A 57671-nucleotide genomic window follows, 5' to 3' on the forward strand; every position below is an offset into this window, starting at 1 on the left:
AGTGAGACGATAATGCCTGGGCTCTGGTACTCCAGTGCGATCCTGTATGGCCCTTCAGCCGCCGCTGGCGCGCAATAACAGCCGTTCCGCCACCGTTTCCGGCAGCCGGAAAAACCCTCTGCGATCCAGCATCTGGCGGCACCAGGCATCCGCCAGCGCAGGTTCCAGCTGGGTCATCACCTGTACACCGCAGGCCAGCGCGAATAAGCCTTCAGTCAGGTTACGTGCCTGCGCTTCCTGCGGTTTGCCGGCAGCAAGCTTGATCTGACGCCATAAGCTGTCGAAGTGGCGGTTCTGCCCTTTCACCACGTCGAATTCTGCTGACAGCATCTCCCAGACGCCAGGCTGCTTGCTCAGCACCCTGAGCACATCCAGGCACATCACGTTTCCCGATCCTTCCCAGATGCTGTTCACCGGCATTTCACGGTAGATACGCGGCAGCTCGCTCTCTTCGCAATAGCCAATACCCCCGAGCACTTCCATCGACTCGGCCACAAAGCCGATGCCGCGTTTGCAGACGACATATTTGGCGGTGGGCGTAAAAAGTCGGCTGAAGAGTTTTTCTGACTCACTGGCCGGTTTCGACCAGGCGCGCGCCAGCCGCATCAGCATCGCCGTTTGCCCTTCCAGCACCAGCGCCTGGGAAGCTAACAGCTGCCGCATTAGCGGTTGATCAACGAGGTTTTTCCCCAATACCTGACGATGATGCGCGTGATACAGCGCGACCGAGAAGGCGCGGCGCATCATGGCGTGGCTGCCTAACGCGCAGTCAAACCGGGTATAGCCGCCCATTTTCAGGATCTGCCTGATGCCTTCGCCCTCTTCACCAATCAGCCAGCCGCTGGCAGCCAAAAATTCCACTTCACTGCTGGCATTGGAGCGATTGCCGAGCTTTTCTTTCAGCCGCTCGATATGCACCGCATTTTTTTCGCCACCCGGTAGCAGTCGTGGCAGGAAAAAGCAGGATAGGCCGCCTTTTGCCTGAGCAAGAACCAAATGCGCGTCGCTTTGCGGCACCGAGAAAAACCATTTATGACCGGTGAGCCGATAGCATTCTCCACTCCCGCGAGAGACAACGGGCTCAGCGCGCGTGGTATTGCTGAGCACATCGGTGCCGCCCTGTTTTTCGGTCATTCCCATGCCGATCAGCAGCCCTCTTTTCAGCGGCGCCTCTTTGATGTGTGCATCATAGCGATCGGACAGTAAGGGCGGCAGCCAGTCGGCAAAGGCCGCAGGCAGGTGTTTCTGTAATAACGGAATGGCACCGAAGGTCATGGTAACCGGACAAAGGCTGCCCGATTCGACCTGGGCATGCAGTATAAAGCGCGCCGCACGGGCAACAAAAGCCGTCTCCGGGGCCTTATCCAGCCAGGGAAGGTTATGCACGCGATTGGCCGTCAGCCCCTGCATCAGCAGATGCCAGGCCGGGTGGAAGCGCACATCATCCAGCCGTTCGCCGCAGGGATCGTAACGCAGGAGTTCGGGCGGATGGCTGTTGGCCAGCCGGCCCAGTTCCATCGATTCGGCACTGCCCAACTGCTGCCCGACCGACGCCAGAAGATCGCCATCCCATCCCGCGCCTTCACGAAGCACGGCATCACGCAGAGGGGAGTCAGAAAGAAACAGGTTGCTGTTCGCCAGAGGGAGAGGTTGATTAAAAACGGTATGCGTTTTCCAGTTCATCGCGGCATCCTTATCATTAGCACTCATTCAGTATGAGAGACAGACAGGAACTGGGGGGATAAAGAAGGGAAATTCGGGGCGCAGGTCACGCCCCGGAGAGATTACTTACTGCTGCGCTGACGCACCGCTTCGAACAGGCAGACGCCGGTTGCCACAGAAACGTTCAGCGACGAGACGCTGCCAGACATCGGAATGCTGATCAGCTCATCGCAGTGCTCGCGGGTCAGGCGACGCATGCCCTCACCTTCTGCACCCATCACCAGCGCCATCGGGCCGGTCATTTTGCTCTGGTACAGATTGTGATCGGCTTCACCGGCGGTACCGACAATCCACACGTTAGCATCCTGCAGAACGCGCATGGTGCGCGCGAGGTTCGTCACGGTGATCAGCGGAACATGCTCTGCCGCGCCGCTTGCCACTTTTTTGGCGGTGGCATTCAGCTGGGCAGAACGATCGCGCGGAACAATCACCGCGTGAACGCCCGCCGCATCGGCGCTGCGCAGGCAGGCACCGAGGTTATGCGGATCGGTAATGCCATCGAGGATCAGCAGGAACGGCGAGTCCAGGCTTTCCAGCAGATCGGGCAGGTCGCTTTCCTGATACTGACGGCCAGGCTTCACCCGCGCCACGATCCCCTGATGCACGCCGCCTTCGACCTGGCTGTCCAGCCACTGACGGTTAGCGATCTGCACCACAATGCCCTGGGCTTCCAGCTCTTTAACCAGCGGCTGCAGGCGCTTGTCATCACGCCCTTTAAGGATAAACACTTCCTGAAAGCGCTGAGGACTGCTGTCGAGCAGCGCCTTTACGGCGTGAATACCAAATACAATTTCACTCATTAATCTGTTACTCAATTAATCTTGTTAGGCCATGACTGCGATGCCGGATAATCGCTTATGCCGGATTGTCAGTCTTTTTCTTCGCCGCACGACGTGACCGGGTTCCGGACGCGATTTTACGCGTTTTGTCTGACGGTTTTCTCGGCTTTTTGTCTTTTTTGGCACCCGCATCAGCTGTAGCCGCGGTTTCCTGGCTCTTCGGCGCACGGAAAGAAGCGTCCGGCTCAAAGGTGCCTTTTTTGCCCTGGTCGCGACGGCGCTTACCGCTACTCTGCGAGGCAGGTTTCTTGGCGCGATCGCGCTCGGTTTTGCCTTCGCCACGCGGTTTACGGCTGCTGGAGATCATCGCGAAATCAATTTTCCGCTCATCCATGTGCACCGCTTCAACCCGCACTTCGACGGTATCACCAAGGCGATAGGCTTTGCCGCCGGATTCGCCGATCAGACGCTGACCCACCGCATCAAAACGGTAGTAATCGTTGTCGAGGGTGGAGACATGCACCAGGCCATCGATAAACAGATCGGTCAGGCGGACAAAGAAGCCAAAGCCGGTGACGCTGGAGATCACGCCGGTAAAGGTTTCGCCCACCTGATCCTGCATAAAGTCGCATTTCAGCCAGTCAGCCACATCACGCGTGGCTTCATCGGCACGACGCTCGGTCATTGAGCAATGCTGGCCCAGTTGCAGCATCTGCGGCATCTCGTAGTGGTATCCGCCGGTTGGCGTGGTGATACTGCCTTCCGCCAGCGTGCCGTTTTCTTTTGCCAGCAGGTACTTAATCGCACGGTGCAGCAGCAGATCCGGGTAACGACGGATAGGCGACGTAAAGTGCGCATACGACGCCAGAGCCAGACCAAAGTGGCCACGGTTTTCCGGGTCGTAAACCGCCTGCTTCATCGAGCGCAGCAGCATGGTTTGCAGCATTTCTGCATCCGGACGGCTGGAGAGTTGCTTAAGCAGCTCGGCGTAATCCAGTGGATGCGGTTTGTTGCCGCCGCCAAGCGTCAGGCCCAGCTCGTTCAGTACCGAGCGGAAGCTCTTGATGTTCTCTTCACCAGGACGGTCATGGTCACGGAACAGGGCTGGCTCGTTGTTTTTCTCAACGTAGCGGGCAGACGCGATGTTCGCGAGGATCATGCACTCTTCAATCAGCTTGTGCGCATCGTTGCGGGAAACCTGCTCAACGCGTTCAATGCGGCGATCGGCATTGAAGACAAATTTGGCTTCGTCAGTTTCGAAGGAGATACCGCCACGCTGTTCGCGCGACTTTTCCAACACCAGATACATGCGGTGCAGCTCTTCCAGGTCTTTGACCAGCGGCTGGTATTGTTCACGCAGCTCCTGGTTGCCCTGCAGAATGCTCCACACTTTGTTATAGGTCAGACGCGCCCACGAGTTCATTACCGCTTCGTAGTGCTTATAGCCCGTCAGCTTGCCGGTTGAGGAGATGGTCATCTCACAGACCATACACAGACGGTCTACCTGCGGGTTCAGAGAACAGAGACCGTTAGAGAGCACTTCCGGCAGCATCGGCACAACCTGCGAAGGGAAGTAGACCGATGTCCCGCGGTTAACCGCTTCGTCATCCAGCGGCGTACCGGGGCGAACGTAATAGCTCACATCGGCAATCGCCACCCACAGACGCCAGCCGCCGCCACGTTTTCTTTCACAGAAAACGGCGTCATCGAAGTCACGCGCATCTTCACCATCAATGGTGACCAGCGGCAGATCGCGCAGATCCACACGTCCGGCTTTGGCTTCTTCCGGCACTTCTTCTTTCAGCTTCGAAATCTGTTGCTCCAACTCCGGTGACCAGGCGTGAGGAATGTCATGGGTACGCAGCGCCATTTCCACGGCCATGCCGGTGCCCATGTTATCGCCCAGCACTTCGACCACTTTACCCACGGCTTTGCTGCGGCGGGTTGGACGCTGAACCAGCTCCACGACCACCACAAAGCCCATGCGGGCACCCATCAGATCTTCTGGTGGGATCAGGATATCGAAGCTCAGACGGCTGTCATCAGGCACCACAAAGCCGACGCCGGCTTCGGTGAAGTAGCGTCCGACGATCTGGTTGTTACGTGGCTCAAGCACCCGCACAACCCGGGCTTCGCGGCGACCTTTACGGTCTGCGCCCATCGCCTGCGCCAGGATGATGTCGCCGTGCATGCACATTTTCATCTGATCGGCAGACAGGTACAGGTCGTCTTTGCTGCCTTCAATACGCAGGAAGCCGAAGCCATCGCGGTGGCCGATCACCTTTCCGCGCAGCAGGTCGAGGCGTTCTGGAAGGGCATAGCACTGGCGACGGGTGAAGACCAGCTGGCCATCACGTTCCATCGCCCGCAGACGGCGGCGCAGCGCTTCGGTCTGCTCTTCGTCTGAAATTGACAGTTCGGCTGCAAGCTCTTCACGGCTGGCGGGTTTTTCGCGTTTATCCAGATGGGCTAAAATAAACTCGCGACTTGGAATGGGATTGTCATATTTTTCTGCTTCCCGTTCCTTAAATGGATCTTTTGACATAGCGGTTCCTCCGTTGTCATCAACTGCTGAGTGAAGGTTGTTCAACCAGCAATAATTTATAGAGCGGATGGTTGTCTTCCAGCAGATCTGCCAGGGTATAGCCATCCAAAACGGCCAGAAAACTCTGGACCGCATCATAGAGCGCCTTCTTAAGGCGACAGGCCGGACTAATGAGACAGGGTTGGCAATTCACCAACTGTAGCGGCTCCATTTCCCGAACGACCTGGCCAATCACAATCTCTGAGGCTGGCTTGCCTAAACGGATCCCGCCGTTCTTTCCGCGCACCGCGGCAACGTACCCCGCCCGACTAAGTTGATTGATGATTTTGACCATATGATTACGCGAGACACCGTAAGCCTCTGTTACTTCGGTAATGCTGGCCATCTGGCCTGCCGGCAAGGCGGCCAGATAGATCAGCGCACGTAAACCATAATCGGTGAAACTTGTTAGCTGCACAGTAACCTCGAAAGCTCGGCCGACTGCCAGAAGCGCTGCCGTAATCCGCTCATAAATGAGTGTGTTATCAATGATGATAAACCAGCCTGCGTATTCGAGGCCATTTTATTTAAGCAAGCGTTGATAAAGAGAAAACAAGGTGGGAAGCGCAGGCGGATAGAGTAAGGCCGGGCATTGCCCGGCCTCAGATAACTTATGCGTCAAACGGGTCGCGCAGGATCATTGTCTCACTACGATCCGGGCCGGTAGAGATGATATCTATCGGTACGCCAGTTACTTCTTCTACACGCTTGATGTAGTCAAGCGCGGCCTGTGGCAGGCCATCCAGCGTTTTCACGCCGAAAGTGGTCTCAGACCAGCCAGGCATGCTTTCGTAGATTGGCTCGATGCCTTCCCAGCCTTCTGCTGCCAGCGGCGTGGTGGTCACTTCGCGGCCATCCGGCATACGGTAAGCGACACAGATTTTCACTTCTTTCAGGCCATCCAGCACGTCCAGTTTGGTCATGCAGAAGCCAGAAAGGGAGTTGATCTGTACGGCACGACGCACGGCAACCGCATCCAGCCAACCGGTACGGCGACGACGGCCCGTTGTGGCACCGAATTCGTTACCCTGCTTGCACAGGAACTCGCCGGTTTCGTCGAACAGCTCAGTCGGGAATGGACCTGCGCCAACGCGGGTTGAGTAGGCTTTTACAATGCCCAGCACGTAATCCACATAACGTGGACCGATGCCCGAACCTGTTGCCACGCCACCTGCGGTGGTGTTGGATGAGGTCACGTACGGATAGGTACCGTGGTCGATGTCCAGCAACGTACCCTGCGCACCTTCAAACATAATCAGGTCGCCACGCTTACGCGCACCGTCCAGCAATTCAGAAACGTCTACTACCATGCCAGTGAGAATATCGGCAATCGCCAGCGTATCGCTCAGCACTTTGTCGTAGTCAACCGCTTCTTCTTTGTAGTAGTTCACCAGCTGGAAGTTGTGATATTCCATCACGTCTTTCAGCTTAGCGGCGAAGGTTTCCTTGTTGAACAGATCACCCACACGCAGACCACGACGGGCCACTTTATCTTCGTAAGCCGGGCCAATACCGCGACCGGTGGTGCCGATGGCTTTCGCACCGCGCGCTTTCTCACGTGCCACGTCCAGTGCAACGTGGTATTCCAGGATCAGCGGGCAGGCTTCAGAAATAAACAGACGTTCACGTACCGGGAAGCCGCGATCTTCCAGACCTTTCATCTCTTTCATCAGCGCAGCCGGAGACAGCACAACACCGTTGCCGATGATGCTGGTCACGTTTTCACGCAGAATACCTGATGGAATTAAATGGAGGACGGTTTTCTCACCGTTGATGACTAGCGTATGGCCAGCGTTATGGCCACCCTGATAACGAACAACGTATTTTGCACGTTCAGTCAGGAGGTCAACAATCTTACCTTTACCTTCGTCACCCCATTGGGTGCCCAGTACGACGACGTTCTTACCCATTTCTCAAAATCACCGATTGCTTAAAAATGGATTCTACCACCGTAAAACCCGTCTTTCAGCTCTTTTAGCATACGATTGCGGACTTTTTTCCCAGATCTCACCCGCCGCTGTGCGAACTGATCATGTAGTAGATCACCGCGCCGGCCACCACAAGGCCACCACCAAAACGCCGTAACAGCGTGTCAGGCAATTGCGCCATCGATAAAATCATCCGCCGCCACATGCGCGGCAGCAGTACCGGGCCCAGGCCTTCCAAAACCAGCACTAACGCCAGCGCCATCCAAATGGTTGGGTTCATTATGTTTTCCGCTACAGACAATAAAAAAGGGGCCGGATAATCCGGCCCCTCGTTTTATAGCAGATTCTTAACGGGTGGCGTTAGAAGGCGATTTCATAAAGCGGAAGAAATCACTGTCCGGGCTCAGCACCATCACATCCTGATTGCTCTTGAAGCTATTATCGTAAGCACGCAGGCTACGGATAAAGGCGTAGAAATCAGGATCCTGGCTAAACGCATCAGCAAACAGTTTCGCTGCTTCTGCATCCCCTTCACCGCGGGTCATCAGGCCGGTACGCTGCGCTTCTGCCAGCGTACGCGTCACTTCGTAATCCGCCGTTGCACGCAGCTTCTCAGCCTCTTCCTGACCCTGTGAACGCTGGCTACGGGCGACAGACTCACGCTCTGCACGCATACGTGCGTAGATTGCGTCTGACACTTCGGTAGGCAGGTTGATCTGCTTGATACGCACATCAACAACCTGAATACCTAACGCCGCCATACTGTTCGGGTTGATAGCCGGTTCGTTGCTGGTCGTTTCACGCTCCACACGGGCGGCTGCCGAGGCAATCGCATCATCTGCTGCTGGCGTGGCGATTTCATCGTCCTGTCCTGCGCTACCGGTGTTCAGTGCATCACGCACATCGGTGGTCAGACGGCCACGAGAATCGGTAACGATGTCCTTCACGTCCAGACGACCGATTTCAGAACGCAAACGGTCACTGAATTTACGTTTCAACAGCACTTCTGCCTGGGAGACGTCGCCGCCGCCGGTGGCCAGATAGTAACGGCTGAAGTCGCTGATGCGCCATTTGATATAGGAATCAACGATCAGGTCTTTCTTCTCTTTGGTGACGAAACGGTCGGCCTGGTTATCCATGGTCTGGATACGGGCGTCCAGCGACTTCACGGATTCCAGGAATGGGATCTTGAAGTGCAGACCTGGTGCGTACACCAGCGGTTTGTTTTCGCTGTCACGCAGGACTTTACCAAAGCGCATGACGATGCCGCGCTGGCCTTCCTGTACCACAAACAGTGACGCGTACAGCACCACCAGCACAACAATCAATACGACGATTAATGGCTTACGCATCGCTTACTCTCTCCCTTCGCGCTGGGTATCGTTGCGCTGAGCATTCGCCCGGCGCTGATCCATGATGGTGTCCGGATTATACGTCGAACCGTTACTGGCGCGGTCATTGCTGCCGCTGGCCGGTGGCAGGCGCAACAGGCTGCTGCTGCTGCTGTCCTGGGTAGCGTTCGACGATGCTCCGCCCTGTCCGCGCATAATCTGATCCAACGGTAACACCATCAGGTTGTTACCCTTGTCATTCACCAACACCTTACGGGTATGGCTCAGCACGCGTTCCATGGTTTCAATGTACAAACGCTCGCGGGTGATCTCTGGAGCCGCTTTGTATTCAGGCAGAAGTTTCGCAAAGCGATCCACTTCACCCTGTGCTTCCAGCACGGTACGGGTTTTGTAAGCACGCGCTTCTTCCAGAATACGCTGTGCCTGACCGTTGGCGCGTGGCTGCACTTCATTCGCATAGGCTTCCGCTTCACGGACGTACTGCTCACGGTTTTCACGTGCCGCGATAGCATCATCAAATGAGGCCTTCACTTCTTCCGGCGGACGCGCTGCCTGGAAGTTCACGTCCAGCAGGGTAATACCCATATCGTATGGACGAATGGTCTCTTCAAGCTCACGCTGCGTATCGCTACGCACCACGGTACGCCCTTCAGTCAGAATACGGTCCATGGTTGAGCGGCCAATAACGCCACGCAAAGCACTGTCCGTTGCCTGACGCAGGCTGTCATCTGCACTGGTGACCGCAAACAGGTATCGTTCAGGGTTAGTGACCCGATACTGCACGTTCATTTCGACGCGCACGACATTTTCGTCAGAGGTCAGCATGGTGCCGGAGGCTGCCAGCTCTCGGACGGCTTCAACGTTCACCGCACGAACCTGATCGATAAAGGTCGGTTTCCAGTTCAGGCCTGGCTCAACCAGATGACTGAATTTGCCGAAGCGTGTCACCACACCGCGTTCCGCTTCTTTGATGGTGTAGAAGCCGCTACCGGCCCAAATCACTACCGCCGCAACCACGACAATACCGACCAGACGACCACCGCGACCCGGCGTACGCTGCCCGCCGCTGTTATCGTTTTTGTTACCACCGCCAAATCCGCCAAGCTTTTTGCTCAGCTTGCGAAAAATATCATCTAAATCAGGAGGCCCCTTATCGCGCCCTCCTTTGTTTCCCCCAGAGTTGCCGCCTTGATTATTGCTGCTTCCCCACGGGTCGCGGTCCTGTCCGTTATTCCCGGGCTGATTCCACGCCATGTTTATACTCCATATAATTGTGTGTGCGGTGGTATCCCAAGGCCGGGATACGCGTGTCAGGCAAAATCAGTCAAACAATGTAATCCACCAGCGCCGGCTCCTGTTTGCACAGACGGCGCCAATCAACGATCGGCATGCGTACCTGTAAACCTACGCTACCATCGTCTTCGTTCCACTCTTTTTCTATCGCCTGAAGCTGATAAAAACGGCTACGTAACCGCCCTGCTCCAGGCGGCAGACGCAGGTCATACTGCGCAATTTCACCGGCCAGCCGCTCGGTCAGCGCCTGGAATAGCAGTGGGATCCCTTCCCCAGTCTGGGCAGAAACCCACACCCGCACCGGCTTATTCTCTTCATCACGATCGATACGCGGAACGAAACCGTCGAGCATATCGATCTTGTTCATGACCTGAAGCGTGGGAATTTCGTCTGACTCAATTTCTTCCAGCACCACTTCAACGGCTTTAATATTTTCATCGACGCGTAAATCTGCGGCATCAATAACATGCACCAGCAAGGTTGCTTCGCGCGTTTCTTGTAATGTGGCCTTAAATGCGGCGACTAAATCGTGCGGCAAATGACGAATAAAGCCGACGGTATCCGCCAGCACCACTTCACCCACATCGGCAACATCGATACGACGTAATGTCGGATCGAGCGTCGCAAACAGCTGGTCAGCAACATACACCTCAGCCGCCGTCACGCGGTTAAATAAGGTGGATTTACCGGCGTTGGTATATCCCACTAACGACAGGGTCGGCACATCGGCTTTATTTCGCGCCTGACGACCTTGCTCACGTTGTTTAGCTACCCGCTCGAGACGCGAGAGGATCAGCGTAATACGGTTACGCAGTAAACGACGGTCCGTTTCCAGCTGCGTTTCACCCGGGCCGCGCAGACCTATCCCGCCTTTTTGGCGCTCAAGATGCGTCCAGCCACGAACGAGGCGCGTGGCAAGATGGCGAAGCTGTGCCAACTCCACCTGCAATTTACCTTCATGGGTACGGGCGCGCTGGGCAAAAATATCAAGGATAAGGCCGGTTCGGTCGATGACGCGGCATTCACAAAGGGCCTCCAGGTTTCGTTCCTGGGCCGGGCTGAGGGCGTGATCAAATAACACCACCGTCGCACCGCTGGCTTTCACCGCCTCTGCAATTTCAACTGCCTTACCTTCACCGACGAAATATTTTGGATGGGGAGATTTTCGGCTGCCGGTGACTACACTCAGCGCTTCAACACCCGCAGAAGAGACCAGGGTTTCGAATTCCTGCAAATCTTCCGTATTCCGCTCTTGGGAAAAATAGATATGTACCAGAACGGCCTGCTCACCGGCTTCATAACGGTCAAACAAACTTAAAACCTCTCAGAGCCTTATTAAACCTGCAACACGTTTGGCCATACTGCGTGAATATCAGATTCTCAATGCGCACCGGGATCAACAGATCCTCAGGTGGCGAGTTTGCGCAATCGACTCTCGCCATTCGGCGAAGAGTGGATCGGGCGAATTGCCAGGACGGGGAACCCGAGTGAACAGGTAACCCCGTCATGGAAGAGCAGTGATTACTCTGTGTCGTCACTCTCTTGCTGAGGCTGAGTAGACGCCCCCTGGTTACTGCCATGATGATAGTTGCTGCTTCCGCCACCCGCATTGTTGCTGTGGTGGGAGACCGGACGGGACGGAACAACAGTCGAGATAGCGTGCTTGTACACCATCTGGCTAACTGTGTTTTTCAATAGAATTACAAATTGATCAAACGACTCGATCTGACCCTGCAGTTTGATACCATTCACCAAATAAATCGAAACCGGAACACGTTCACGACGCAGCGCGTTCAAGAACGGATCTTGCAATGATTGCCCCTTAGCCATTCTATCTTTTCCTTATATGCTTGTTGTTTACTACTTAAGAGCATGAACGCTCTGAAATACTGCGTAAAAATTTGCGCAAGATACTGCACTAATTGTACACAATCACCCAGGCTTCGCACTAAGAACCTGTAACAGGGTATCGCGCGCGGCGTCAGGTTGTTCGCTATCCAGCCAGTGAACATCCTTCCAACCGCGTAACCACGTTATTTGCCGCTTAGCCAGCTGCCGGGTTGCGCAAATTCCCCGATAAACCATGTCATCGTAATCGATCTCCCCCGCCAGATATGACCACATCTGGCGGTAACCGACACAACGAATGGAAGGCAAGTCCGTATGCAAATCTTCTCGTGCGTATAACGCCCGAGCCTCCGCTTCAAACCCTGAGGCTAACATCTGTTGAAAGCGCAGTTCTATCCGTTGATGGATCACTTCGCGATGCTGAGGTGCAATCGCGAACTGGGTCACATCGTATGGCAGCGCTTCGCCAGAAGTTTTAGTCAGTTCCGTTAAAGTTTTACCCGAAATAAAAAAAACTTCCAGTGCTCGCGAGAGTCTCTGGGGATCATTCGGATGAATACGATTCCCTGCAACGGGATCTATCTCACATAATTGACGGTGAAGGGCATCCCAACCCTGTTCACTCGCCTGTTGCTCAATACGCTGACGCACTTCCGGATCCGCCGGGGGCAACGGCGACAATCCTTCCAGCAAAGCCTTGTAATAGAGCATGGTGCCACCAACAAGCAACGGGATACGACCGCTTTCGGTTATCTCCGCCATTTCAGCCAGCGCATCCCGACGGAACTCTGCAGCAGAATACGCTTCAGAGGGGTCGCGAATGTCCAGTAAACGATGGGGCGCCAATGCCAGCTCATCTGCGGAAGGTTTGGCTGTGCCAATATCCATACCGCGATATATGAGGGCGGAATCTACGCTAATCAACTCAACCGGCAGTTCCTGACGTAATGCAATCGCCAGTGCTGTCTTACCGGAAGCCGTTGGCCCCATCAAAAAAATTGCCTTAGGCCGGCCAGCCTTGGATGTCTCACTCATGCTTCAGGGCGTTCATCGCCTGTTCAATATCGATGTGCTGTAAAAATCCAGAAGGTGGCGATTTCAGTAACTGCGGGCAAAGCCGTTCGACTTCAGCCAGCAACGTAATCGCCTGTGAGTGATTCCAGTGCGGATGTTCAACTACCGAATGACGCGCTAACCATTGCGCCACCTGCGTTGCGGACACATCCTGCTGCCGGGCGAGATAGCCTAACAGTTCTGGAATCAAGTTTTGTAAATTTTGTTGGCGTAATGGTAAAGGTACCGCGCGCAACGTCACATGGTGTGAATCCGCCTGCAGCTCAATTCCCATCTGGATCAATAAGCTGGCGTGATGCGTAATCGCCTCGCGCTCCGGCTTATCCATCTTTACCCGAACCGGGATCAACAACGGCTGAGGTTTCAGCCCTTCTTCCCCGGGTTCAAGCTGTGCCTGCTTCAGCCAATGCGCCGCCACCGGCAAATTAATCAATGCCAGCCGCTCCTGCGCTTCAACCAGGGCAAAATTGTCCCGTAACACGCTCAGTACCCGGCCAAAACTCTGGCTATGCCCGCTGAGCGGCAGTTCAGTGCTGCGTTCACTCTGTTTTGAGGGTTCCCTGGCGACAGGGGCGTCCGGGGTGCGCATCAGCTGCTGATAGGCTTTGCCTTCCTGCGGCTGATAGACGGGTTCCTGCCGTTGCCAGTGGGGTGAGCCTGCGCTGGACGCTGAACCAGAGCGAGCTGATGGCGCGGAACGCTCTTCACCGCCTGACGTCGAAACCGCGGGTGAATGGCCAGTAAGACTGGACTTCCCGGACGGGCTGGTCGTCGGGGCGGGCGTGGAAAAATGGTTGCCACCCGCAGCCTGGCGGTTCTCTGGCTGCCAGCGCTCGGCGGGCGCCGCCGGTTGCACATCTGGCAGGGTTTCAGCACCGGCCTCCTGCAAAACGCTGACCACGCCCTGATAGATAAAATCGTGTACCAGCCGCGACTGATGAAAGCGCACTTCATGCTTGGCAGGATGGACATTGACATCAACCTGATGGGGATCGATTTCCAGGTACAAGACGTAGGCCGGCTGATGGCTGTCTCCCAGCTTGTCCTGATAGGCCTGGCGAATGGCATGATTAATCAGCCGGTCGCGCATCATGCGGCCATTGACGTAGCAGTATTGCAGGTCGGTAATCGCTCTGGAGCCCACCGGATCGGCAACCCAGCCCTTCAGGCTCAGATCGCCGTGCTGCCACTCAATCGCCAGCGCATGGCTTAAGAACGCGGTGCCGCAAATTGCGCCAAGCCGACGTTCACGCTGGCTGTGATCCGCCACGCCACGATACTGTCGCATCAGTTTGCCGTTATGGGTCAGTGAAAAAGCCACGTCAAAACGCGCCAGCGCGATACGGCGGATAATTTCGTCTATATGGGTGAATTCGGTTTTCTCGGTGCGCATAAATTTGCGGCGTGCCGGAGTGTTGTAAAACAGGTCCAGCACTTCCAGCGTGGTGCCTACCGGATGGGCCGCCGGTTTTAGCGTTACCGCCATATCCCGCCCTTCGGCATAGGCCTGCCAGGCTTCCGCTTGCGCTTCAGTACGCGATGTTAACGTCAGTCGTGATACCGAGCTGATACTGGCCAGCGCTTCGCCACGGAAGCCCAGGCTGACGATCGCTTCAAGGTCATCCAGCGTGGTGATTTTGCTGGTCGCATGACGGGCAAGCGCCATCGACAATTCGTCTTTCCCAATGCCGCTGCCGTTATCGCGGATGCGGATCAGTTTGGCGCCGCCTTTATCGATTTCGATATCGATGCGGGTGGCGCCCGCGTCCAGGCTATTCTCGACCAGTTCTTTGACAACCGACGCTGGCCGCTCCACCACTTCACCAGCAGCTATCTGGTTAGCGAGCTGAGGAGGCAACACCTGAATCGGCATATCAATTCCTTATCTGGTTACGAAGTCGGGATAGTTAAGGTCTGGCCCAGCATCACGTTTTGCGATTTCATCTTATTGGCCTGCTGAATGGCCTTTGGACTGACGCCGTAATGGGCGGCAATCGCGGTAAGAGAATCGCCACGAACCACTTTGTGGCGCACCGGCGTTTTGGCTTTAGCCACGGCGGCGGGCTGGCTGCCCGCCGGCACCTTCAGTCGTTGTCCTACCCAGACCACATCTTTCTTCAGGGTGTTCATTGAACGCAAGGTTGCCATGCTGATGCCGTAGCGGGCCGCAATACCGGATGCTGTCTCTCCCCGTTTTACCACATGACGCTGGATCGCCCCAGTGTATTGGGTGGTCTCTGGTGCCGGGTTGGGTTCAACATTAACCGTCGCTGCGGACTGCAAGGGACGGTTTTCCTCCTTTGGGATGGATTGCAGCGGATGCGCCAGGAAGTAGTTGCGAAGTCCTTTATAAATCGACTCGGCAATCTTCTGCTGGTATGCGCTACTGCCAAGCAGTCGCTCCTCCGAAGGATTACTGATGAAGCCGGTTTCCACCAGCAGGGAAGGAATATCCGGCGAGCGCAGAACGCCCAGGCTGGCATGTTCCGGCCGACGTTTGTGCAGCGAACCCACACGCTGAAGCTGCGCAATTACTTTTACTGCCACATCATAACCCACGCGTTGCGAGTGACCGAATTGCAAATCTAACACCGCCTGGCTGAGGTACGGATCGGCCTGACTGTTGGCCAGCAGATCCCCTGCGCCGCCCAGCAGCTCGGACTGTTTCTCGTGCTGCTCCAGCCAGCCCGCCATTTCACTGTTGGCGCGGCGGTTTGACAGGACCCAAACGGACGCGCCAGACGCACTGCGGTTAGGTGCCGCATCGGCGTGGATGGAAACTAACACGTTGGCGTTTTGCTTACGCGCCACATCGGACCGGCCCATCACGGAGATAAAGTAATCCCCGTCGCGGGTCATCACCCCTTTGAACATCGGGTCGGCATTCAGCAGCGCCTTCAGCTTACGGGCGATGGCGATGGTCACGTTCTTCTCTTTCAGGCCGCCTGCGCCAATCGCACCGGGATCCTGTCCGCCGTGACCGGCATCGATCGCCACAATCACCGCTTCGTTGGCCGAAACCGGCGTTCTGCCCGGTCTGACAACGTCATTGCCGCTGCTGACAGCGGTCACCGGATTGCCTTTAAAAGGATTCTCAACAGGCGCTGATGGCGCGCTGCTGGAGGCAGAGCTTACCTCAGCCGGACGGCGGGAAGCCGTGGCGGCCGGGCGGGTACCGGCGATAGTGAAGACCACATTGTAATTGTTACCTTCGCGCTGGGTGACCGCCCGCGTTTTGCTCGCCTGGGTCAACTCAAACACCAGACGAATGCTTTGCTTGTCTTTCGGCGTGCTGGAGCGAATGCGCTTAACGATATTTTCACCGCTGAAGGTCAACGGCAGGCCTTTAATCACGCCGCTCTGGCGAATATCCAGCACCACGCGATCGGGATTATGCAACGGGAAAAAGCCATACACCGGCTGGCCGTTAAAGCTGAGGGTGACGGTAGCTTTATCATCACCATTGGAGACTTTAATGTCGGATAAATTGGCTGCAAGCGAACTAAACGTCGTCAGTAAAAGTGCCAGTACCAAACCAAACTTCATGCGCAACCTCATGAACAACCCTTTTCCATAGCGACCTGCTGAATCATTATTTCTCCCGCCGCTGAGCAGGCTTTCAGTTCCGCCTGACGCGCCGTTCCCTGATAGCTCAGGTGCAGTTCAATGTCCGGAACGGGCAGGAAGCCCGCGCCTTGTTGTGGCCACTCAACCAGGCACACGCTGTCACCGCCAAAATAGTCGCGGATCCCCATGAATTCGAGTTCTTCGGGGTCGGCAAGGCGGTAAAGATCGAAATGATAGACCTGGCGATCGGGCAGACTGTAAGGTTCTACCAGAGTATAGGTGGGGCTTTTAACGTTCCCCTGATGCCCCAACGCCTGCAGGAAACCGCGGCTGAAGGTGGTTTTTCCCGCGCCGAGATCGCCAAACAGGTAGATCATGGCCGCGCCATGACAGGCGCGTGCCAGGCTGGCACCTAAAGTGAGGGTTGCTGCCTCGTCGGACAGTGCAATTACACAGGTCTTCATTCTTTTTTATTTAGGATCTCTGGATTAACAAACAGATAAAGTTCGGAAAATAGATCGGTAGCCAGCATGCCGCGCGTACCGACGCGCGCTGAAACGGCTTCAGCCGCTGCGCCATGCGCGACGCATCCTGCACAGGCGGCATCATACAGTGAGAGCTTTTGCCCTAACAGACTGCCGATGATCCCTGAAAGCACATCGCCCATCCCGCCCGACGCCATGCCTGCGTTGCCGACATCGGCAAACGCCATTTCGCCTGCCTCGCTGGCGATAATTGTGCCGGCGCCTTTCAGCACCACCACGCCGCCGTAGCGTTTCACCAACTCTCTGGCCGAATGTAAGCGGTCACTCTCAATTTCGCTGGTCTTACAGTTCAGCAAACGCGCCGCTTCGCCAGGGTGAGGCGTAAGGATCCGATTTTGACGTTTATCGGGACTGATTGCCAGCAGGTTAAGCGCATCTGCGTCCCAAAGCATCGGTTTCTGAGAGTTTTCCACCTTTTGTAACGCTTTTTTACCCCATTCGCCCTGGCCGAGCCCTGGACCGATGACAATCACATCCGCCCATTCCAACGCCCGATCCACGGCCTTGTCGCTCAGCTCCTGCACCATCAGTTCGGGTCTGGCGGTCAGCAACGGCGTGATGTTGTCTTTGTGAGTAAGCACTCGCACTAATCCAGCACCGGCGCGCAGTGCGGCCTCCCCGGTCATGCGAATCGCCCCGGCGGTGCCGTGATCGCCGCCAATAATGGCTAACGCGCCATGATCGCCTTTGTGCGAGGTGGGTTTACGCGGTTTCAGCCAGCCAGAAAGTGAAGAAGCATCAAAGCGGGCCATCGGTGCCTGCTGTTGTGACAGCCAGACATCGAGGCTCAGGGCATGAAAATGCAGCTGGCCGGTGTAATCGCGAGCTTTGCCGGTCAGCAAACCGGGTTTCAGCGCGATAAACGTCAGCGTATGGCTGGCTGAGATGACCGCGCCTGGCGCTGTACCGTTAGCGGCCACTAACCCAGACGGGATATCGACCGCAAAAACCGGCGCCGCATGGCCGTTTGCCTGCTCAATCAGATCGGCATAAGGCGCGTGCGGGGCGCGGTTCAGGCCGGTGCCCAACAGGGCATCAACAATCACCTCGACACCTTCAGGCCAGACATAAGACGGATCGTGGATCACCCCACCCGCCGCCAGCCAGGCATCACGCGCCTGATTGGCTTCCTCGGGCAACGGCTTGCTGCCCTCGCAGGCAATCACCGTCACCGTTAACCCGGCCGACTGCGCCAGCCGCGCGACGATAAATCCATCGCCGCCGTTATTGCCATGTCCGCACAGGATCAGCCAGTGCTGCTTGTCAGGCCAGAGCGCGCGGAGTTGGGCAAACGCCGCGTCGCCCGCGCGCTGCATCAGTTCAAACAGCGTGATGCCCAGCGCATCCGCCGCTTCACGCTCCAGACGCGCCATCGCCTCTACAGGCCAGACAGAATAGGGTAAACTGGTGGGGTTACTTTGTTTATTCAGGTTTGTCATGTCGCTTCCTCTCGATCTCCATCAACTTGCCCTCGATATCAAACGCTGGGGGCAGGAACTCGGCTTCCAACAGGTCGGTATCTGCGATACCGATTTAAGTGCGGAAGAACCGCGCCTGCAGGCCTGGCTGGACAAGCAATACCATGGCGAGATGGAATGGATGGCACGTCATGGCATGATGCGCGCACGTCCCCATGAATTGTTGCCCGGCACGCTCAGGGTGATTAGCGTGCGGATGAACTATCTTCCTGCCAAAGCGGCTTTCGCCAGCACCTTAAAAAATCCCCAGCTGGGTTATGTCAGTCGCTATGCCCTCGGGCGGGATTACCACAAAGTATTGCGCAATCGCCTGAAAAAGCTCGGAGACTTGATCCGTGCGCGCTGTGAAGAAGTGCAGTTTCGCCCGTTTGTCGACTCTGCGCCGATCCTCGAAAGGCCGATTGCCGTTAAAGCGGGACTGGGCTGGACGGGCAAACATTCGCTGGTCCTCAACCGCGAGGCCGGTTCGTGGTTTTTCCTGGGCGAACTGCTGATTGATCTGCCGCTGCCCGTCGACCAACCCCAGGAAGAACAATGCGGCCGTTGCGTTGCCTGCATGACCATCTGCCCTACCGGCGCCATTGTCGAGCCCTATACGGTCGACGCCAGGCGCTGCATTTCTTATCTGACCATTGAGTTGGAGGGCGCGATCCCGGAAGAGTTCAGGCCGCTGATCGGTAACAGAATTTACGGTTGTGATGACTGTCAGCTGATTTGCCCGTGGAACCGCTATGGGCAGCTGACTGACGAGGATGACTTTAGTCCACGCGCGGTGCTGCATGCCCCACCACTTAATGAATTGTTTGCCTGGGATGAGGCCAAATTTTTACGCGTGACCGAAGGTTCCGCCATCCGCCGTATTGGTCATCTTCGCTGGTTGCGCAATGTGGCGGTGGCTCTCGGCAATGCGCCGTGGTCGGCAGACAATGTGGCGGCACTGGAAGCCCGTCAGGGAGAGAACGCGATGCTGGATGAACATATCAACTGGGCGTTGGCCCGCCAACTGGCGAATCGCAGCGAACACGCGGTCGAAATTCAGGGACAGCAGAAACGGCTGGTGAGGGCGGTAGAAAAAGGGTTACCACGCGATGCATAAGTGAACAATGCGCGATTATTTTCTGCCGTAGAAGGTTTTCCACACGCTGTGCATAAAAATAAAAAGTTGTTGTCATTCAAGAGTCACAGAAAGCACAAGCGATCCAGATAACAATTTGAAATATTATTATAAAGCGTAAAAACAGCAAGTTACACGATTTCTCAACAACTGCGTGCAAAGATGACCAACTGATGACAGAGGCGTCGCCTGTGGATAACTCTGTTAAAGAACTTTTTGTGATGAGCAAATGCAACGAAGCGCAGCTGGGTTATCGCTGTGGATAACATCATCTGGATATAATGAGAAGAATGAAGATTTGGAGCGGGAAACGAGACTCGAACTCGCGACCCCGACCTTGGCAAGGTCGTGCTCTACCAACTGAGCTATTCCCGCATAAGATACTTGGTATATGACTGCAAAACGTTTGGAGCGGGAAACGAGACTCGAACTCGCGACCCCGACCTTGGCAAGGTCGTGCTCTACCAACTGAGCTATTCCCGCTTAAGATACCTGGTACATCACTGCAAAAAACTTTGGAGCGGGAAACGAGACTCGAACTCGCGACCCCGACCTTGGCAAGGTCGTGCTCTACCAACTGAGCTATTCCCGCTCTGCGTAACGAGTAAAAACTCTCTCGGTACGGGGTGCGCATTATACGAGAAAACAGACCTGCTGCAAGACTGTAAATACAAAAATTTTCTGCTTTCGGTCTGATTGCTGATTAAATCGGCAAAGTGGCAATTTAATCAGCAACAGCAGGTTGCAGGGTTTACAACTGGATAAAATGCTCGCGGTAATAGGCCAGTTCCGCCACCGATTCACGGATATCATCCATCGCCTGATGCGTGCCCTGCTTCTTAAAGCCCGGCAGAATGCCCGGTTTCCAGCGGCGCGCCAGCTCTTTCAGCGTGCTGACGTCCAGGTAGCGATAGTGGAAGTAGGCTTCCAGTTCAGGCATGTACTTGAACAGGAATCGACGATCCTGACCGATGCTGTTGCCACAAATTGGCGAACTGTTTTCCGGCACCCACTTTTTCAGAAACTCAATTGTCGCCAGTTCAGCCGCACGATCGTCAACCTGACTGGCCTTGACGCGTTCGACCAGGCCGCTGTTGGTGTGCGTGTTCACGTTCCACTCATCCATCAGCGCCAGCTGCGCATCGGACTGATGCACCGCGAAGACTGGCCCTTCCGCCAGAATATTCAGATCGGCATCGGTCACCAGGGTCGCAATCTCAATAATGCGATCCTGTTCCGGGTCCAGCCCGGTCATTTCTAAGTCAATCCAAATCAGGTTACTGGCATTTGCGGTCATAGGGATCCTCACCGTGGCTTATATCATCAAACATTAGGGTGTATCATAAACGTTTTGCCCTGTCAGGGCGAAGCCTGCCAATCCGTGTGAGGAAGAGTGAGTAAAAACAAACTGTCCAAAGGTCAGCAACGTCGCGTCAGCGCTAACCACGACCGCCGTCTTAAACGTGCGGATAAACCCGAGCCCGATGACAGCCTGTTTGGCGACGCGCGGGACGGTGTGGTCATTAGCCGTTTTGGTATGCACGCCGATGTGGAAGATGCGGATGGTTCAGTGCACCGCTGTAACATCCGTCGCACCATTCGCTCGCTGGTTACCGGCGACCGCGTGCTGTGGCGTCCAGGTGTCGAAGGCAGTGCCACCGTTAAAGGAATTGTCGAGGCCGTTCATGAACGCACCTCGGTCCTGACTCGCCCCGATTTTTACGATGGCGTGAAGCCAATTGCGGCCAACCTCAACCAGATCGTGATTGTTTCTGCGATCCTGCCCGAATTATCCCTGAATATTATCGACCGCTATCTGATCGCCAGCGAGACGCTGGATGTCGAGCCCTTACTGGTGCTGAACAAAACCGATCTGCTGGATGATGCAGGCCGCAAGTTTGTTGATAAGCAGATGGAGATTTACCGCCGCATTGGTTATCGCGTGCTGATGGTATCGAGCCATCAAAAGAACGGTCTGGAAGAGCTGCAGGCCGCACTGATTGGGCGAATCAGCATCTTTGCGGGCCAGTCGGGCGTCGGCAAGTCCAGCTTGCTGAACACCCTGCTGGGGCTGGAGTTGGGTGCCAATGAGATCCTGACCAACGATGTCTCTGACGTCTCCGGTCTCGGCCAGCACACCACCACCGCCTCGCGCCTGTATCACTTCCCGCAGGGCGGCGATGTGATTGACTCCCCTGGGGTCAGGGAATTCGGTTTATGGCATCTTGAGCCGGAACAAATCACCCGTGGATTTGTCGAATTCCGTGAGTTTCTGGGCCATTGCAAATTCCGCGACTGTAAGCATGACAACGATCCGGGATGTGCGCTGCGTGAAGCCGTCGAAAACGGCAAGATCGATGCGGCCCGCTTTGAAAGCTACCACCGGATTCTGGACAGCATGGAGGATATGCAGTTGAAAACCCGGCGATCTTTCTCAGAAAACAGTAACTAATACTGGCCTGCCTGCATACCGCAGGCAGGCGCCATAGCCTAATCACCAGGGCGCTGCTACAATCCGCCCCGTTTCTCTATTTGTCTGATCAAGCCAGGAGGCTACTGTGTTGGATCGTTTTAAACTCGGCCTGAATAACATTTTGCCTAAAAAAGGCCTGACTGAACTGGCTGGCTGGGGCGCAGGTAAGCGCGCGGGCTGGCTCACTAAAGCGGTTATCGATGCGTTTGTCTGGTTCTACAAAGTCGATATGAAAGAGGCGCAGAAATCAGATACGGCGAGCTATCGCACCTTCAACGACTTCTTCGTGCGCCCATTGCGTGACGAAGCGCGTCCGATTGAGACCGATCCTAACCTGTTGGTACTGCCCGCCGATGGCGCGGTCAGCCAGTTAGGTCATATCGAAGGCGATCAGATTTTCCAGGCGAAAGGTCACACTTACTCACTGGAAGCGCTGCTGGCCGGAAATACCGCCATGGCCGACCTGTTCCGTGATGGTGAATTCATCACCACGTACCTGGCACCACGGGATTATCACCGCGTGCATATGCCGTGTAATGGCATCCTGCGCGAGATGATTTATGTGCCTGGCGATCTCTATTCCGTTAACCCGCTGACGGCGCAGAATATCCCTAACCTGTTCGCCCGTAACGAGCGCGTGATCTGCCTGTTCGATACCGAATTTGGCGCAATGGCGCAGATTCTGGTGGGTGCCACGATCGTTGGCAGCATCGAAACCGTCTGGGCTGGCACGGTCACCCCACCGCGTGAAGGCGTGATCAAACGCTGGAGCTGGCCGGGTGCCGACGCTGAAGGATCGGTGGTGCTGTTGAAGGGCCAGGAAATGGGCCGCTTTAAGCTGGGTTCAACGGTGATTAATCTGTTTGCGAAAGACAGAGTAAAACTGGCCGAAAGCCTGACGCCAGAGACCAAAACGCGCCTGGGTCAGACGCTCGCCATCGCACTGCAGAAAACCAGTGCGGAAGAAGTTTTACATCACCCATAGCAGACACCTATGTTACGCCTGATCCTCCCAATTTTGTTCGGCTGGATGCTCCTCCAGCCCGCCTGGGGCGCCAGCGCCCCGGATACTGCTCAAATCAAGCAGCAGCTTGAGGACGCTAAGTCGGACAAGACCACGCCGAATCAGGCGGAAACGATAGACGCGCTGCAGGCGACGCTGAACTGGCTGGATGAGATGCAGAAATCTCAGGCCAATTCAGATGCCTATCAGCAGGTTATCGATGGTTTCCCGAAACTTTCACGCGATCTGCGCCAGCAGATCGCCGCGCTGACGGATAACCCGAAAACCATCAGCAATACCATGACGGCACCTGAACTCGACCAGGAGATCCTGCAGGTCAGCAGCCAGCTGATTGAAGAAGGTCGCCAGGCCCAGCAGGAACAGGATCGCGCCCGGGAGATCAGCGATTCACTGGCGCAACTTCCGCAACAACAAACCGAAGCCCGCCGGGCGCTAAACGACATTGAACGCCGTCTGCAAGGACAGCCTTCCGCCACCACGCCGTTAGCCCAGGCGCAGCTGGCTTCCCGTCAGGCGGAATCGGCAGCGCAGAAAGCCAAAGTCGATGAGCTGGAACTGGCTCAACTGTCGGCCAACAATCGTCAGGAGCTGGCAAGAATGCGCGGTGAACTTCACCAGCGTAAAGCCGCACAGCTCGATGCCTATCTGCAGGATTTACGTAACCAGCTCAATAGCCGTCGTCAGCGCGAAGCCGAAATCGCTCTTGAGCGCACCGAGCAACTGGCAGAGAACAGCGGCGATCTGCCAAAGAATCTCGATAAACAGTTCCGGGTTAACCGCGAACTGTCCAATGACCTCAATCAGCAGGCCCAGCGCATGGACCTGGTGGCCTCGCAGCAACGCACCGCCAATAACCAGACCATTCAGGTGCGTCAGGCGCTGAGCACCATCCGCGAGCAGTCGCAGTGGCTTGGCGTCTCTAACGTGCTGGGCGAGGCACTGCGCGCGCAGGTTGCACGCCTCCCTGATATGCCGAAACCGCAGCAGCTTGATAATGAGATGGGCGAACTGCGGGTGCAACGTCTGCGCTATGAAGACCTGCTCGAACGTCAGCAGCAGCTGCTGCAGATTAAACAGGATGACGGCACGCCGCTCACCGCGGAACAGAAACGCATTCTGGATGCGCAGATCAAAACCCAGCGCGAGCTGATCAGTTCGCTGCTGTCAGGCTGTGACAACCTGATCCTCGAAGTGACCAAGCTGAAGGTGGCAAATGGTCAGCTGGAAGATGCGCTGAATGAAGTGAAAGAGGCGACGCACCGCTACCTGTTCTGGACCGCGGACGTGAACGCCTTAAGCCTGAATTTCCCGATGGATCTGGCGCGGGATCTGAAAAGCCTGCTGTCGCTGGATACGCTCGATCAGCTTGGCGGCGCGATGGTGATGATGTTTACCAGCCGCGAAACCGTCATCCCGATAATTGGTGCCGTGCTGCTGGTTGGCTTCAGCCTCAGCTCCCGCCGCCATTATCGTGATTTTATGACCCGCTCGGCCAGCAAGGTCGGCAAAGTTACGCAGGATCGTTTTGGCCTGACCATGCGGACGGTGTTCTGGTCGATTCTGGTGGCCGTGCCCTTGCCGGTGCTGTGGATGGCGCTGGGCTATGGCCTGCAACACGCATGGCCGTACCCTATCGCAGTAGCAATTGGCGATGGCATAACGGCGACCGTGCCGCTGCTGTGGGTGTTTATGATCAGCGCGGCGTTTGCCCGTCCGCAGGGATTGTTCATTATTCACTTCCGCTGGCCTCAGGCGCGCGTGGCCCGCGCGATGCGCTTCTACTCGTTGTGCATCGGTCTGGTGGTTCCACTGATTATGCTGCTGATAAGCTTCGATAATCTGGAAGATCGGCAGTTCTCCGCCACGCTGGGAAGGCTCTGTTTTATCCTGATTTGTGGCGCGATAAGCCTGGTGACCATCAGCCTGAAGCGTGCCGGGATCCCGCTACATCTGGACAAAGAAGGCAGCGGTGACAACCTGATCAACAAGCTGCTGTGGAATCTGATGATCTGCATTCCCCTGTTTGCTGCGCTGGCGTCATGCATTGGCTACCTGGCGACGTCGCAGGCGCTACTGGCCAGGCTGGAAACCTCCGTCGCCATCTGGTTCCTGCTGCTGGTGATTTACCACATTATCCGCCGTTGGATGCTGATTCAGCGTCGCCGTATTGCCTTTGACCGTGCGCGAACTCGCCGTGCTGAGATCCTCGCCCAACGTGCGAAAGGCGAAGAGGAAGCGGTCGCTCATCAGAGCAACTCCGATACGCTTGAAGTGGAAGAGCCGGTCATCGATCTGGATGCTATCAGTGCGCAGTCTCTGCGACTGGTACGTTCAATTCTGACGCTGGTTGCGCTGATTTCGGTGATTGTGCTGTGGTCAGAGATCCACTCGGCATTCGGCTTCCTCGAAAACATCCATCTGTGGGATGCGAGCACCACCGTGCAGGGCGTTGAAAGCCTGCAGCCGATCACCCTGGGATCGGTGCTGATTGCCGTTCTGGTGCTGATTATCACCACTCAACTGGTGCGCAATATGCCGGCGCTGCTGGAACTGGCGCTGTTGCAGCACCTGAGCCTGACGCCAGGCACCGGCTATGCGATCACCACGCTAACCAAATACGTGCTGATTTTTGTCGGCGGGCTGGCCGGGTTCTCAATGATTGGCGTCGACTGGTCGAAGTTGCAGTGGCTGGTCGCCGCATTGGGTGTCGGATTAGGGTTTGGTTTGCAGGAGATTTTCGCCAACTTTATCTCCGGTCTGATTATTTTGTTCGAGAAGCCGATCCGTATTGGCGATACCGTCACCATCCGCGATTTGACCGGCAGCATTACCAAAATCAATACCCGAGCCACCACCATTACCGACTGGGACCGCAAAGAGATTATCGTGCCGAATAAGGCCTTTATCACCGAGCAATTTATTAACTGGTCGCTGTCCGATTCGGTGACGCGCGTGGTGCTGACCATCCCGGCCTCTGCCGAAGCCAACAGTGAAGAAGTGACCAGCGTCCTGCTCACCGCCGCCAATCGCTGTCAGTACGTGCTGGAAGCGCCACCGCCGGAAGCCTATCTGGTCGACCTGCAACAGGGTATTCAACTGTTTGAGTTGCGTATTCACGCCGCAGAAATGGGTCACCGTATGCCGCTGCGCCATGAACTGCACCAGCTGATCCTGCGGGGATATCAGGAACACGGGCTGGAAATGCCGTTCCCACCTTTCCAGGTGCGTATGGAGACGATTGGACGCAAGACGCCCGCGCAGAATGGCGCACCGGCGGCAAGAACCTATAAATCAGGCGGATTGTAAGGCAGCAGAGGCGGCAGACCGCCACCTCTGGGAAGGGTTTAGCAGCGATCGACCGGGAAGGCGATCACCTCACTCAGGGAGTCGGCTTTCAGCGCCAGCATCACGATACGATCGACGCCTAACGCCACGCCGGAACAATCTGGCATGCCGTGCGCAAGCGCATCCAGCAAATTGGTATCGATCGGCTGCTGAGGCAGACCGCGCGCCGCGCGCTTGCGGTTATCCTGGTCAAAGCGTTGCTTCTGCTCACGGCTGTCGGTCAGCTCGCGGAAACCATTTGCTAACTCAATCCCCTTGAAGTAGACCTCAAAGCGCTCCGCCACGCGGTGATCTTCGGTGCTGATCTCCGCCAGAGACGCCTGACTGGCCGGGAAGTGATACACAAACGCCGGCTTATCTTTCCCGATTTGCGGCTCCACACCCATCATAAACAGCAGCTGCAATAAGGTGTCGCGGTCTTCTTCGCGGTTAGCCAAATCGCCCACGCCCAGTTTTTCCGCCACTTCACGCATCTGCGTTTTATCCGCCGACAGCGGATCCATTTCCAGATGGCGGATAAAAGCCTGCTGATACGAGAGCGTTTCGGCGGGTGCGCATTCCAGCACCTGCTGTAACAGGTCATCGACCTCGTTCATCAGCCGGTACATATCGTAATGCGGGCGGTACCACTCCAGCATGGTAAATTCAGGATTATGGTGACGTCCGGCTTCCTCATTGCGGAAGCTGCGGCAGAGCTGGAAGATCGGTCCACTTCCCGCCGCCAGCAGGCGCTTCATATGGTACTCAGGGCTGGTCATCAGATAGAGATCGAGACCCTGCGCGGCACCGGGGCCGACAAAACGCGTCTGAAAAGGAACCAGATGAACATCGGTCACCGTGGCCTGGCTCATCGCCGGGGTTTCCACTTCCAGCACCCCACGATCGGCAAAAAATCGCCGAATTTCCGCCATAATCGCCGCACGCTTCAGTAAATTGCTTATCGAAGCGCCAGGCAGCCAGCTGGCCGTATCGCTCATTGTTTCTACTCCTCATCAGACAGGGTGAAGCAGTCTACCCGTACGGAGATAAACACACAAATTTGCCGCGGGAAATTCCTCTTTTCGGTGAAATTCGCCGCGCAATAGCCGATTTGAATGGCAAAAAACCTCGCTCAGATCCCGCTTTTTCTGTTTATTTCTCATACTAATACCCGAACAAATCAAGTTTAGCGCCAATGGCCAGTTTTATACTGTTCTCCCTGGAAAAAGTGAGGATTCTCCTCCCTTTCCCCCTCTTCTGACACATTGACAGGGAGAACACCGTGCAAACCTGTACTGCCGATCTGGTTATCGTCGGCGCTGGCGGAGCTGGACTCCGCGCCGCGATTGCCGCCGCTGAAGCAAATCCCACCCTGACTATTGCGCTGGTCTCTAAAGTCTATCCGATGCGCAGCCACACCGTTGCCGCCGAAGGCGGATCCGCCGCGGTGACGCAGTCCCACGACAGTTTCGATCTCCATTTCCAGGACACCGTTTCAGGTGGAGACTGGCTGTGCGAGCAGGATGTGGTCGACTATTTTGTTGAACATTGCCCACGGGAAATGACCCAACTTGAGTTGTGGGGCTGCCCGTGGAGCCGTCGCGACGATGGCACCATCAACGTGCGTCGCTTCGGCGGCATGAAGATTGAGCGCACCTGGTTTGCCGCCGATAAAACCGGCTTCCATATGCTGCACACGTTGTTTCAAACCTCGCTGAAATACCCGCAAATCCAGCGCTTTGACGAGCACTTCGTGTTGGATCTGCTGGTCGATGAAGGCGAAGCGCGCGGCGTGGTGGCGATGAATATGATGGAAGGGACGCTGGTCCATATTCATGCCGGTGCGGTGGTGCTGGCAACCGGCGGCGCCGCCAGGGTTTATCGCTACAACACCAATGGCGGCATCGTGACCGGGGATGGCATGGGCATGGCGCTGCGCCATGGCGTGCCGCTGAGGGATATGGAGTTTGTGCAATACCATCCCACCGGCCTGCCCGGCTCGGGGATCCTGATGACCGAAGGCTGTCGGGGCGAAGGTGGCATCATGGTCAATAAGGACGGCTATCGCTACCTGCAGGACTACGGCATGGGGCCGGAAACGCCGCTGGGTCAGCCAAAAAATAAATATATGGAGCTTGGCCCACGTGACAAGGTTTCGCAGGCCTTTTGGCATGAGTGGCGTAAAGGCCGCACCATTGCCACGCCGCGTGGTGATGTGGTGCATCTGGATTTACGCCACCTGGGTCAGAAAAAGCTGGTTGAGCGCCTGCCGTTTATCTGTGAGCTGAGTAAAGCCTATATCGGCGTCGATCCGGCTCAGGCACCGATCCCGGTGCGGCCCACCGCGCACTACACCATGGGCGGGATTGAAACCAATGCGCAGTGTGAAACGCGCATCGCCGGTCTGTTCGCCGTCGGGGAATGCTCGTCGGTCGGCCTGCATGGTGCCAATCGCCTCGGGTCTAACTCGCTGGCTGAACTGGCGGTATTCGGCAGGCTTGCCGGGGAAAGTGCGGCAAGACATGCGGTACAGGTTCACAAAAAACCCGCCAGTGCGTTGCAGGCTCAGGCTCGGGACTGTGAAAAGCGCCTGCATGGGCTGGTCAATCAACAGGGCAAAGAGACCTGGTCTGAACTGCGCGATGAGATGGGGCTGGCGATGGAAGAAGGCTGCGGGATTTATCGCACGCCAGAGCTGATGCAGAAAACCATCGACAAACTGGCCGAGCTGCAAGAACGCTGCAAGCATCTGCACATCAGCGATACCTCCAGCGTCTTCAATACCCAACTGCTGTACAGCATCGAGCTGGCGCACGGCCTGAACGTCGCCGAATGTATGGCGCACGCCGCGATCCAGCGTAAAGAGTCTCGCGGTGCGCATCAGCGGCTGGATGAAGGCTGTACCACCCGCAATGACGCGCAGTATCTGAAACACTCCCTGAGTTTTTATCGCCCTGACGGTGCACCTGAAGTCAGCTGGGATGACGTTAAGATTACCCGGCTGCCGCCGGCGAAACGCGTCTATGGTGCCGAGTCTGAAGGTAAGGAGGCTGTCCATGAGTGAACTCGCTCGCTGTAAAATCACCGTTCAGCGTTATAACCCGGAGTCCGATAAGGTACCGCGTCATGAGATCTTCGACGTGCCCTGGGATGACCAGACTTCTCTGCTCGATGCGCTGGGGTTTATCAAAGATAACCTGGCGTTTGACCTGTCCTACCGCTGGTCCTGCCGCATGGCAATATGTGGCTCCTGCGGCATGATGGTCAATGGCATCCCAAAACTGGCCTGCAAAACCTTTCTGCGTCACTACCCCGACGGCCTGCTGGTCGAACCGCTGGCCCACTTCCCGGTCGAGCGGGATTTGGTTGTGGATATGAGCCGCTTTATCGAAAGCCTGGAGGCGGTAAAACCGTGGATCATCGGTAATGGCCGCAATGCCGATCGCGGCCCTCAGCGGCAAACGCCGGCTCAGATGGCCAAATATCATCAGTTCTCCGGCTGCATCAACTGCGGCCTGTGTTACGCCGCCTGCCCGCAGTTTGGCCTCAACCCGGAATTTATTGGGCCGGCGGCCATCACCCTGGCACATCGCTACAACCTGGACAGCCGAGATCAAGGCAAGGCGCAGCGAATGCCGACGCTCAACGGCGATAACGGCGTCTGGCCCTGCACCTTTGTCGGTTTCTGCTCGGAGGTCTGCCCGAAACATGTCGATCCTGCGGCGGCGATCCAGCAAAGCAAAGTGGCAAGCGCCCAGGATTACCTTATCACCACCCTCAGACCGCAGTAGGGAGCCCAGAAATGACAACCAAACGGAAACCCTTCCATCGCCCGATGACCGCTAACTGGTGGCAGAAGTCTGGCTATTACCGTTTTTACATGCTGCGCGAAGCCACGGCATTGCCGGCGCTGTGGTTCAGCCTCGAGATGATTTTCGGGCTGTTTGCGTTGAAGGATGGCGAGCAGAGCTGGCAGGCGTTCGTCGCAGTTTTACAACATCCATTAATGCTGTTGATCAATCTCGTCGCACTGGCCGCCGCCTTGCTGCACAGCAAAACCTGGTTTGAGCTGGCACCCAAAGCTCAGGTCATCGTGTTGGGGGGCAAAAAAATGTCTCCCGCCCCGGTGATTAAAGGGCTGTGGCTGACGATGGTGGTGGTCAGCCTGATCCTGCTGACATGGGCACTGCTTATTAAGGAGTCGCTGTGAGAAATAAGGCCATGCGTTCAGATGAACCGGTGTTCTGGGGGCTGTTTGGTGCCGGAGGCATGTGGGCGGCGATCGTCTCGCCGGTGGTGGTGGTGCTGGCTGGCATCCTCCTTCCGCTGGGCATCGGTACGGAACGGGGACTCAGCTATACGCACCTGCTGCAGGTCGCACAAACCCTGCCCGGCCGTCTGTTCCTGTTTCTAATGATAGTGATGCCGGTATGGTGCGCACTGCACCGGCTTCATCACGGCATGCACGACATTCGCCTTCACGTTCCCGCCGCTAAATGGCTGTTCTATGGGCTGGCGGCGATCCTCACCGTGGTAACGGCTATTGGGGTAATCACCCTGTAATCCACAGGCGGCAACCCTGCCGCCTAAACTTCCTCTATACTCAAGCTATTCAATCGTAAAGGAATAGCCTATGTCTCTGTGGAAAAATCTGGTCGCTGGCACCGTTGCCCTCCTCTCCGTTGCCTGTAGCACCACGCCGCCCAAGGGCGTGACGCCAGTCGAAGGCTTTAATGCCGATCTTTATCTGGGTGACTGGTATGAAATCGCCAGGCTGGATCACTCGTTTGAACGCGGACTCGATCATGTCACCGCCAGCTACAGCAAGCGTGATGATGGCGGTCTGAAGGTCATTAATCGCGGTTATAACGTCGAGAAGCAGCGCTGGCAGCAGAGTGAAGGTAAAGCCTACTTTACCGGACCACAGAGCCGCGCGGCCCTGAAGGTCTCCTTCTTTGGCCCGTTCTATGGCGGATATAACGTGATTGCGCTGGATAATGACTATCAGTATTCGCTGGTGAGCGGTCCGAACCGGGACTATCTGTGGATCCTTTCCCGCACGCCGCACATTTCGGATCAGGTCAAAGCGTCGTTGTTAGCGAAGGCGCGTGAAAATGGCTTTGATGTCAGCAAGCTGATTTGGGTGAAACAGGGGAAGTAAACAATGAGGCCGGTGCGGGAGCACCGGCACCGTAATTACTGAGCGCTTTTTTGAATCGCCTGGCCACCGGCTGACACGTCTTCACCCACGCCACGCGTGGTATTACAAGCTGTGAGCACCGAAGAGAGCACCAGTACAGAAAGAATTGAAATAATACTTTTCTTTAACATGAGAATGTCCTTTTAGCGTGAAGTAAAGTACAGCGAATTAAGCATAGCCGTAATTTAACCACATGCTATTGAGGCAGGTAGCAAAAGGACATTTTTTGCGAAGAGAGACTAGTTGGCTGCGTGTGAGATAGCACCGCCGAGGTGTTGAACATCCTCACCAAAACCGTGGAAGGTATTGCAGGCGCTGAGCGCACTGGTCATAAACACTGCGACAGCAATGAGTTTTAACCACTTCATCATCTGATTCAGCTCACATCGTTAAAGAAAAGGGCCTGACCGTCAGGCCCACTTCATCGGGCTTATTTCACGCGAGAAACGTATTCGCCTGAACGGGTATCGACACGGATCACTTCGCCAATCTGCACGAACAATGGCACTTTCACCACGGCACCGGTAGACAGCGTGGCTGGCTTGCCGCCAGTACCTGCGGTGTCGCCTTTCAGGCCTGGGTCGGTATCAGTGATTTCCAGCTCAACGAAGTTTGGTGGCAACACCTGGATCGGCTTGCCGTTCCACAGGGTTACGATACATTCTGCGTTATCCAGCAGCCATTTAGCGGCATCGCCCACGGTCTTCTCTTCAACAGGATGCTGTTCGAAGGTTTCCGGGTGCATGAAGTGGTAGAACTCACCGTCGTTGTACAGGTAGTTGAGGTTAGTATCTACCACGTCTGCGCCTTCAGCGGAGTCGGTAGATTTGAACGTTTTCTCAACGCGAGTGCCGGTCAGCAGGCGACGCATTTTTACGCGTGCAAAAGCCTGACCTTTACCTGGTTTAACGAACTCGCTCGATTCGATAGCGTAAGGTTCGCCTTCGAACATGATTTTAAGACCGGGACGGAAATCGTTGCTAGAATAAGTCGCCATAAAGGCCCTCTACAATTTAATACTGGTACTAAGCCAAAAAAATGGCACACATTGTAACCCTAAAAACCCCTTCGCGAGAAGAATGGTTGCATCAACTTGCGGATGTAATCACCGACCCAAATGAATTACTGCAACTTTTAGGCCTCGATTCGCACCCGGAGCTGACGGCCGGCAGTGATGCCCGACGTCTGTTTGCCCTGCGCGTCCCACGGGCCTTCGCGTCCAGAATGCAAAAAGGCGATCCACAAGATCCGCTCCTGCTGCAGGTAATCACCGCCAGCCAGGAGTTTGTTGATGCTCCGGGTTACAGTACTGACCCGCTCGATGAGCAGAGCAGCGTGGTGCCGGGTCTGTTACATAAATATCGCAATCGTGCGCTGTTGCTGGTCAAAGGCGGCTGTGCGGTTAACTGCCGCTACTGTTTCCGCCGCCATTTTCCCTACCAGGATAACCAGGGAAACAAGCGCAACTGGCAGCAAGCCCTGGAGTATATCCGAGAGCAGCCAGAACTGGATGAGATTATTTTCTCCGGTGGCGATCCGTTGATGGCAAAAGACAGCGAACTGGACTGGCTGATCGGCGAACTGGAGCAGATCCCCCACCTGAAACGCCTGCGCATCCACAGCCGGTTGCCGGTGGTCATCCCCAGCCGCATCACCCGCACGCTCTGCCAGCGTCTGGCGCAGTCGCGGTTGCAGGTGCTGATGGTGACGCACATTAATCACGCCCAGGAGATTGATGACGCGCTGCGGGACGCGTTGCAACTGCTGAAGAGCGCGGGCGTGACGCTGCTTAACCAGAGCGTTTTGCTGCGCAATATCAACGACGATGCGACCACGCTGGCGACGCTCAGCAACGCGCTGTTTGATGCCGGCGTGCTGCCTTATTACCTGCATGTGCTGGATAAAGTACAGGGTGCGGCGCATTTCTACGTGTCGGATGACGATGCCAGGGCGATTATGCGGGAACTGTTGGCCAACGTTTCCGGCTATATGGTGCCGAAACTGGCCCGTGAAATTGGCGGAGAACCGAGTAAAACGCCGCTCGATTTACAGCTAAGACAGGTTTAATCCGATCCTTAAAACAACAGCGGGGAGGATCATCGATCCTCCCCGCTTTTTTATCTGCTTTAAACACTCTACCGGCAGCGATAACGCGGCCCAGACGACAGAGGCTTTCCGCAAACGGTTAAGGGCACTTATACACCTGGCCGCTCATTTTGCTGTCCAGCGGGGCAAAGCTTGACCAGATATTCTGTGTTGGGCTGGTTGCACCGTAAATGGTGTTGCCGCCCATCTCTGCCGCACGGTTGCGCAGATCGTTGGCCGCGCCACGCAGCGAGCTGCTTTCGCCGCCGCCTGCACCGCTCAACCAGTTGCTCTGTTCGCCGGTCAGGTTGCCCAGCAGCTGGCACTCTTTGGCTGGTTGCTGGTCGGTGAAGCTGACGCGCTCACCCGCAGCACTCAGGGTGTTAGAACTGCTGCTACAGCCTGCCAGCAGCGCAGTCGCTACTGAAAGTCCCAGCAAGACCTTAATCCGCATTTTAAATCCCCATTATTATCATCATCAGAATCAGTTCTGAGCGTACCGGAAATCGACAACCTTGGTGAAGCTTCCGTTGCCCAACACAGATAAATCCTTGTTCGGGCTACTGCTTGCGCCCTAACTTTACTATCTTCCCCCCAAAAAGAAAAACCCCCGTTATAAAACGGGGGTTTTCAGGAGGCTGCCCTTCCCGTCAAAGACGAAGGAGAGCGTTATAGCCAGCCGGCAGGCATTACATCATGCCGCCCATGCCACCCATACCACCCATACCGCCACCGCCTAAGTCAGGGGTGTCGCCTTTCGGCAGGTCGGTGATCATGCACTCGGTGGTGATCATCAGACCGGCAACAGAGGCCGCGTACTGCAGCGCAGAACGGGTCACTTTAGTTGGGTCCAGGATACCGAAGTCGATCATGTCGCCGTATTCTTCAGTCTGCGCGTTGTAACCGTAGTTACCTTCGCCCGCTTTCACTTTGTTGGTGACAACTGAAGGCTCTTCACCGGCGTTAGAAACGATCTGACGCAGTGGAGATTCCATTGCGCGCAGCGCAACTTTGATACCCACGTTCTGGTCTTCGTTCTGGCCACGCAGATCGCCCAGTTTAGACGCCACGCGAACCAGCGCAACACCACCACCAGCAACCACGCCTTCTTCAACCGCAGCACGGGTCGCGTGCAGGGCATCTTCAACGCGCGCTTTCTTCTCTTTCATTTCAACTTCAGTGGCTGCGCCCACTTTCAGAACGGCAACGCCGCCTGCCAGTTTCGCTACGCGCTCCTGCAGTTTTTCACGATCGTAATCAGAGGTCGCTTCTTCAATCTGCTGACGGATCTGAGAAACACGGCCAGAGATAGTTGCTTCTTCGCCAACGCCATCGATGATGATGGTGGTGTCTTTGCTGATCACAACGCGTTTTGCCTGACCCAGATCTTCCAGCGTCGCTTTTTCCAGCTCCATACCGATCTCTTCAGAGATGACGGTACCGCCAGTCAGCACAGCGATGTCCTGCAGCATAGCTTTACGACGGTCGCCGAAACCAGGTGCTTTAACCGCAGCCACTTTCACGATACCGCGCATGGTGTTAACCACCAGCGTAGCCAGCGCTTCGCCTTCAACATCTTCAGCAACGATCAGCAGCGGTTTGCCGGCTTTCGCCACGGCTTCCAGAACTGGCAGCATTTCACGGATGTTGGAGATTTTTTTGTCAGCCAGCAGAATGAATGGGGTTTCCAGTTCTACTGCGCCAGTTTCTGGCTTGTTGATGAAGTACGGGGACAGGTAGCCACGGTCAAACTGCATACCTTCAACCACGTCCAGCTCGTCCTGCAGGCCGGTGCCTTCTTCAACGGTGATCACGCCTTCTTTGCCGACTTTTTCCATCGCCTGAGCAATCAGTTCGCCCACGGTTTCATCGGAGTTAGCAGAGATGGTACCCACCTGAGCAATCGCTTTAGAATCAGAGCAAGGCACAGACAGTTTTTTCAGTTCTTCAACAGCGTGGATAACCGCTTTGTCGATTCCGCGCTTCAGATCCATTGGGTTCATGCCCGCAGCAACGGCTTTCAGACCTTCGTTAACGATAGACTGAGCCAGAACGGTTGCGGTGGTGGTACCGTCGCCTGCAGCGTCGTTCGCTTTAGAGGCCACTTCTTTCACCATCTGAGCACCCATGTTTTCGAACTTGTCTTCCAGTTCGATTTCACGTGCTACAGATACGCCATCTTTAGTGATGGTCGGTGCACCAAAAGATTTATCCAGAACCACATTACGGCCTTTCGGGCCCAGGGTAACTTTTACTGCATCTGCCAGTACGTTAACGCCACGCAGCATTTTTACGCGTGCGTCATTACCGAATTTTACGTCTTTAGCTGCCATCTTAAAATATCCCTTAAATTCGTTTGTTCAGTGAGTTACGCGTAATTACGCTTCAACAATTGCCAGAATGTCGCTTTCAGAAATGATCAGCACTTCCTGGTTGTCAATTTTCTCAGTTTTAGCACCGTAACCTTCGCTGAAGATGACGACGTCGCCAACCTTCACGTCCAGCGGTTTCACATCGCCGCTTTCCAGGATACGGCCATTGCCAACAGCCAGTACTTCGCCACGGGTAGATTTACCGGCTGCGGAGCCAGTCAGCACGATGCCGCCAGCTGATTTAGATTCCACTTCTTTACGCTTGACGATAACACGGTCGTGCAATGGACGAATTTTCATTGATAACTCTCCTTTGAGAAGTCCAATCAGGTTTTTGGGATGAACGCCGGGCTTCACTGGCACCGACCTCGTGACGAAAGAGATAGGGCCTGGCGGAGGGGCTTTCAAGGGGAAAAAAATAAAAATTTCGCTTCTGCGAACCAACTGCGCAAATAACAGGCAATCGTTTCCCCTGAAAAGCAAAAAGGCGGGAAATCCCGCCTTCGGCTCAGTTATCGGCGATCCTCTGGATCGTCGTGTTCAAGCAGTTTGCTGTCTTTTCGCTCGAATTCACCGTCAACGGTGAAGCCACTGTCCGGGCCAGCGCCGGCACCCCGCCAGACTTTCAGATGCGGCATCAGCTTCAGCGTCAGATGCTTTTGCACCGGCGGCAGCAACAGCAGCAACCCGAGGAAGTCGGTAAAAAACCCCGGCAGCAGCAGCAGGAAGCCGGCGATGATCAACGAAACGCTCTTGATCATCTCCGCGGCAGGGCTGTCGCCCACCGCCAGCTTCTGCTGCATCAGCATAAAGTTTTTCATCCCCTGGTTTTTTACCAGTGAGATACCGATCAGGGAGCTGAACACCACCAGCAGCAGCGTCAGCAGCACGCCCATCACGTGGGCCACCTGGATGAAAATGGTGATCTCAATCCAGGCGAGAATAAATAGCACTAAAAACGGTAACCAGCGCACCGCAGTCTCCTGTCTGTCCGGGCCATCTCGCTTACAGCGGGACGGCAAAAAGAGGGATCGTCACGATCGTAGAGTAATGAAATGGGCTCTTACAGAGCATTTTTCAACTACCTTATACGAAATTCATGTTGGTCAGCGACATGTGACACGCATCACACTGTGTCGAAGATGGCTGAAAATGAACGCAATTTAAGTGATCTGGATTCAGGCTTTTCGCCCTTAACAGAATATGATCGTGCTCAGTCTACCGCAAATGGATAAAATGTCGGCCGAGGCTGTTCATGACCAAAGATTCACTTTGATTGTGATGATCTACACCGAATGATTGGGTGTATCCGGTAGCAAAAACAAGAAGGTTCTCATGACAAATAGCATTCGTATCGAAGAAGACCTGTTAGGTATGCGTGAAGTTCCGGCAGATGCTTACTACGGTGTTCACACTCTGCGTGCGATTGAAAATTTCTATATCAGTAACAGTAAAATCAGCGATATCCCTGAGTTCGTTCGTGGCATGGTGATGGTGAAGAAAGCCGCCGCGATGGCCAATAAAGAGTTGCAGACCATTCCCCGCCATATCGCTAACACCATCATTCAGGCCTGCGATGAAGTGCTGAACAACGGCAAATGCATGGACCAGTTCCCGATTGATGTCTATCAGGGCGGAGCCGGTACCTCGGTCAACATGAACACCAATGAAGTGCTGGCCAATATTGGTCTGGAGTTGATGGGCCATCAGAAAGGGGAGTATCAGTTCCTCAATCCGAATGACCACGTCAACAAGTGCCAGTCCACCAATGACGCCTACCCGACCGGTTTTCGTATCGCGGTGTATACCTCTATTTTGAAGCTGTTGGATGCTATCGGCCAGTTGAGCGAAGGCTTCCAGCGCAAAGCCGTTGAGTTTGAAACCATTCTGAAAATGGGCCGTACCCAGTTGCAGGATGCGGTGCCAATGACCCTCGGTCAGGAATTCCACGCCTATAGCGTGCTGCTGAATGAAGAGATCAAGAACCTGCTACGCACCGGCGAACTGCTGCTGGAAGTGAATCTGGGCGCGACGGCCATCGGCACACGCCTGAATACGCCGGACGGTTACCAGGCGCTGGCGGTGCAGAAGTTAGCGGAAGTCAGCAACCTGCCCTGCGTTCCTGCAGAAGATCTGATTGAAGCAACCTCAGACTGCGGTGCCTATGTGATGGTGCACAGCGCGCTCAAACGCCTGGCGGTCAAGCTCTCCAAAATCTGTAATGACCTGCGCCTGCTCTCTTCCGGGCCGCGCGCCGGGCTGAATGAAATCAACCTGCCGGAATTGCAGGCCGGTTCTTCTATCATGCCGGCCAAAGTGAACCCGGTGGTGCCAGAAGTCGTCAACCAGGTGTGCTTCAAGGTGATCGGCAATGACGTCACCGTGACCATGGCGTCTGAAGCAGGCCAGCTGCAGTTGAACGTGATGGAACCGGTTATCGGCCAGGCCCTGTTTGAGTCGGTGCATATTCTGACCAATGCCTGTTCGAATCTGCTGGAAAAATGCGTTAACGGCATTACCGCCAACAAAGCGGTGTGTGAGGCCTATGTCTTTAACTCGATCGGCATCGTGACCTACCTCAACCCGTACATCGGCCACCATAATGGCGATATTGTTGGCAAAATTTGTGCCGAGACGGGCAAAAGCGTGCGGGAAGTGGTGCTGGAGCGCGGGTTACTCACCGAAGCCGAACTCGATGATATTTTCTCAACGCAGAACCTGATGTTCCCGGTATATAAAGCCAAACGTTATACCGATGAAAATGAACAATAACAGCTTAATCTAGACCTTTAAGGCACGGGCGTTCGCAGAACGACGTGCCTTTTTTTATGGCAAAGCCTACAAATTATTAACGGCTAGTTATCAAAAAAACCCAAGGAGCAGATCATGATTGTGCCGGAATTACTTGTCGTCATGTTGGCGATTTATCTGGGAGCGCGGCTGGGCGGCATTGGCATCGGTTTTGCCGGCGGTGTGGGCATGTTAATTTTAACGCTGGGCTTCCAAATCAAGCCGGGCGTCATTCCCTTCGACGTCATCGAAATCATTATGGGAGTGATTGCCGCCATTGCCGCCATGCAGGTCGCCGGAGGGATGGATTACCTGGTCAGCCTGGCTGAACGTCTGTTGAGAAAGCATCCACGCTATATCACCCTCCTCGCGCCGCTGGTGACCTACTTTATGACGCTGCTGGCGGGAACCGGGCACACGGCATTTTCAACGTTACCGGTGATCGCGGAAGTGGCAAAAGAGCAAGGGGTTCGCCCTTCCCGTCCGTTATCAATCGCGGTAGTCGCTTCGCAGATTGCCATTACCGCCTCGCCAATTTCAGCGGCGGTGGTGTTTCTGGCGGGGATTCTGGAGCCAAAAGGCATCAGCTATCTGGCGCTGCTTGCCGTCTCCATCCCCTCAACCATGATCGCCATTTTCCTTGCGGCGCTGATCACCAACTTCCTCGGCAAAGAGCTGAAGGAAGATGCCATTTACCAACAGCGGCTGGCGAAAGGCGAAACGGTGCTGCGTGGCGCAGGCGTTTTTGAAGCGAAACCCGGCGCAAAACTGTCGGTGCTGCTGTTCCTGCTGGGCATTGTTGCGGTGGTGCTGTATGCCACCGCCATCAGCGATACCGTTGGCCTGATTACCCATCCGGTGCTGCCGCGTAATGAAGCGATTGTGGTCTTTATGCTGACCGTGGCGGCGATAATCTGCTTCACCTGCAAAGTGGATACCGCCAAAATCCTTTCTGCCAGCACCTTCAAATCCGGCATGAGCGCCTGTATTTGCGTGATGGGCGTGGCCTGGCTCGGTGATACCTTTGTGAAAGCACATATTGGCGAGATCCAGCAGGTTGCGGGCGATCTGCTGACCGATTATCCGTGGATGCTGGCAGTGATCCTGTTCTTTGCTTCCACGCTACTTTACTCGCAGGCCGCGACTACCAAAGCCCTGATGCCTGCCGCGCTGATGCTCGGCGTTTCGCCCATCACCGCCGTGGCATCGTTCGCTGCCGTCTCCGCGCTGTTTGTCTTGCCAACCTACCCTACGCTGCTGGCCGCGGTAGAAATGGACGATACCGGTTCAACGCGCATTGGCAAGTTTGTCTTTAACCACTCGTTTATTGTGCCGGGCACGCTGGCCATTGCACTGTCCGTGCTGTTTGGCTTTATCTTTGGGCATCTGATTCTATAGCCACAGACGGCCCCGGCACGCGCTGAAGCAGGGCGGAGTGACTTCCGCCATGCTTTCACCGGTTACATCCTGAAAAACTCCCTGCCGTAACGCCATGTTATAGTTTGCCTCGCCCCGAGGGCACCCCTCTGAGCTCCGTCAGAGCGCTGCCGGAACGCCTTCAGCCCTCTGCCCGACTCAGCCCAACATGGAGAACGTGGTTACCGTTATGTCTAAGCGCATTACAACACTGATTTTTATTCTGTTTACAACGCTGTTCAGCCTGAATGCGGCGGCCTCGCTGTTCGGACAAACCGGCAACCATTTCGGTACGGTTGATCAGGCCTTTGCTTTTGACTTCAATCAGCAAGCCAACACGCTGACCCTGAGCTGGCAGGTGAAACCCGGTTATTACCTCTATCGCCAGCAGATCAAAATCTCGGCTAACGGCGCAAAGCTCGCCGACTTTACCCTGCCTGAAGGAACCCCTCATGAAGATGAGTTCTACGGCAAAAGTGAAATTTACCCCGAAAGCCTGACGCTGCCTTTAGTCCTGCAGCAGGCGGATAAAGGGGCGACGGTGAGCGTCACCTATCAGGGTTGTGCTGCCGCGGGCTTCTGCTATCCACCGGAAACACGCAGCGTGCCGCTGGATGAAGTGAAGGCCGGTGATGCCACCCCGGCTTCTCAGGCAGCGACTTCAACACCTGCACCGGTCAGCGTCCAGACCGCGCCGACTGAAAACCTGCCGTTCTCGCCGCTGTGGGCACTGCTGATCGGCATTGGTGTCGCCTTCACCCCTTGCGTGCTGCCCATGTACCCACTGATTTCCGGCATTATTCTCGGCGGCAATCGCCAATATTCGGCGGGCCGTTTGTTTGCCCTGGCGATGGTCTACGTGCAGGGAATGGCGCTGACTTACACGGTGATGGGCGTGATTGTGGCCGCCGCTGGCCTGCGTTTTCAGGCGGCACTGCAGGCCCCGGCGATACTGATTGGCTTGTCGGTGCTGTTTATTCTGCTGGCATTGTCGATGTTTGGCCTGTTCACGCTGCAGCTCCCTTCTTCGCTACAAACCCGGCTGGCGCTGTGGAGCAACCGTCAACAAGGCGGATCGCTGACCGGTGTGTTTCTCATGGGTGCACTGGCCGGGCTGATTTGCTCTCCGTGCACCACCGCGCCGCTTAGCGCGATCCTGCTTTACATCGCCCAAAGCGGCAATATGCTGGCGGGCGCTGGCACGCTCTATCTTTACGCGCTGGGAATGGGGCTGCCGCTGATTGCCGTGACGGTGTTTGGCAACCGTTTGTTGCCGAAAAGCGGTGCCTGGATGCAAACCATCAAAGAAGGGTTTGGTTTTGTGATCCTTGCCCTGCCGGTGTTTCTGCTGGAACGGGTGATTGGCGATCAGTGGGGGCTGCGGTTATGGAGCCTGCTGGGTGTCGCTTTCTTCGGCTGGGCCTTTATCAGTCTTAAGTCGAACAATGGCTGGCTGCGACTGGTACAAATCCTGATGCTGGCGGCGGCGCTGGTTGCTGCACGTCCGCTGCAGGACTGGGCATTTGCTTCACCCGGTCAAAATGCGGCTATCGCGCATCTGAACTTTACCCGGATTAGCGATACTGAGCAGCTCTCCCACGCGCTGCAAAATGCGCAGGGACGTATCACGATGGTCGACCTTTACGCTGACTGGTGTGTGGCCTGCAAAGAATTCGAAAAATACACCTTCAGCCAGCCAGAAGTGCAAAACGCTCTGATCCATACTCAGCTGCTGCAAGCCGATGTCACGGCCAATAATGCCCGGGATAGCGCGCTGCTAAAACAGCTGCAGGTGCTGGGTTTGCCGACCATTTTGTTCTTCGATGCCAACGGTCATGAGATCCCCCATTCTCGCGTCACCGGCTTTATGGATGCCGCCGCGTTTCAGCAGCATTTGCAGAAACTGGCGCAGTAAACGACACTAAGGCGTGATTTCCCGGTTAAGAACCGCGAAACGAGCATTCAAGAGGAGAGTCACTTGCAACGTGAACAGGTACTCGAGCATGCGCTGAACGTACTCGAGCAAAAAGGCCTGGCGGCCACCACCTCTTTCGCCGATATGGCGCAGGCAGTGGACTGTCAGTTAGAGGATCTGCAACGCTTTTGGCCAGACCGCGAAGCGCTGCTGTATGACGCCCTGCGTTATCACAGCGAGCAGATAGATATCTGGCGACGTAAGCTGTTGCTGGATGAGACGCTGAAGGCAGAACAAAAGCTAATGGCGCGCTATCAGGTGCTGGAAGACGCGGTAAATAATCAACGCTATCCGGGCTGTTTGTTTATTGCCGCCTGCAGTTTTTATCCGCAGCCGGACCATCCCATCCATCAGGTGGCTGACTTCCAGAAACGCGCCTCCTGGCAGTACACGCACGATTTGTTATCCGCGCTGGAAACCGACAATCCCACGCTGGTTGCCCATCAGATGGAGTTAATCCTTGAAGGCTGCCTCAGCCGCCTGTTGGTGACGCGGAACGTGCAGGAAGTGGTGACGGCCCGCACGCTGGCGGAGGATGTACTGAGCATTGCGTTGTGTCGTAAGAATGGTGCGCTGGCCTGAGCAAAAACCGCGCCGACTGATTGAAAAGCAATCACTCAGTCGCGCTATACGGGATTTTTGTGACAAAGCCGTTGACGCCAGACGGCCTTTACGGTTTAATGCGCCCCGTTGCCCGGATAGCTCAGTCGGTAGAGCAGGGGATTGAAAATCCCCGTGTCCTTGGTTCGATTCCGAGTCCGGGCACCATATTTATAAGGCCTTGCTGAAAAGCGAGGCTTTTTTCGTTTCTGGCGCAGAGTAATACGTCAGAGCCTGGCCGGGTGACCTGGAAAAGTGACCGAGAGGGATGCCATGGTATTTTCCAGAGTGGCTACCTCCCTGATAGCCCTCTGGCACGCGAATGAAACTCGCTTCACACACTCTTCGTTGTTAGCCTCTTTCTCCTGTTAACGCATTCTGCTTAATTTCTGCATAACTCGCCGTTAGCTGCTTCAGATGCATCTCCAGCTGCGCTCTGGCTGCAGCAGGCAAAGGCTGTCCCGTGGGCGTTTGTGACAATGCCCGCAGCTGCTCCTCAGCCGGAATCGATTGATTAAATGACTGCAGGGTGGCAAACACGGCAGATTTCAGTTCGCTGACCGTCATGTATTTCCCCTTCTGTTCATCCAGCCTGCTCAGCCGATCGCTCAGTTCCGCCAACCGGGTCATCCCCTGATGCCAGCCAGTCAAGCTTTCGGCGGGCAACCCATTGGCCTTCTGCTGTTGCTGCCACGCCTGCACCAGCGGTTTGGCCTGCTCCGGCCACAGTATCTGCGCCTGTTCGACCAGCTGACGACCGTAATCGATATTCCAGCCCGTCGGTAACTGCGCCAGGCGGGCAAGCTGCCGCTGGGTTTGTGTAATTTGGGGCGATAACGACGCTTGCTGACGCAGGCTATCCCGCTGTGCGGGAGAAAGGATCGCGGGTAGCGGGGCCAGCGATGCCGCCAGCTGCACCTGCAGCAGGTCAGGTCGCTTGAAAGCATGCCATCCCCACAGTGCGCCGCTTCCTGCCGCCAGCATGGTAATCATCCCGCCCGCGAAGGATTTCCAGCGTTTTGCCGGTGCCGGGAGCGTCGTCGACACCGCCACATTCGGCTGAGGTTCCGGCTGCGCCACATACACCCACTTAACCGCGTTAATGCGCTCATATTTATCTGCCGCCGGACGACCGGACGGGGCACTAACCCAGCTTACCTGGCCGTCAGTTGCCGGTGCGGGCAGCACAACATCGGGTTGAATCGCAGTGCACGTGCCAGCGGCGCCGTCGCTGTTCTCCAGCCGGACAGCGCTGTTATGCATCTGGCTACGCAATGCATCAAGCTGGCTAAGATGCTTAAGCTCCAGCCGCTGGAGAATGTCCCCCAGACGGGTAAGCTGCTGCTCGGCACGATACAGCTGACTGAGGTCGCTGTAGTTCAACGGTAAGGTGCGCATCAGCTGCTGGATACGCTGGCTCAGACCGCTGAGGATCTCCATGCGGGCGTGCACAGGCTGCGGCCAGAGCGCGCCCCACTGATGGCTTATCAATGCCTCCAGGATAGACAATCCTTCATTCAGGCCAAACAGCCCGGCCAGCTGCGTGCGGGCGAGCGTGTACCAGGCCGCCGTCTGTAGCTCCACGCCATTTTGCTCAAACAGCGAAAGACACAGTTTTTCGGCATAGCGCCAGTTCACATCGGGCCGCGCGGGATGGGACAGTTTGCTCAGCTCATCACGCAGGGCGGCATAATCCGCCAGCGTACGCGGGTCGTTACCGGTTTTGATTTTACGGGAGGAGGTGTCATTCATGACCTGATATCCATTGACGTATAAGGAGCTATTGAAGGTTATTGTTTATGCGGCTTCGCTTTTTGCATATTCGAGTGTCTGCAAATACTGTAGGGCTATCGGGTTGGCAATGTTTTAAATCAGCCTATTGCTGAAAGGTTCTTTATCTCATCCCCCGGTCAAAAGCGACGCTTTTCAGGGTCCCTTCAGGATCTAAAACCTTAAAAATTAACGTTTAACGCATACGGGAATTCAAAGTCATTTAAGTCCTGACTAATTAACTTAGAGCCCTGTAAATGACTATGCACAATAAAAAAAACCACAGCGTCACCAATGAAAAAATAGCTCTATAAAATAGAACTTTAGCCCCGTACCAACGCTCAAAAAGAGAGCGGGGGCTCCCCTTTCTTTTTGCCCACAAATGCGCCATCCCGTTATCAAATTCAGCGAGATCGCTTTCACTTTCAATGAGCTGGAAAAGTCGTTCATCCAGCCACAGACGCCAACAGTAATAATGTGTCAGCAAAAAGAGCCCCATCAGCAACACGCAATCGGCTGAAAATAAGAGGTTAAAGATCAGCGCCAACGGCAGCAGCGTCAGGGCAGCAAAGTAGCGCCAGCTCGACAGATGAATTTGCATGATTCGGCTGGTCATGGTGATACCTGATGACATTGCAACTCCTCGTTGAACGTTTCCAGAACCTGAATGTGAGCGGGCATAAGTACCACCTGATGGCGCCGGGATTTGATTAATACCACAGCCTGAGATACTGATGTGGCATGCCCTTCAATCAGCAACCAGGCCGCAACAACGGTTGCACTGCGGGATAAGCCTAAAGCGCAGCAAACAAGTACACTTTCATGTACCTGTCGCATCAGGTAGAGCTTCATGGCGGCCTGCCGGATATCCTGAATTTTCGGCACAACTAAATCCATCAACGGATAAGCTTCCCAGCACTCTGTTTTGCGGCTGCCTTTATGAAATTCCGCCGTCAGATCGAGAACTGCGGCCTGCTCCACGATTTTATCCGGAAAGCGGCCCAATGCTACGCCGTCATAGATGACGTTGCTCAGAGCTATTCGTCGGGAAAACCATTTTTTTGAAAGCCATGCCCCGGCTAAATAAGGGAAAAACAGCCAGCGGGCAGAGAGGGATAAATCACCGTGGCTGTTTTTCTGAAACACCCGCACCCCGAGTCCGGCATAGCCCACCGCCACCATCCATAACGCTGCAGCCGGCCACAGCAAAATGAAAGCGTATGGAATGAACCATCCCACGAGTAAAAACACGAACCCGCCAGCACAGTATTTCATGGCGAGCCGCAAGGCGTGCGCTGACGAACGCTCCCATCGCCAACGGCCTTCAACCGGAATGGCATAGCTAATCATCACGCCGACCACGAACCCGCTAACAACATCGATGAAATGGTGCTGCCAGGTGGTGAGCACAGACACCGCAATCAGCAAAAACCACGCACCGGAAAGCAGTCTTGCGCCCTTCCCCAGATGCTGGCGAAAACGCAGCCACAACAGCCACGTCAGGATGATATGCAGCGACGGGGCCTGGTTATAAGGCAAATCAAACTGCTCGAGCTGCTCAAATAACCAGCCGAACATCCCCTGCGTTTCCGGGCGAATGAAGGTGAATTTCAGAGGAAAAAGAAGAAAGCCAGCACAAGCAATTAGCGATGCGGCAAACAGCCGACAGCCATGGCGTGTCAGCTCTTGTTTTGAAGTGCAGATAAAGAGCGAAATACCGTATAGCAGGTCGATGCTCCAGTAAGGCACGATGCTCCACGGCATAAACGGGATCGCATGTTCCCAGTCAAAAACCATGCTTCCGACGTCATGACGCATAGCCGTGAACTGATTCACCTGCCCATAGCTGAGGAAGAACAGCGGCCCTAACAGCAGCAGCCAGTACAGCCCCTGTTTCCAGAGGCTGTATTTGTTTTGCATGAGCACGGACTCAGTCATGCGGCTTTCTCACGGCCATCGAGACGGTAAAAATGCCAAACTCATCAATCACCTGATGGCATTTCTCGAAGCCCGCCTGCTCCACCAGCGTGTCCATCTCTTTTTGAGTACGCACACGCATCATCCACGGAATGCCGTTCTGATGGCTGGTTAATGTATAAGCGATGGTTTTTAACTGCGGATGCCACGGCTGCCCGGTGTAGACCACCACGCCGCCAGGCGGTATTGCCGCAGCCAGCCCCGCGAGCGAGGCTTTGATTAAGGCGTTGTCCGGGAAGAGTTCATACAGCCCGGAAACGATCCCCAAAGTTGGAGCGGGATCAAGTGTGGCGAGAGAATCATAGTCAAAGGCATTGCCCTTTTTGAACTGAGCGAGATGGCTTAACCCCCGCCCTTCAATCATGGCCTGGCCCTTTTCGACGTTCAGGTCACTGTAATCACGCAGCAGGATGCTTTCGATATTCTGATTTTTTTCCAGCGCGTCGAGCACATAACGCCCGTGTCCGGCCGCAATATCCAACGCGCGTATCGGCATATCATTCTCTTTCAGCCGGATGACCGCCTGCTCTATGACCTGCTGAATATTGATTTTTCGTATCCGGATCCCCTGCCAGCCAATGCTGTTGAGGTAGTGTCTGTCTATCATGCGCCCCAGAATACTTCTACCTTCTGGGTAGTTACGGTACACATAATCCAGCGTGCTGCCGGAATCAAAGCCCGTCTCGTAGCCCAGACGCATCCCTTTTGACAGTCTGCCGACCGTTTTCATGCAATAGCTTAACGAGGAATAGAACATCCCTTCCAGCGAGCGTGCTTTTGGCGGTGCCTGCAACTCACGGTACGCGTCGGCGCTCGGGCTCCACTGGTCTTCATGGCTGTAATCGAAGGTGCAAAGCTTTGCCGCATAGAGTTTATCGATAAAGGTTTTTATTTTATCGAAGGCCAGGGCGCGGTCTTTTTCACCCAGCGTATCGTGGTAGAAGCCAGGCAAAATATGCTGCTCTTTGATGGCGCTGCGCAGACCGGCGTAGAACTGTTTTTGCGGCTTTGCGTGCACCACAAAATCATCGCCCGAGATAAGCAACTGAGTGGGCAGCGTGATGGCGGCAGAGTCGGAAACAATACGTTCGGCGGTTTTGTAGAGATCGAGAAGAATATTTACAGCGATTGCCCGCGTGATGAGCTTATCCTGTTCAAAGCTGGCGACACGCTCCGGATCGTGGGTAAGGAATTTCCCTTTCACGTAGGAGTTGACGTAGTACAGGCCACGGATCCGCTGCATCAACGCAAGGCAAGTGCGGGCAAACGGCACATACAGTTTGACCTTAAAGGCCGGAGAAGCCAGCACCATTCCCCGAATTTTCGGCGCATAGTCATGAACCCAGGTGGAGACCAGCACCGCCCCCACGCTCTGCGCAATCACTACGATATCTTCAAGGCTGACCTGTGCGTCCTTCGCCACGAAGCGCACAAACTCATCCACGTCCAGAACAGAGCGAGCCAGACTCGGGCTGTAACCACGAGTCCCCGGAGACTGGCCGTGGCCGCGAGCATCCCAGGCGTAGAAATGCGTATCGGGCATGACCAGCTCATCGACAATGTGCTGCAGACGCCCGGAATGTTCGTGCCCACGGTGAAACAGCACGATCACTTTCTTACCGTTGCCTTCCGTTGCAGGCCAGTGGCGAAAATAAAGCGACTCTTTATCGGTGGTTGCAAGTGTACTTTCCTGAAATATACGCGCTTCCTGACTCATGTAATTTTCCTTGTCGCCTGCTGTTGTAATGTGACAAAACGAGTGAATAACGATTGTTTAAACGTGACTTTATCCGCGTCGTAAAACAGCGGCTCGTCGATAAAAATGTCAATAAAAAACGGCACGGGGATTTTCTGGCCTTTGCCCATCGAACGGTCCAGCCCGTTCAAATAGACGGGGATAATCGGCACCTCCGGACACTGCTGGCTTAGATACCAGATACCGGATTTGATCTCTGAAAATTTCCCTGGCTCGCCGCGCGTACCTTCAGGGAAAATAATCACAATTTTCTTTGCGGCCAGCGCATCGACGCAGGCTTGCAGCGGATTGGCCTGATGGGTTCCTCGATAAACAGGAATGATGCCGATGACTCTCAGGGCAAACCAGCCAATCACTTTGTTTCGCAGGAAATAGTCTGCCGCCGCCACGGGCTGCACTTTCACCAGCGTTGAAAGTGGAAACAGCGTGAACAGCGTCAGCACATCCAGATGGCTGTTGTGGTTCGCCACGATAATGGCCGGGCCTTCCACAGGAAGTTTTTCGCGACCCGACACGCGAACGCCCAGCCAAATCCAGACCATGGGGTACGCGATGCACAGCGTAAAGACCCAGCGTAAAAAACGGTTCATCTGCGCCCCCTTATACGTAGAAGTAGTGATAGAAGTGGAAGAACAGAGGCGCGGTGTAAATCAGCGAATCCAGACGGTCAAGGATGCCGCCATGCCCCGGCAGCAATTTCCCGGAGTCTTTCACACCAAAATCACGCTTGATGGCCGACATCACCACATCGCCGCAGAACCCGCTCAGGCCGATAATCACACCGGCACCCAGCGAGTGGTTCCAGTTCATCGGCGTCAGCAGCGGGCCAATAATGGCCGCCAGCAGCGAAGTAGTCAGTACGCCGCCTAACAATCCCGCCAGCGTTTTATTCGGGCTGACCTTCGGCGTGACCTTGATTTTGCCCAGCGATTTTCCCCACAGATATTGCGCAATATCGTTAAGCTCTGTGGTTGCCACCAGGAATATCACCAGCAGTGCGCCCGCTTTGGTATCCACGCCTGGCAACATCATCAGGAACGCAACGTGGCTTAATGCAAAGACCGTGGTCATCATGCCCCAGTGCATGACGGATGCAGAGTGTAAGAACCCTTTCGTATCACCAACGATCACCATACGGGCGGGCAGGAACAGAAAGACGTATATCGGGATGAAGATGATGAACATGCCGTACCACGACATGCCCACCCAGATGTATTGCAGCGGGATCGCGGCATAGATCCACAGTAATGGCACATTGTCTGAGCGCCGAGTCGGTGCCAGGGTCAGATATTCCTTCAGGGACAAAAAGCTGAGAAATCCGAAGAAGGTGAGCGCCAGCCCTTTGGGTGAGAGCATCGCCAGCGAAAACAAGCCAACGATGACCCACCAGCTGTTGATACGCTGCTGGAGTTCTCGCCAGTCGCGCTGTGGGCGGCCTTTTGTGAGCATAAAAATGATAACGGTCGCCAGTACTAAAACGCTGAAGATCCCGCCGAGGCAGTAATACAACGTGTGCAGAGAATCAGGCATTTGTGACCTCCAGCGCGCTGCGACAGCGGTTGACTGAGGTCAAGGCCAACAGTACAGCCGAGACACCAAACACGATATTGGCGGCGATGATGTACCGTGGCCAAAGCGCGATAAACAAACCTAAAGCCCCTAAAACAAAGGCTCGGTCACTTTTGCCCATCGGGCCACAATAATTTCTGCTGCCCGTCAGCGTCTGAGCAATAACACCGCTAAACTCTGTCAGCCACGACAGTAACACCACCAGAACGACCAGCCATGGTGATACCCCGGTTAAAAATGCAAATGCCAGATAAAGCGCTGCATCTGCTAAGATATCTCCGACCTCGTTAAGAATGGCCCCGAGCTGGCTCTTCTGATTGAACTCTCGCGCCAGCATGCCGTCTATTGCATTCAGCGCCATGCGAATAAAGAGAAAGACTGGCAATAAAATAAATAAACGCGGTTCTGGAAATAAAGTTAATATCAATCCCATAAAAATTGATGCTAACATCGCAAATATCGTAACCTGATTTGCCGTTATTCCCTGAAAATGCATAGATCTGGTCAATGGGCGTAACAGACCCTGAAACCTGGGTTTAATATCATAAAGTGTCATAATATCTCTGGGTTAATGTAGATTATTGATTAAAACATGAAATGCAATGTAGCCCCTTACTTTCCCTGCAGTGTTTTAATTCCATTTTTAAAAACTCTCAGGATGTCTTATTAATACCCCCCTGAACACATCGATAAATGGGAATATCCGACCGTCTCCACGTTCAGTCCGTTACCCACCAGCCACACGTCCATCTACTCCTGAAGCTGCGTTATTTACAGACAAAAATCCAAATATCCGCCTGACTCTTACTGACAAGTGTTATCTGGTCTTATATACGGGTTGCTGTGTCGAGATACTCCTGCTGTTTCAAATGGCGAATTAGCACTTTGCCTTCCGGCATAAATTCGGTGCCGTAGCGCACAAGGCCAATACCCTTAAGCTCGGCATCAATGGCATAGCGCAGTTCGCCCGGGACATTCTGCTCCAACAGGACAACGGCTATTTTTTTCAGACGTGGCTCATATTTGAGCAGAACAGTCGACAGAGTACTCATCAGTTCATGGGCGTTACCCGGCATGCCCTGTAGAATCTTTGTCATATCGGGTAAACCATAGTCCGGCAGATGTGTCAGTGTACCTGCACGGCTTATGAGGATACGCTGCATATTGTCCAGTACAGACAAAATAACCTGGTTCTGCTCGCTGAGCTGATGCAGGTCGAGGCCGCCGGTAAAGTTGCCGTAGAGCGCTTCATACAACGAAGGACGGGATGACTCATTCATCTTTCAGTGCCTTCAGAGTCAGTCGATTGTTACTTGCCTCAATTACCCGGGCCTTGTCCGGATCGAGGTCGTCACGGCTCAGCACCACCCGCCAGGTATTGTGAACCTGGTCCGGCGACATAAACATGCCAGCCACTGCGACATACTGCGCATTTTCATCCATAGGCATATCCACCATCACCGCTCCACCCGGTTGCAGGCGAATATCTTTCTCCGCCACGAGGTCTGCTTTGATTGCCTGGCTGTCAGCATTAAACAGTGACGGATAGTCCGTCGTGTCGAATGTTTTCCGGTCTTTGAGCTGGTAGATGCGCACCACCGTCGACAGTGCCACACCGCCGGCATTGCTGTTGACGGCCTCACGAGCATGAATATCCAGATGCAGAGTCTTTATCTGCTTATAAAAAATCGATTTAGTCACGGTAACGGTGCCGTCTGTCACTTTTTGAGTCAGCCCACAGCCCGCGAGCATCAGTGTTATGCCCGCGGCAAGGGCCGCCAGGGGGAATTTACCAACGGTACTCGCCATGTTCTTCGGTCTCCCTACGGTGAAGATTTTCCTGAACCCGCTCATAGCGTCCCAGGTTAATGGTGATTGTTTTGGGGTGTGATGCGGTCTTAGCCGCATTCAGCGGTCGCATCACGGCAGTGCGGCCCAGTTGCACGGCCCCAGTCTGAGGTTTGGTGCTCATGGTCGCATCAGGCAGCAGACTCCGGTCGACACACAGCTGTAACCGTGCATCCAGGCGGGATCCCAGATAGACATGCAGCAACGCCATCAGGTCTGTGTGCAGCTCGCCTCCGGGCAGCCAGCCCTGCACCTCATCCGGATTAGTGGAGGTCAGGCGCATCAGTACCTGGCTGTTCACATCAGTGGCATAGTTGCCCATCACCGGACGACTGGTCAGGGTGACGGGTTGACTGACGCTCATGGTTAGCGGCTTTTTAAGTGGTACGCGGCGTTTATCGTGATGCCAGATTTTCGCCTGCGTGTCAGGTGCCAGCAGACGCACCAGTGAGACCAGACCTTCTGCGGTCCGTCCCGGCAGCAGCATCACCGGTAGCAGCGCGAGGAAGCGTGACACAGGGGCGGCGATACTGTCCGTGCAGCCGTCAATGCCAAGGCCTGCCAAACCCAGCAGATACTGCGAGATGTTGTCCTTACCGCCGGCTTTAAAGCTCGCCGGATAAGAGTATTTGCGCCAGATGCGATAGTACTGGGCAATCAACCGGTGGTTGAAGATATCGAGGAAATCCGCCGTAGCTTCATATCCTTCCCGCCGCTGAGTGATGTCATCAATATAGTGCGTCGGCAGCGGGGACTCCACGCCGTAGAGCCCCATAAAGGTGATGCGCACAGTGGGTGGCAAATGTGAATACTCAGACGGTTCAACCCCTTTGATTTCGGAAGCCGGGAAGCCCATGCCCGGATGGGGCCGGAAGCGCACCGGCTCATGGCGCACCTGCCAGCTGCTGCCGATGACCGGTTTTTCCGGCTGGCTTCGTTCCAGTATCTGGCAGAAGCGATAAAAGTTCATGTACGGCAGATACTGCCGTAGCTGCTCCATCAACCGGGCAGGCGTGGACTGTGATTCTCTCTCCACCGGATGCATTTTCCTTCTGGCTGTACGATGAGGGTAAGCTGGTTGAACTGGTTCATGTCGGCATACAGTGCAAAGAAGCGGTTGAGCATTTCACCAAAGAGATGGATATCACCCTCACCGGTGAAGCCGTTGCTGTCGAGGGTCACTTCGATATCCAGTCCCCGCAGCAGGTAGCCCTGCTCAAAACGCTGCAGGCGGTGGTGCTGTACAAGTTGAATCGCCTCCAGACGGCGGGTATTCAGTTCATCCTCCTGCCAGTTATAGAGCGCCAGCGTCCCGCGAAGCACTTCGGCAGTGCTCATCATGTTCAGGAACCCGGAGCCGAGGTGGCTCAGCACCCGCCAGTGGAAACGGTCTTCCGCAGGGGGGTAAACCGGCAGTGTGGGTTTGCAGAGGTTTTTCACCGACAGCTGTGTCTGCACCACCTGCTCACAGCGGTCCAGCAGCGTGCTCTGTAGCGCCCGGCGCGGTAGCTGACCGTTAGTGCCGGTGATTTGCAGCGAGACGGCTTCGCGTTCAAACAGGCGGTCATCTTCCCACTGGTGCCCCCCCAGGATAAGCCAGGTGTCATACAGTCCGCTAACGCCACGCTTAACGCGGGTGTGGTAATAGCGAGGAGGTGCGTGACGGCGCATCATCCCGCCCTTGTGCCTGAAGCTGCTGAACGGCACATATTCGGCATCACTGGTGCGGTTTGAGCCGGTGACCGAATCCACGGCATAAATCTCGGTGTGTCCGTCCTGTAGTCGTTTAGGGCGCAGCAAATACTCACTTTCAAGCCCGGTGATGGTGAGTGGATCGGCTTCCAGCGTGAACAGGTTAATCACCGGTACACAGTGCAGACGAACCGCATCATCGGTGACCGGCAGGTCTGGCGGCCACGACGAACTGAACACGACTTCGATATCAAAGTACTCTGCCCTGACAGGCGGCGTAATGCCGTCCAGGCCGTTGAGATGGACGAACATAAACTTGTCGCGGAAGGTGAAGTACTCCAGCAGCAGCTGGTAGCCGCTGAAAGCGGTATCCCCTTTCGGCCATAACCCATCCTCCTCCGCAAATCCTCCCGGCGAGAAGTACCCGTCAAGGCGAATGCGGTCGGTCTGCCCGGGCAGGCGCATATAAAGGGCAGCCTGCCGTTTGGTCAGCATCAGGTGCAGCTGGCTGCTGACGGGCGCATCCGCGCCGAGATAGAGACTCAGGTGACTGAGGTCTGCATGAGACCAGTCCGCCTGGGTGCTGCAGGCAAAGCGCATCCGCAACAGCGAACGCCCGTCTGGCTCGGTGGTCATGGTCACCCCTGAGATGTTCAGCGGGTTGAGCATCACATCGCGGGTGGTACGGTAACGGCAGACCGTGTTTTTCGGCCCCACCGGGCGGGAATACACTTCCAGACCCGCGGGCATCACTTCTGCCATCTTCACCGCCTGAAGCGCAGGCGTGAACGCCACCACCGAGAGTGACGGAATGGTACGAAGGTAGTGTGGCCAGAGCATGCTGACCAGCCCTTCGGTCAGTTCCGGCAGGTCGTCATCAATCTTCTCCCGCAGCCGTCCCATCGAAAAAGCAAAGCCTTCGAACAAACGCTCGACATAGGGATCGGGTGTGCCGGCCTTATCCAGATCCAGCATCGCGGCCCGTTCCGGATGGGTCTGAGCAAATTCTTTGGCGGCTTCACGGAGGTAGCGCATTTCCGCGTCGTAATAACGCAGGGTCAAATCTTCCATAAAAATAAATCCCTTAGGAAATTAATTCATCACATCAGAAGATGAGGATGGGTTTTTTATTTTTGTTGGTTTACAACATAACCAGACGGGAATAACGAATGTAACCGCGCTAAGCGAAACATAAATGATAGTGAACACAATGCTGCCAGGTTCTGCTGACAGCCATTTATTTACAATGGAACCAATCAGGGCTGAAACAGCAGGCATTCCGAATACATTGAAAAGTACAACCCCACCAAACCACCACCCTGATTTCCCGATGTCATGCATTCGCCGACATCCCAGTGACAGTAATGGTATGAGAAGAAAGAGACAAACCATATATAGAGGGGCAAGTACAAAAAAAATCCATACCATTGCCATAGTACCGACTGACATCAGCCAAATAAAACTGCCCAGCGCAACAAGAAAAATAATAAACAGATTAACTAAAACAAAAGACCAAAAATCTTTTCGTGTGGTATTCCCTTTATAGACAAATGTTTTTTTCCACCCATCCAGGTAACTTGTACCTACATTTTTATTCATTATTCATCATCCACATAAAATAGCGGCTCGTACCGGATCAAGGTGAATAAGTCCGGACAGTAGCAGATCCATCACTGGTGTAAGTCGTGCCTTATCAGCCTCACTGCGACCGGCTTTCAGGCGCAAGAGTTTCAGATGGCGGGCCTGTACCTCAAACAACAGCTCAGGCTCCCACTCACTGAGGGTCACTTCTCTTGCACGATCACCCAGCTCTGCAAACAGATGCACCGCCAGGTCATTTTTTCCGTACTGCTCAGCAATGCGACCCATCAGCAGACGCAGCAGCCACTTCTGACGATCGGTTGTCATACCCGGCCGGGTTTGTAACCAGCCCAGCGCAGCATCCGGGCCTTCACTGTCAGCCAGTGCCACGGCTTCCGGCTCCAGCGCCAGAACATCGTCGTTACCAGAGGTGAGCGGGGCTGATGGCGTGTCGTTGCCCCAACCACCGATGGTGTCCAGCACGCTCTGCTGGATCCAGTTCAGCGTCACTTCGTCCGCAAACGGCGTGCCGTCACTGAACGCCAGCGTCTCCAGCCCGGACAGGCGCGACAACAGCCCTTTCAGATCGGCCGCGACAATGTCGGCCAGCGTTTCCTTGCCAGATTTCGTCAGCGCCTGGTGGATGTACCACTGCAAATCCAGCCACAGGTGATTGGCACCACGCGAAAATGTGCCGTCGGCCGTTTCCAGCATTTCAGCCCAGTTCTGCTGCAGGTAGAGGCGTTTGAGTAACGCGCGTTGATCCGCTCTTGGCGACTCGATGCGTGTACGCCCCTGCGCATCCGGGGCCGGGATGGCCCGCAGGGTGTCGTGACGCAGGCTCTTCATCAGATGATGTGCTGACAGCCAGCCGTCCGGCTGCTCGCGCAGATATTCGGTGAGGGTGCGGGCCTGTGCCAGCAAATCCTGACCGGAGGTGATCCGCCCGATGACCGGGGCATCGCTGTGGCTGGCATAAGAAGATACTTCGCTAGTGCTGGCGTTCTGCGGTACCACCGCGTCCACACCACCGGCTTTCTGCAAACGATTTTCCAGCGCACCATATAACGCGTTAAGTTCCGGGCGGCTTTCATCCGGCTCATTCTCGGTTAACTGCGCTATCAACAGCAGCGCCCCGGCGGTACGCACGGCTTCTTCCCTGACCACTTCCGGATACAGGGAGAGAGAGTCGGTCATACGAGAACCAGCCAGCCATTCCAGCGCCGCCTTGCGGCTGCGGTCACGTTGCGGATACAGCTGTGCGCCGAAGCGCTCCATCAGCCCGGCCAGGAGCTCGAGTCCTTCTGCCAGTCCCTGCTCGCCTTCGCGGTGCAGTTTGGCCCAGCAGTAGTACGTTGCGACACGAATGTCTTTCGCGATGGTGGTCAGTAGCTTCTCTGCAAGCCGACAGATAAGTTCGGTATCCGCGCCGGAGAGTTTATTGACCTCCTCGCGCACCTGTTGGAAGTCATCGTCATAGCCCGGGTCTTCGCCCACAGGCGATGAACCGGACAGCGGCTGCAGCCAGTTGTCCCACTGCGACGCGCGTTCACGGGTCGCGGCAAGCAGTGGTTCCTGCTTTGTCTGACAGGCGCGGAGTAAGGTGTTGAGCGTGCTCATCAGTAGATCTCCTCTGCATCACTGGCCGCACTCGCGACCGGGCCTGACGTTGCAACACCGGTCGTACTAAAGATAGTCTCGGGCAGACGGAAATTTCGCAGCTTCAGCAGCGCCAGCGGGCCTTCACCTACTTCGGTACGCAGGGTGTAATTGAGCGTGCGGCCGTCCTGTGCCTTCCAGCTCAGGCTGTAACTGCTGCCGACACCCGGGTAAGACTTGGCCGCAGCCTTATCCAGCAGGCGAATCCAGCCCCAGGCACCTGAAATATCCGCATACTGACGGGTGCCTGCCTGGGTACTTATCCAACTCAGGTTGGCCCCTGGCGCTTCGGTATCCGCAGGCCAGGAGAAGCGCTTCCATGTCGGCAACTGGTTCACGTAGGTTAGTTTCTGGCTGTCGATAATCAGGTCGGTCTGCATCACGCCGTCGGCAGTGCCTGGTCGAAGCTCGAAGTTCATGCTGGCATTACCTTCGGTGAAGGCCACATCCGAGATATGACTCAGGGTGTTGATGGCACTGAGGAACGCCGGGTTAAAGGCCAGCCCTTGTGAGTTGATGCTGTCCGGTACCCAGTGGTTGCCCTCTTTGTGCAGCACACCTTTAAGGCGGATCTGCAGGAACTGGGCGATACGCCCGGAATCCGCATTCAGGTATTTGGCGAGCAGCGGCAGGGAAACATTACTGCTGGAGTTGTTAAACGGATAACGACCGCCAAAGGCACTGTTCCACTCAGCCACCACTGCCTGCTGCCACTGGGCATTGAGGCTGTCGGCCGCCGGGGTCAGAACCTGCTGCCAGGCCTGCTCCATCGGGTTCACAAACACCGTACGGCCAAAACCGCTCCACTCCTGACCCAGACCGGCGGCAATCAGGCTGCCGTAGTCACGGGTTTCGGTCAGGTCCACGGCTTTGCCCTGAAATACCGTCTGAGCGATGGTCTGGGCCATAGCCTGCGGGTCGGCGGCATTGGTTACCTGCTGCAGGCGCAGACGTACCTGCGTCACACGGGTTATGAACGACTGCAGACTTTGCTCCCATACTCCCGCGCGGCTTTTGTCCATCAGCGCCAGCAGCGGACCAAAAGTTGTATCCAGCGGGCCATGCACACCGGCATTCTGGTCAATCGCATCGTTGTTATCACCTCCCAGTAGATTTTTGGCTGATTTCACCAGTGAGTCGGAAATCGCCTCGCCTGTCTGCCCGGTGCGCCCCTGTTCATTCAGGGTGTTCATCAGCGCCACCAGAGGTGACTGACGCACATCGGCCATCAGGGTCAGCTGGTCAATAGAATCGGACAGCGTGGTTGCCCGGTTCC

Annotated in this window: 53 protein-coding genes and 4 tRNA genes (2 of these 57 only partly in view); 16 read left to right on the forward strand and 41 right to left on the reverse strand. The window is 55.4% G+C overall.

The window, feature by feature from the left end; translation table 11 throughout:
- Window positions 1–78, forward strand: the 3' end of a protein-coding gene (gene bsmA, locus AC1UKS_RS19830; protein WP_265911518.1) for a biofilm peroxide resistance protein BsmA. 246 nt of this gene lie to the left of the window's left edge; 78 of the gene's 324 nt are visible here — the last part of the coding sequence; the start codon falls outside the window, past its left edge; the stop codon is at window positions 76–78.
- On the opposite strand, the gene AC1UKS_RS19835 is transcribed toward bsmA, so the two are convergent.
- The 15 genes from AC1UKS_RS19835 to nnr form a co-directional block, all read right to left on the reverse strand.
- Complete coding sequence (locus AC1UKS_RS19835; protein ID WP_482434957.1) at window positions 55–1683, reverse strand: isovaleryl-CoA dehydrogenase; 1629 nt, start codon at window positions 1681–1683, stop codon at window positions 55–57. The genes bsmA and AC1UKS_RS19835 overlap by 24 nt on opposite strands.
- Window positions 1684–1784: 101 nt before the next feature.
- Entirely contained in the window at window positions 1785–2522 is a 738-nt protein-coding gene (gene rlmB, locus AC1UKS_RS19840) for a 23S rRNA (guanosine(2251)-2'-O)-methyltransferase RlmB (RefSeq protein ID WP_013200497.1), read from the reverse strand.
- A gap of 55 nt (window positions 2523–2577) precedes the next feature.
- Window positions 2578–5046 carry a ribonuclease R gene (rnr, locus tag AC1UKS_RS19845; protein WP_482434958.1) on the reverse strand — a complete coding sequence of 823 codons (2469 nt, stop codon included), beginning with the start codon at window positions 5044–5046 and terminating at the stop codon, window positions 2578–2580.
- 19 nt (window positions 5047–5065) lie between these two features.
- Window positions 5066–5503, reverse strand: a complete 438-nt coding sequence (gene nsrR, locus AC1UKS_RS19850) for a nitric oxide-sensing transcriptional repressor NsrR (protein ID WP_013200495.1) — start codon at window positions 5501–5503, stop codon at window positions 5066–5068.
- Window positions 5504–5696: 193 nt separating this feature from the next.
- Window positions 5697–6995 carry an adenylosuccinate synthase gene (locus tag AC1UKS_RS19855; protein WP_265911521.1) on the reverse strand — a complete coding sequence of 433 codons (1299 nt, stop codon included), beginning with the start codon at window positions 6993–6995 and terminating at the stop codon, window positions 5697–5699.
- Window positions 6996–7092: 97 nt separating this feature from the next.
- A complete protein-coding gene (locus AC1UKS_RS19860; protein WP_013200493.1) occupies window positions 7093–7293 on the reverse strand; it encodes a DUF2065 domain-containing protein in 201 nt (66 codons plus the stop codon).
- A 67-nt stretch (window positions 7294–7360) separates the two neighbouring features.
- Window positions 7361–8365, reverse strand: a complete 1005-nt coding sequence (gene hflC / locus AC1UKS_RS19865) for a protease modulator HflC (RefSeq protein WP_013200492.1) — start codon at window positions 8363–8365, stop codon at window positions 7361–7363.
- A 3-nt stretch (window positions 8366–8368) separates the two neighbouring features.
- A complete protein-coding gene (gene hflK, locus AC1UKS_RS19870; protein ID WP_482434959.1) occupies window positions 8369–9619 on the reverse strand; it encodes an FtsH protease activity modulator HflK in 1251 nt (416 codons plus the stop codon).
- A 70-nt stretch (window positions 9620–9689) separates the two neighbouring features.
- A complete protein-coding gene (hflX, locus tag AC1UKS_RS19875; protein ID WP_482434961.1) occupies window positions 9690–10970 on the reverse strand; it encodes a ribosome rescue GTPase HflX in 1281 nt (426 codons plus the stop codon).
- Window positions 10971–11179: 209 nt separating this feature from the next.
- Window positions 11180–11488 carry an RNA chaperone Hfq gene (hfq, locus tag AC1UKS_RS19880; protein WP_013200489.1) on the reverse strand — a complete coding sequence of 103 codons (309 nt, stop codon included), beginning with the start codon at window positions 11486–11488 and terminating at the stop codon, window positions 11180–11182.
- A gap of 102 nt (window positions 11489–11590) precedes the next feature.
- On the reverse strand, window positions 11591–12541 hold the full coding sequence (miaA, locus tag AC1UKS_RS19885; RefSeq protein ID WP_013200488.1) for a tRNA (adenosine(37)-N6)-dimethylallyltransferase MiaA: 951 nt from the start codon (window positions 12539–12541) through the stop codon (window positions 11591–11593).
- Window positions 12534–14453, reverse strand: coding sequence for a DNA mismatch repair endonuclease MutL (gene mutL / locus AC1UKS_RS19890; RefSeq protein WP_482434962.1), 1920 nt, complete (start codon window positions 14451–14453; stop codon window positions 12534–12536). Before mutL ends, miaA begins: the two co-directional genes overlap by 8 nt.
- Window positions 14454–14470: 17 nt before the next feature.
- On the reverse strand, window positions 14471–16126 hold the full coding sequence (gene amiB, locus AC1UKS_RS19895) for an N-acetylmuramoyl-L-alanine amidase AmiB (RefSeq protein ID WP_265911525.1): 1656 nt from the start codon (window positions 16124–16126) through the stop codon (window positions 14471–14473).
- Window positions 16127–16134: 8 nt separating this feature from the next.
- Window positions 16135–16611 carry a tRNA (adenosine(37)-N6)-threonylcarbamoyltransferase complex ATPase subunit type 1 TsaE gene (gene tsaE, locus AC1UKS_RS19900; RefSeq protein ID WP_482434963.1) on the reverse strand — a complete coding sequence of 159 codons (477 nt, stop codon included), beginning with the start codon at window positions 16609–16611 and terminating at the stop codon, window positions 16135–16137.
- Entirely contained in the window at window positions 16608–18131 is a 1524-nt protein-coding gene (gene nnr / locus AC1UKS_RS19905; RefSeq protein ID WP_482434964.1) for a bifunctional ADP-dependent NAD(P)H-hydrate dehydratase/NAD(P)H-hydrate epimerase, read from the reverse strand. The genes tsaE and nnr overlap by 4 nt, the downstream gene beginning before the upstream one ends.
- Between nnr and queG the strand changes: the two genes are divergently transcribed.
- The gene (queG, locus tag AC1UKS_RS19910) at window positions 18130–19266 is read left to right on the forward strand and encodes a tRNA epoxyqueuosine(34) reductase QueG (protein ID WP_013200483.1); all 1137 of its coding nucleotides are present in this window, start codon (window positions 18130–18132) and stop codon (window positions 19264–19266) included. The genes nnr and queG overlap by 2 nt on opposite strands.
- 317 nt (window positions 19267–19583) lie before the next feature.
- On the opposite strand, the gene AC1UKS_RS19915 is transcribed toward queG, so the two are convergent.
- From AC1UKS_RS19915 to orn, 4 genes are all read right to left on the reverse strand, one after another.
- A tRNA-Gly gene (locus AC1UKS_RS19915) sits at window positions 19584–19659 on the reverse strand.
- Window positions 19660–19691: 32 nt separating this feature from the next.
- Window positions 19692–19767 (reverse strand) — tRNA-Gly (locus AC1UKS_RS19920).
- A gap of 33 nt (window positions 19768–19800) precedes the next feature.
- A tRNA-Gly gene (locus tag AC1UKS_RS19925) sits at window positions 19801–19876 on the reverse strand.
- Window positions 19877–20035: 159 nt separating this feature from the next.
- The gene (gene orn, locus AC1UKS_RS19930) at window positions 20036–20581 is read right to left on the reverse strand and encodes an oligoribonuclease (RefSeq protein ID WP_265911528.1); all 546 of its coding nucleotides are present in this window, start codon (window positions 20579–20581) and stop codon (window positions 20036–20038) included.
- Between the two features lie 96 nt (window positions 20582–20677).
- On the opposite strand from orn, the gene rsgA reads away from it, so the two are divergent.
- The 3 genes from rsgA to mscM all read left to right on the forward strand — a co-directional run bounded on the left by rsgA (window position 20678) and on the right by mscM (window position 26087).
- The gene (gene rsgA, locus AC1UKS_RS19935; RefSeq protein ID WP_013200481.1) at window positions 20678–21736 is read left to right on the forward strand and encodes a small ribosomal subunit biogenesis GTPase RsgA; all 1059 of its coding nucleotides are present in this window, start codon (window positions 20678–20680) and stop codon (window positions 21734–21736) included.
- 106 nt (window positions 21737–21842) lie between these two features.
- On the forward strand, window positions 21843–22742 hold the full coding sequence (gene asd / locus AC1UKS_RS19940) for an archaetidylserine decarboxylase (protein ID WP_013200480.1): 900 nt from the start codon (window positions 21843–21845) through the stop codon (window positions 22740–22742).
- A 9-nt stretch (window positions 22743–22751) separates the two neighbouring features.
- Window positions 22752–26087, forward strand: coding sequence for a miniconductance mechanosensitive channel MscM (gene mscM, locus AC1UKS_RS19945; RefSeq protein ID WP_482434965.1), 3336 nt, complete (start codon window positions 22752–22754; stop codon window positions 26085–26087).
- 38 nt (window positions 26088–26125) lie between these two features.
- Here mscM and epmA read toward each other — a convergent pair whose 3' ends face one another.
- The gene (gene epmA / locus AC1UKS_RS19950; protein ID WP_106382199.1) at window positions 26126–27103 is read right to left on the reverse strand and encodes an elongation factor P--(R)-beta-lysine ligase; all 978 of its coding nucleotides are present in this window, start codon (window positions 27101–27103) and stop codon (window positions 26126–26128) included.
- Between the two features lie 284 nt (window positions 27104–27387).
- Between epmA and frdA the strand changes: the two genes are divergently transcribed.
- From frdA to AC1UKS_RS19975, 5 genes are all read left to right on the forward strand, one after another.
- Window positions 27388–29169, forward strand: coding sequence for a fumarate reductase (quinol) flavoprotein subunit (frdA, locus tag AC1UKS_RS19955; RefSeq protein WP_482434967.1), 1782 nt, complete (start codon window positions 27388–27390; stop codon window positions 29167–29169).
- Complete coding sequence (locus AC1UKS_RS19960; protein WP_482434968.1) at window positions 29162–29896, forward strand: succinate dehydrogenase/fumarate reductase iron-sulfur subunit; 735 nt, start codon at window positions 29162–29164, stop codon at window positions 29894–29896. The genes frdA and AC1UKS_RS19960 overlap by 8 nt, the downstream gene beginning before the upstream one ends.
- 11 nt (window positions 29897–29907) lie before the next feature.
- Window positions 29908–30315 (forward strand): fumarate reductase subunit FrdC, encoded by a 408-nt coding sequence (gene frdC / locus AC1UKS_RS19965; RefSeq protein WP_482434969.1) that lies wholly within the window; start codon window positions 29908–29910, stop codon window positions 30313–30315.
- An 11-nt stretch (window positions 30316–30326) separates the two neighbouring features.
- Window positions 30327–30668 carry a fumarate reductase subunit FrdD gene (gene frdD, locus AC1UKS_RS19970; RefSeq protein WP_482437056.1) on the forward strand — a complete coding sequence of 114 codons (342 nt, stop codon included), beginning with the start codon at window positions 30327–30329 and terminating at the stop codon, window positions 30666–30668.
- A 70-nt stretch (window positions 30669–30738) separates the two neighbouring features.
- Complete coding sequence (locus tag AC1UKS_RS19975) at window positions 30739–31266, forward strand: lipocalin family protein (RefSeq protein ID WP_265911535.1); 528 nt, start codon at window positions 30739–30741, stop codon at window positions 31264–31266.
- 35 nt (window positions 31267–31301) lie between these two features.
- Here the strand turns inward: AC1UKS_RS19975 and AC1UKS_RS19980 are convergent, their stop codons facing one another.
- From AC1UKS_RS19980 to efp, 3 genes are all read right to left on the reverse strand, one after another.
- On the reverse strand, window positions 31302–31436 hold the full coding sequence (locus AC1UKS_RS19980) for an entericidin A/B family lipoprotein (RefSeq protein WP_013200472.1): 135 nt from the start codon (window positions 31434–31436) through the stop codon (window positions 31302–31304).
- 108 nt (window positions 31437–31544) lie between these two features.
- Window positions 31545–31676 carry an entericidin A/B family lipoprotein gene (locus AC1UKS_RS19985; protein ID WP_134823302.1) on the reverse strand — a complete coding sequence of 44 codons (132 nt, stop codon included), beginning with the start codon at window positions 31674–31676 and terminating at the stop codon, window positions 31545–31547.
- Window positions 31677–31735: 59 nt separating this feature from the next.
- Complete coding sequence (gene efp, locus AC1UKS_RS19990; protein WP_013200470.1) at window positions 31736–32302, reverse strand: elongation factor P; 567 nt, start codon at window positions 32300–32302, stop codon at window positions 31736–31738.
- A 41-nt stretch (window positions 32303–32343) separates the two neighbouring features.
- On the opposite strand from efp, the gene epmB reads away from it, so the two are divergent.
- The gene (epmB, locus tag AC1UKS_RS19995) at window positions 32344–33372 is read left to right on the forward strand and encodes an EF-P beta-lysylation protein EpmB (RefSeq protein WP_013200469.1); all 1029 of its coding nucleotides are present in this window, start codon (window positions 32344–32346) and stop codon (window positions 33370–33372) included.
- Window positions 33373–33490: 118 nt separating this feature from the next.
- Here epmB and AC1UKS_RS20000 read toward each other — a convergent pair whose 3' ends face one another.
- The 4 genes from AC1UKS_RS20000 to AC1UKS_RS20015 form a co-directional block, all read right to left on the reverse strand.
- Window positions 33491–33844, reverse strand: coding sequence for a DUF4156 domain-containing protein (locus AC1UKS_RS20000; protein ID WP_013200468.1), 354 nt, complete (start codon window positions 33842–33844; stop codon window positions 33491–33493).
- Between the two features lie 235 nt (window positions 33845–34079).
- Complete coding sequence (gene groL, locus AC1UKS_RS20005) at window positions 34080–35723, reverse strand: chaperonin GroEL (RefSeq protein ID WP_013200467.1); 1644 nt, start codon at window positions 35721–35723, stop codon at window positions 34080–34082.
- Window positions 35724–35768: 45 nt separating this feature from the next.
- The gene (locus AC1UKS_RS20010; protein ID WP_012442682.1) at window positions 35769–36062 is read right to left on the reverse strand and encodes a co-chaperone GroES; all 294 of its coding nucleotides are present in this window, start codon (window positions 36060–36062) and stop codon (window positions 35769–35771) included.
- A 212-nt stretch (window positions 36063–36274) separates the two neighbouring features.
- Window positions 36275–36736, reverse strand: a complete 462-nt coding sequence (locus AC1UKS_RS20015; protein ID WP_013200466.1) for an FxsA family protein — start codon at window positions 36734–36736, stop codon at window positions 36275–36277.
- A gap of 361 nt (window positions 36737–37097) precedes the next feature.
- Here AC1UKS_RS20015 and aspA point away from each other — a divergent pair, with 361 nt between their 5' ends.
- From aspA to AC1UKS_RS20040, 5 genes are all read left to right on the forward strand, one after another.
- Window positions 37098–38534, forward strand: a complete 1437-nt coding sequence (gene aspA, locus AC1UKS_RS20020) for an aspartate ammonia-lyase (RefSeq protein WP_106382205.1) — start codon at window positions 37098–37100, stop codon at window positions 38532–38534.
- Between the two features lie 114 nt (window positions 38535–38648).
- A complete protein-coding gene (locus tag AC1UKS_RS20025; RefSeq protein ID WP_482434971.1) occupies window positions 38649–39950 on the forward strand; it encodes an anaerobic C4-dicarboxylate transporter in 1302 nt (433 codons plus the stop codon).
- Window positions 39951–40158: 208 nt separating this feature from the next.
- Window positions 40159–41883, forward strand: a complete 1725-nt coding sequence (locus AC1UKS_RS20030; protein ID WP_482434973.1) for a protein-disulfide reductase DsbD — start codon at window positions 40159–40161, stop codon at window positions 41881–41883.
- A 63-nt stretch (window positions 41884–41946) separates the two neighbouring features.
- Window positions 41947–42525, forward strand: a complete 579-nt coding sequence (dicD, locus tag AC1UKS_RS20035; RefSeq protein ID WP_482434974.1) for a division control transcriptional repressor DicD — start codon at window positions 41947–41949, stop codon at window positions 42523–42525.
- A 110-nt stretch (window positions 42526–42635) separates the two neighbouring features.
- Window positions 42636–42711 (forward strand) — tRNA-Phe (locus AC1UKS_RS20040).
- Between the two features lie 183 nt (window positions 42712–42894).
- Here AC1UKS_RS20040 and AC1UKS_RS20045 read toward each other — a convergent pair.
- The 14 genes from AC1UKS_RS20045 to AC1UKS_RS20110 form a co-directional block, all read right to left on the reverse strand.
- Window positions 42895–44295, reverse strand: a complete 1401-nt coding sequence (locus AC1UKS_RS20045) for a VasL domain-containing protein (protein ID WP_482434975.1) — start codon at window positions 44293–44295, stop codon at window positions 42895–42897.
- Window positions 44296–44551: 256 nt separating this feature from the next.
- On the reverse strand, window positions 44552–44947 hold the full coding sequence (locus tag AC1UKS_RS20050; protein ID WP_482434977.1) for a hypothetical protein: 396 nt from the start codon (window positions 44945–44947) through the stop codon (window positions 44552–44554).
- On the reverse strand, window positions 44926–46251 hold the full coding sequence (locus AC1UKS_RS20055) for a phosphatase PAP2/dual specificity phosphatase family protein (protein ID WP_482434978.1): 1326 nt from the start codon (window positions 46249–46251) through the stop codon (window positions 44926–44928). The genes AC1UKS_RS20050 and AC1UKS_RS20055 overlap by 22 nt, the downstream gene beginning before the upstream one ends.
- Window positions 46244–48007 carry a bifunctional alpha/beta hydrolase/class I SAM-dependent methyltransferase gene (locus AC1UKS_RS20060; protein ID WP_482434979.1) on the reverse strand — a complete coding sequence of 588 codons (1764 nt, stop codon included), beginning with the start codon at window positions 48005–48007 and terminating at the stop codon, window positions 46244–46246. The genes AC1UKS_RS20055 and AC1UKS_RS20060 overlap by 8 nt, the downstream gene beginning before the upstream one ends.
- Window positions 48004–48636, reverse strand: a complete 633-nt coding sequence (locus AC1UKS_RS20065) for a lysophospholipid acyltransferase family protein (RefSeq protein WP_482434981.1) — start codon at window positions 48634–48636, stop codon at window positions 48004–48006. The genes AC1UKS_RS20060 and AC1UKS_RS20065 overlap by 4 nt, the downstream gene beginning before the upstream one ends.
- A gap of 10 nt (window positions 48637–48646) precedes the next feature.
- Window positions 48647–49576: a phosphatidate cytidylyltransferase gene (locus AC1UKS_RS20070; protein ID WP_482434982.1), complete on the reverse strand. Its 930-nt coding sequence runs from the start codon at window positions 49574–49576 to the stop codon at window positions 48647–48649.
- The gene (locus tag AC1UKS_RS20075) at window positions 49569–50171 is read right to left on the reverse strand and encodes a CDP-alcohol phosphatidyltransferase family protein (protein WP_482434983.1); all 603 of its coding nucleotides are present in this window, start codon (window positions 50169–50171) and stop codon (window positions 49569–49571) included. Before AC1UKS_RS20075 ends, AC1UKS_RS20070 begins: the two co-directional genes overlap by 8 nt.
- A 271-nt stretch (window positions 50172–50442) precedes the next feature.
- Entirely contained in the window at window positions 50443–50895 is a 453-nt protein-coding gene (tssE, locus tag AC1UKS_RS20080) for a type VI secretion system baseplate subunit TssE (protein ID WP_482434984.1), read from the reverse strand.
- The gene (gene tssJ / locus AC1UKS_RS20085) at window positions 50888–51424 is read right to left on the reverse strand and encodes a type VI secretion system lipoprotein TssJ (RefSeq protein ID WP_482434985.1); all 537 of its coding nucleotides are present in this window, start codon (window positions 51422–51424) and stop codon (window positions 50888–50890) included. Before tssJ ends, tssE begins: the two co-directional genes overlap by 8 nt.
- Window positions 51405–52508, reverse strand: a complete 1104-nt coding sequence (gene tssG / locus AC1UKS_RS20090) for a type VI secretion system baseplate subunit TssG (protein ID WP_482434986.1) — start codon at window positions 52506–52508, stop codon at window positions 51405–51407. The genes tssJ and tssG overlap by 20 nt, the downstream gene beginning before the upstream one ends.
- On the reverse strand, window positions 52463–54226 hold the full coding sequence (tssF, locus tag AC1UKS_RS20095) for a type VI secretion system baseplate subunit TssF (protein WP_482434987.1): 1764 nt from the start codon (window positions 54224–54226) through the stop codon (window positions 52463–52465). The genes tssG and tssF overlap by 46 nt, the downstream gene beginning before the upstream one ends.
- Window positions 54227–54247: 21 nt before the next feature.
- Window positions 54248–54754, reverse strand: coding sequence for a DUF805 domain-containing protein (locus AC1UKS_RS20100; protein WP_482434988.1), 507 nt, complete (start codon window positions 54752–54754; stop codon window positions 54248–54250).
- 6 nt (window positions 54755–54760) lie between these two features.
- Complete coding sequence (gene tssA / locus AC1UKS_RS20105; protein ID WP_482434989.1) at window positions 54761–56356, reverse strand: type VI secretion system protein TssA; 1596 nt, start codon at window positions 56354–56356, stop codon at window positions 54761–54763.
- A protein-coding gene (locus AC1UKS_RS20110; protein ID WP_482434990.1) for an ImcF-related family protein crosses the window boundary here: on the reverse strand, window positions 56356–57671 show its 3' end. 2098 nt of this gene lie beyond the right edge of the window; 1316 of the gene's 3414 nt are visible here — the last part of the coding sequence; the start codon falls outside the window, past its right edge; it ends in the stop codon at window positions 56356–56358. The genes tssA and AC1UKS_RS20110 overlap by 1 nt, the downstream gene beginning before the upstream one ends.

The organism is Erwinia sp. AK-PDG3-5, from assembly GCF_056821705.1.

Bases quoted from the DNA above. Each gene is read 5' to 3' on its own strand.
- tssJ (WP_482434985.1), bottom strand. From the start codon at position 51,424: ATGGCGAGTACCGTTGGTAAATTCCCCCTGGCGGCCCTTGCCGCGGGC.
- AC1UKS_RS19960 (WP_482434968.1), top strand. From the start codon at position 29,162: ATGAGTGAACTCGCTCGCTGTAAAATCACCGTTCAGCGTTATAACCCG.
- AC1UKS_RS20070 (WP_482434982.1), bottom strand. From the start codon at position 49,576: ATGCCTGATTCTCTGCACACGTTGTATTACTGCCTCGGCGGGATCTTC.
- hflK (WP_482434959.1), bottom strand. From the start codon at position 9,619: ATGGCGTGGAATCAGCCCGGGAATAACGGACAGGACCGCGACCCGTGG.
- miaA (WP_013200488.1), bottom strand. From the start codon at position 12,541: ATGAGTGAGACATCCAAGGCTGGCCGGCCTAAGGCAATTTTTTTGATG.
- AC1UKS_RS19975 (WP_265911535.1), top strand. From the start codon at position 30,739: ATGTCTCTGTGGAAAAATCTGGTCGCTGGCACCGTTGCCCTCCTCTCC.
- rlmB (WP_013200497.1), bottom strand. From the start codon at position 2,522: ATGAGTGAAATTGTATTTGGTATTCACGCCGTAAAGGCGCTGCTCGAC.
- AC1UKS_RS20100 (WP_482434988.1), bottom strand. From the start codon at position 54,754: ATGAATAAAAATGTAGGTACAAGTTACCTGGATGGGTGGAAAAAAACA.
- tssA (WP_482434989.1), bottom strand. From the start codon at position 56,356: ATGAGCACGCTCAACACCTTACTCCGCGCCTGTCAGACAAAGCAGGAA.
- AC1UKS_RS20050 (WP_482434977.1), bottom strand. From the start codon at position 44,947: ATGTCATCAGGTATCACCATGACCAGCCGAATCATGCAAATTCATCTG.
- AC1UKS_RS20010 (WP_012442682.1), bottom strand. From the start codon at position 36,062: ATGAAAATTCGTCCATTGCACGACCGTGTTATCGTCAAGCGTAAAGAA.
- tsaE (WP_482434963.1), bottom strand. From the start codon at position 16,611: ATGAAGACCTGTGTAATTGCACTGTCCGACGAGGCAGCAACCCTCACT.
- AC1UKS_RS20055 (WP_482434978.1), bottom strand. From the start codon at position 46,251: ATGACTGAGTCCGTGCTCATGCAAAACAAATACAGCCTCTGGAAACAG.
- frdC (WP_482434969.1), top strand. From the start codon at position 29,908: ATGACAACCAAACGGAAACCCTTCCATCGCCCGATGACCGCTAACTGG.
- nnr (WP_482434964.1), bottom strand. From the start codon at position 18,131: ATGACAAACCTGAATAAACAAAGTAACCCCACCAGTTTACCCTATTCT.
- efp (WP_013200470.1), bottom strand. From the start codon at position 32,302: ATGGCGACTTATTCTAGCAACGATTTCCGTCCCGGTCTTAAAATCATG.
- epmB (WP_013200469.1), top strand. From the start codon at position 32,344: ATGGCACACATTGTAACCCTAAAAACCCCTTCGCGAGAAGAATGGTTG.
- AC1UKS_RS19855 (WP_265911521.1), bottom strand. From the start codon at position 6,995: ATGGGTAAGAACGTCGTCGTACTGGGCACCCAATGGGGTGACGAAGGT.
- frdD (WP_482437056.1), top strand. From the start codon at position 30,327: ATGCGTTCAGATGAACCGGTGTTCTGGGGGCTGTTTGGTGCCGGAGGC.
- AC1UKS_RS20025 (WP_482434971.1), top strand. From the start codon at position 38,649: ATGATTGTGCCGGAATTACTTGTCGTCATGTTGGCGATTTATCTGGGA.
- groL (WP_013200467.1), bottom strand. From the start codon at position 35,723: ATGGCAGCTAAAGACGTAAAATTCGGTAATGACGCACGCGTAAAAATG.
- AC1UKS_RS19985 (WP_134823302.1), bottom strand. From the start codon at position 31,676: ATGATGAAGTGGTTAAAACTCATTGCTGTCGCAGTGTTTATGACCAGT.
- aspA (WP_106382205.1), top strand. From the start codon at position 37,098: ATGACAAATAGCATTCGTATCGAAGAAGACCTGTTAGGTATGCGTGAA.
- queG (WP_013200483.1), top strand. From the start codon at position 18,130: ATGTCGCTTCCTCTCGATCTCCATCAACTTGCCCTCGATATCAAACGC.
- epmA (WP_106382199.1), bottom strand. From the start codon at position 27,103: ATGAGCGATACGGCCAGCTGGCTGCCTGGCGCTTCGATAAGCAATTTA.
- amiB (WP_265911525.1), bottom strand. From the start codon at position 16,126: ATGAAGTTTGGTTTGGTACTGGCACTTTTACTGACGACGTTTAGTTCG.
- tssE (WP_482434984.1), bottom strand. From the start codon at position 50,895: ATGAATGAGTCATCCCGTCCTTCGTTGTATGAAGCGCTCTACGGCAAC.
- AC1UKS_RS20065 (WP_482434981.1), bottom strand. From the start codon at position 48,636: ATGAACCGTTTTTTACGCTGGGTCTTTACGCTGTGCATCGCGTACCCC.
- AC1UKS_RS20030 (WP_482434973.1), top strand. From the start codon at position 40,159: ATGTCTAAGCGCATTACAACACTGATTTTTATTCTGTTTACAACGCTG.
- tssF (WP_482434987.1), bottom strand. From the start codon at position 54,226: ATGGAAGATTTGACCCTGCGTTATTACGACGCGGAAATGCGCTACCTC.
- AC1UKS_RS20000 (WP_013200468.1), bottom strand. From the start codon at position 33,844: ATGCGGATTAAGGTCTTGCTGGGACTTTCAGTAGCGACTGCGCTGCTG.
- mutL (WP_482434962.1), bottom strand. From the start codon at position 14,453: ATGCCGATTCAGGTGTTGCCTCCTCAGCTCGCTAACCAGATAGCTGCT.
- AC1UKS_RS20060 (WP_482434979.1), bottom strand. From the start codon at position 48,007: ATGAGTCAGGAAGCGCGTATATTTCAGGAAAGTACACTTGCAACCACC.
- AC1UKS_RS20045 (WP_482434975.1), bottom strand. From the start codon at position 44,295: ATGAATGACACCTCCTCCCGTAAAATCAAAACCGGTAACGACCCGCGT.
- rnr (WP_482434958.1), bottom strand. From the start codon at position 5,046: ATGTCAAAAGATCCATTTAAGGAACGGGAAGCAGAAAAATATGACAAT.
- AC1UKS_RS19860 (WP_013200493.1), bottom strand. From the start codon at position 7,293: ATGAACCCAACCATTTGGATGGCGCTGGCGTTAGTGCTGGTTTTGGAA.
- mscM (WP_482434965.1), top strand. From the start codon at position 22,752: ATGTTACGCCTGATCCTCCCAATTTTGTTCGGCTGGATGCTCCTCCAG.
- tssG (WP_482434986.1), bottom strand. From the start codon at position 52,508: ATGCATCCGGTGGAGAGAGAATCACAGTCCACGCCTGCCCGGTTGATG.
- orn (WP_265911528.1), bottom strand. From the start codon at position 20,581: ATGACCGCAAATGCCAGTAACCTGATTTGGATTGACTTAGAAATGACC.
- AC1UKS_RS19835 (WP_482434957.1), bottom strand. From the start codon at position 1,683: ATGAACTGGAAAACGCATACCGTTTTTAATCAACCTCTCCCTCTGGCG.
- AC1UKS_RS20075 (WP_482434983.1), bottom strand. From the start codon at position 50,171: ATGACACTTTATGATATTAAACCCAGGTTTCAGGGTCTGTTACGCCCA.
- hflC (WP_013200492.1), bottom strand. From the start codon at position 8,365: ATGCGTAAGCCATTAATCGTCGTATTGATTGTTGTGCTGGTGGTGCTG.
- AC1UKS_RS19980 (WP_013200472.1), bottom strand. From the start codon at position 31,436: ATGTTAAAGAAAAGTATTATTTCAATTCTTTCTGTACTGGTGCTCTCT.
- hfq (WP_013200489.1), bottom strand. From the start codon at position 11,488: ATGGCTAAGGGGCAATCATTGCAAGATCCGTTCTTGAACGCGCTGCGT.